At 66.9% G+C, this 54,151-nt stretch carries 60 protein-coding genes, 1 tRNA gene and 1 pseudogene (2 of these 62 running past the window's edge); 24 read left to right on the top strand and 38 right to left on the bottom strand.

Annotated elements, in window-relative coordinates:
- The 9 genes from M1L36_RS04050 to M1L36_RS04010 form a co-directional block, all read right to left on the bottom strand.
- Positions 1–619: the 5' portion of a DNA methyltransferase gene (locus tag M1L36_RS04050; RefSeq protein ID WP_250872428.1), read on the bottom strand. Its footprint begins 608 nt before the window's first position; 619 of the gene's 1,227 nt are visible here — the first part of the coding sequence; its start codon is at positions 617–619; its stop codon lies off the left edge, out of view.
- Between the two features lie 61 nt (positions 620–680).
- The gene (locus tag M1L36_RS04045) at positions 681–1,391 is read right to left on the bottom strand and encodes a hypothetical protein (RefSeq protein WP_250872427.1); all 711 of its coding nucleotides are present in this window, start codon (positions 1,389–1,391) and stop codon (positions 681–683) included.
- A 60-nt stretch (positions 1,392–1,451) separates the two neighbouring features.
- On the bottom strand, positions 1,452–1,706 hold the full coding sequence (locus M1L36_RS04040) for a hypothetical protein (RefSeq protein ID WP_250872426.1): 255 nt from the start codon (positions 1,704–1,706) through the stop codon (positions 1,452–1,454).
- An 87-nt stretch (positions 1,707–1,793) separates the two neighbouring features.
- Complete coding sequence (locus tag M1L36_RS04035) at positions 1,794–2,102, bottom strand: hypothetical protein (protein ID WP_250872425.1); 309 nt, start codon at positions 2,100–2,102, stop codon at positions 1,794–1,796.
- Positions 2,102–2,434, bottom strand: coding sequence for a hypothetical protein (locus tag M1L36_RS04030; protein ID WP_250872424.1), 333 nt, complete (start codon positions 2,432–2,434; stop codon positions 2,102–2,104). Before M1L36_RS04030 ends, M1L36_RS04035 begins: the two co-directional genes overlap by 1 nt.
- A 202-nt stretch (positions 2,435–2,636) precedes the next feature.
- Positions 2,637–2,861 carry a hypothetical protein gene (locus M1L36_RS04025; protein ID WP_250872423.1) on the bottom strand — a complete coding sequence of 75 codons (225 nt, stop codon included), beginning with the start codon at positions 2,859–2,861 and terminating at the stop codon, positions 2,637–2,639.
- Between the two features lie 13 nt (positions 2,862–2,874).
- Complete coding sequence (locus tag M1L36_RS04020; RefSeq protein WP_250872422.1) at positions 2,875–3,414, bottom strand: hypothetical protein; 540 nt, start codon at positions 3,412–3,414, stop codon at positions 2,875–2,877.
- A 125-nt stretch (positions 3,415–3,539) separates the two neighbouring features.
- The gene (locus M1L36_RS04015) at positions 3,540–3,854 is read right to left on the bottom strand and encodes a MarR family transcriptional regulator (protein ID WP_250872421.1); all 315 of its coding nucleotides are present in this window, start codon (positions 3,852–3,854) and stop codon (positions 3,540–3,542) included.
- Positions 3,855–4,413: 559 nt separating this feature from the next.
- Complete coding sequence (locus tag M1L36_RS04010) at positions 4,414–6,813, bottom strand: helix-turn-helix transcriptional regulator (RefSeq protein WP_250872420.1); 2,400 nt, start codon at positions 6,811–6,813, stop codon at positions 4,414–4,416.
- Positions 6,814–7,047: 234 nt separating this feature from the next.
- Here M1L36_RS04010 and M1L36_RS04005 point away from each other — a divergent pair, with 234 nt between their 5' ends.
- The gene (locus M1L36_RS04005) at positions 7,048–7,239 is read left to right on the top strand and encodes a hypothetical protein (protein WP_250872419.1); all 192 of its coding nucleotides are present in this window, start codon (positions 7,048–7,050) and stop codon (positions 7,237–7,239) included.
- Between the two features lie 145 nt (positions 7,240–7,384).
- Here the strand turns inward: M1L36_RS04005 and M1L36_RS04000 are convergent.
- From M1L36_RS04000 to ddfA, 3 genes are all read right to left on the bottom strand, one after another.
- Positions 7,385–7,457, bottom strand: a tRNA-Thr gene (locus M1L36_RS04000).
- 283 nt (positions 7,458–7,740) lie between these two features.
- Positions 7,741–8,082: a UPF0058 family protein gene (locus M1L36_RS03995; RefSeq protein ID WP_250872418.1), complete on the bottom strand. Its 342-nt coding sequence runs from the start codon at positions 8,080–8,082 to the stop codon at positions 7,741–7,743.
- 183 nt (positions 8,083–8,265) lie between these two features.
- A complete protein-coding gene (gene ddfA, locus M1L36_RS03990) occupies positions 8,266–8,562 on the bottom strand; it encodes a DdfA family disk-determining factor (protein WP_250872417.1) in 297 nt (98 codons plus the stop codon).
- Between the two features lie 108 nt (positions 8,563–8,670).
- Here ddfA and M1L36_RS03985 point away from each other — a divergent pair, with 108 nt between their 5' ends.
- Positions 8,671–8,904 carry an amphi-Trp domain-containing protein gene (locus M1L36_RS03985; protein WP_250872416.1) on the top strand — a complete coding sequence of 78 codons (234 nt, stop codon included), beginning with the start codon at positions 8,671–8,673 and terminating at the stop codon, positions 8,902–8,904.
- Between the two features lie 57 nt (positions 8,905–8,961).
- On the opposite strand, the gene M1L36_RS03980 is transcribed toward M1L36_RS03985, so the two are convergent.
- Positions 8,962–9,942 carry a class I SAM-dependent methyltransferase gene (locus tag M1L36_RS03980; RefSeq protein WP_250872415.1) on the bottom strand — a complete coding sequence of 327 codons (981 nt, stop codon included), beginning with the start codon at positions 9,940–9,942 and terminating at the stop codon, positions 8,962–8,964.
- 103 nt (positions 9,943–10,045) lie between these two features.
- On the opposite strand from M1L36_RS03980, the gene dph5 reads away from it, so the two are divergent.
- On the top strand, positions 10,046–10,876 hold the full coding sequence (gene dph5, locus M1L36_RS03975; protein WP_250872414.1) for a diphthine synthase: 831 nt from the start codon (positions 10,046–10,048) through the stop codon (positions 10,874–10,876).
- 42 nt (positions 10,877–10,918) lie between these two features.
- Here dph5 and artA (M1L36_RS03970) read toward each other — a convergent pair whose 3' ends face one another.
- The 7 genes from artA (M1L36_RS03970) to M1L36_RS03940 all read right to left on the bottom strand — a co-directional run bounded on the left by artA (M1L36_RS03970) (position 10,919) and on the right by M1L36_RS03940 (position 19,888).
- Complete coding sequence (gene artA / locus M1L36_RS03970) at positions 10,919–12,046, bottom strand: archaeosortase A (RefSeq protein ID WP_250872413.1); 1,128 nt, start codon at positions 12,044–12,046, stop codon at positions 10,919–10,921.
- A gap of 6 nt (positions 12,047–12,052) precedes the next feature.
- Positions 12,053–12,964 carry an archaeosortase A gene (gene artA / locus M1L36_RS03965; RefSeq protein WP_250872412.1) on the bottom strand — a complete coding sequence of 304 codons (912 nt, stop codon included), beginning with the start codon at positions 12,962–12,964 and terminating at the stop codon, positions 12,053–12,055.
- Positions 12,965–13,021: 57 nt separating this feature from the next.
- The gene (locus M1L36_RS03960; RefSeq protein ID WP_250872411.1) at positions 13,022–14,026 is read right to left on the bottom strand and encodes a hypothetical protein; all 1,005 of its coding nucleotides are present in this window, start codon (positions 14,024–14,026) and stop codon (positions 13,022–13,024) included.
- A 138-nt stretch (positions 14,027–14,164) separates the two neighbouring features.
- Positions 14,165–16,903, bottom strand: a complete 2,739-nt coding sequence (locus M1L36_RS03955; protein ID WP_250872410.1) for a DUF7282 domain-containing protein — start codon at positions 16,901–16,903, stop codon at positions 14,165–14,167.
- A 495-nt stretch (positions 16,904–17,398) separates the two neighbouring features.
- Positions 17,399–18,160 carry a VOC family protein gene (locus tag M1L36_RS03950; RefSeq protein ID WP_250872409.1) on the bottom strand — a complete coding sequence of 254 codons (762 nt, stop codon included), beginning with the start codon at positions 18,158–18,160 and terminating at the stop codon, positions 17,399–17,401.
- A 112-nt stretch (positions 18,161–18,272) separates the two neighbouring features.
- Positions 18,273–18,728, bottom strand: coding sequence for a TIGR04206 family protein (locus tag M1L36_RS03945; protein ID WP_250872408.1), 456 nt, complete (start codon positions 18,726–18,728; stop codon positions 18,273–18,275).
- 47 nt (positions 18,729–18,775) lie between these two features.
- A complete protein-coding gene (locus M1L36_RS03940) occupies positions 18,776–19,888 on the bottom strand; it encodes an OBG GTPase family GTP-binding protein (RefSeq protein ID WP_250872407.1) in 1,113 nt (370 codons plus the stop codon).
- A gap of 142 nt (positions 19,889–20,030) precedes the next feature.
- On the opposite strand from M1L36_RS03940, the gene M1L36_RS03935 reads away from it, so the two are divergent.
- The 4 genes from M1L36_RS03935 (at position 20,031) to M1L36_RS03920 (ending at position 22,244) form a co-directional block, all read left to right on the top strand.
- Positions 20,031–20,891, top strand: coding sequence for a hypothetical protein (locus M1L36_RS03935; RefSeq protein ID WP_250872406.1), 861 nt, complete (start codon positions 20,031–20,033; stop codon positions 20,889–20,891).
- Between the two features lie 96 nt (positions 20,892–20,987).
- Positions 20,988–21,149, top strand: a complete 162-nt coding sequence (locus tag M1L36_RS03930) for a hypothetical protein (protein WP_250872405.1) — start codon at positions 20,988–20,990, stop codon at positions 21,147–21,149.
- A 156-nt stretch (positions 21,150–21,305) separates the two neighbouring features.
- On the top strand, positions 21,306–21,506 hold the full coding sequence (locus M1L36_RS03925; RefSeq protein WP_250872404.1) for a VNG_1110C family protein: 201 nt from the start codon (positions 21,306–21,308) through the stop codon (positions 21,504–21,506).
- Between the two features lie 258 nt (positions 21,507–21,764).
- Positions 21,765–22,244, top strand: coding sequence for a 50S ribosomal protein L11 (locus M1L36_RS03920; protein ID WP_250872403.1), 480 nt, complete (start codon positions 21,765–21,767; stop codon positions 22,242–22,244).
- A gap of 87 nt (positions 22,245–22,331) precedes the next feature.
- Here M1L36_RS03920 and M1L36_RS03915 read toward each other — a convergent pair whose 3' ends face one another.
- Complete coding sequence (locus M1L36_RS03915; RefSeq protein WP_250872402.1) at positions 22,332–22,943, bottom strand: hypothetical protein; 612 nt, start codon at positions 22,941–22,943, stop codon at positions 22,332–22,334.
- 192 nt (positions 22,944–23,135) lie between these two features.
- Here M1L36_RS03915 and M1L36_RS03910 point away from each other — a divergent pair, with 192 nt between their 5' ends.
- From M1L36_RS03910 to M1L36_RS03885, 6 genes are all read left to right on the top strand, one after another.
- The gene (locus M1L36_RS03910) at positions 23,136–23,870 is read left to right on the top strand and encodes a bacteriorhodopsin (protein WP_250872401.1); all 735 of its coding nucleotides are present in this window, start codon (positions 23,136–23,138) and stop codon (positions 23,868–23,870) included.
- Positions 23,871–24,045: 175 nt separating this feature from the next.
- Positions 24,046–24,684, top strand: a complete 639-nt coding sequence (locus tag M1L36_RS03905; RefSeq protein WP_250872400.1) for a 50S ribosomal protein L1 — start codon at positions 24,046–24,048, stop codon at positions 24,682–24,684.
- A complete protein-coding gene (locus tag M1L36_RS03900) occupies positions 24,685–25,728 on the top strand; it encodes a 50S ribosomal protein L10 (protein WP_250872399.1) in 1,044 nt (347 codons plus the stop codon).
- A 17-nt stretch (positions 25,729–25,745) separates the two neighbouring features.
- Complete coding sequence (gene rpl12p / locus M1L36_RS03895) at positions 25,746–26,078, top strand: 50S ribosomal protein P1 (RefSeq protein WP_250872398.1); 333 nt, start codon at positions 25,746–25,748, stop codon at positions 26,076–26,078.
- Positions 26,079–26,229: 151 nt separating this feature from the next.
- Positions 26,230–27,453 carry a tripartite tricarboxylate transporter permease gene (locus tag M1L36_RS03890; RefSeq protein WP_250872397.1) on the top strand — a complete coding sequence of 408 codons (1,224 nt, stop codon included), beginning with the start codon at positions 26,230–26,232 and terminating at the stop codon, positions 27,451–27,453.
- A 120-nt stretch (positions 27,454–27,573) separates the two neighbouring features.
- The gene (locus M1L36_RS03885; protein ID WP_250872396.1) at positions 27,574–29,307 is read left to right on the top strand and encodes a hypothetical protein; all 1,734 of its coding nucleotides are present in this window, start codon (positions 27,574–27,576) and stop codon (positions 29,305–29,307) included.
- A 114-nt stretch (positions 29,308–29,421) separates the two neighbouring features.
- On the opposite strand, the gene cysS is transcribed toward M1L36_RS03885, so the two are convergent.
- Positions 29,422–30,909 carry a cysteine--tRNA ligase gene (gene cysS / locus M1L36_RS03880; RefSeq protein ID WP_250872395.1) on the bottom strand — a complete coding sequence of 496 codons (1,488 nt, stop codon included), beginning with the start codon at positions 30,907–30,909 and terminating at the stop codon, positions 29,422–29,424.
- 201 nt (positions 30,910–31,110) lie between these two features.
- Between cysS and M1L36_RS03875 the strand changes: the two genes are divergently transcribed.
- Entirely contained in the window at positions 31,111–32,067 is a 957-nt protein-coding gene (locus tag M1L36_RS03875; RefSeq protein ID WP_250872394.1) for a phosphatase PAP2 family protein, read from the top strand.
- 53 nt (positions 32,068–32,120) lie between these two features.
- On the opposite strand, the gene M1L36_RS03870 is transcribed toward M1L36_RS03875, so the two are convergent.
- Positions 32,121–32,645, bottom strand: coding sequence for a DUF7523 family protein (locus tag M1L36_RS03870; protein WP_250872393.1), 525 nt, complete (start codon positions 32,643–32,645; stop codon positions 32,121–32,123).
- A 170-nt stretch (positions 32,646–32,815) separates the two neighbouring features.
- On the opposite strand from M1L36_RS03870, the gene M1L36_RS03865 reads away from it, so the two are divergent.
- Both M1L36_RS03865 and M1L36_RS03860 read left to right on the top strand, forming a co-directional pair.
- Positions 32,816–33,175, top strand: coding sequence for a helix-turn-helix domain-containing protein (locus M1L36_RS03865; RefSeq protein ID WP_250872392.1), 360 nt, complete (start codon positions 32,816–32,818; stop codon positions 33,173–33,175).
- Positions 33,176–33,252: 77 nt separating this feature from the next.
- Positions 33,253–33,522, top strand: a complete 270-nt coding sequence (locus tag M1L36_RS03860) for a DUF7521 family protein (protein WP_250872662.1) — start codon at positions 33,253–33,255, stop codon at positions 33,520–33,522.
- Between the two features lie 33 nt (positions 33,523–33,555).
- Here M1L36_RS03860 and M1L36_RS03855 read toward each other — a convergent pair whose 3' ends face one another.
- Both M1L36_RS03855 and M1L36_RS03850 read right to left on the bottom strand, forming a co-directional pair.
- Positions 33,556–34,794, bottom strand: a complete 1,239-nt coding sequence (locus tag M1L36_RS03855; protein WP_250872391.1) for a LolA family protein — start codon at positions 34,792–34,794, stop codon at positions 33,556–33,558.
- A 54-nt stretch (positions 34,795–34,848) separates the two neighbouring features.
- A complete protein-coding gene (locus M1L36_RS03850) occupies positions 34,849–35,853 on the bottom strand; it encodes a LolA family protein (RefSeq protein ID WP_250872390.1) in 1,005 nt (334 codons plus the stop codon).
- Between the two features lie 181 nt (positions 35,854–36,034).
- Here M1L36_RS03850 and M1L36_RS03845 point away from each other — a divergent pair, with 181 nt between their 5' ends.
- Together M1L36_RS03845 and M1L36_RS03840 are read left to right on the top strand one after the other, a co-directional pair.
- Complete coding sequence (locus M1L36_RS03845; RefSeq protein WP_250872389.1) at positions 36,035–36,910, top strand: CbiX/SirB N-terminal domain-containing protein; 876 nt, start codon at positions 36,035–36,037, stop codon at positions 36,908–36,910.
- 93 nt (positions 36,911–37,003) lie between these two features.
- Positions 37,004–38,017, top strand: coding sequence for a DR2241 family protein (locus M1L36_RS03840; RefSeq protein WP_250872388.1), 1,014 nt, complete (start codon positions 37,004–37,006; stop codon positions 38,015–38,017).
- A 16-nt stretch (positions 38,018–38,033) separates the two neighbouring features.
- Here M1L36_RS03840 and M1L36_RS03835 read toward each other — a convergent pair whose 3' ends face one another.
- Positions 38,034–38,600, bottom strand: a complete 567-nt coding sequence (locus M1L36_RS03835) for a DUF7524 family protein (RefSeq protein WP_250872387.1) — start codon at positions 38,598–38,600, stop codon at positions 38,034–38,036.
- 33 nt (positions 38,601–38,633) lie between these two features.
- Entirely contained in the window at positions 38,634–38,828 is a 195-nt protein-coding gene (locus M1L36_RS03830) for a methytransferase partner Trm112 (protein WP_250872386.1), read from the bottom strand.
- Positions 38,829–39,111: 283 nt separating this feature from the next.
- Between M1L36_RS03830 and M1L36_RS03825 the strand changes: the two genes are divergently transcribed.
- Together M1L36_RS03825 and M1L36_RS03820 are read left to right on the top strand one after the other, a co-directional pair.
- Entirely contained in the window at positions 39,112–39,300 is a 189-nt protein-coding gene (locus tag M1L36_RS03825; protein ID WP_250872385.1) for a hypothetical protein, read from the top strand.
- Between the two features lie 156 nt (positions 39,301–39,456).
- The gene (locus tag M1L36_RS03820) at positions 39,457–39,966 is read left to right on the top strand and encodes a GNAT family N-acetyltransferase (protein ID WP_250872384.1); all 510 of its coding nucleotides are present in this window, start codon (positions 39,457–39,459) and stop codon (positions 39,964–39,966) included.
- A 168-nt stretch (positions 39,967–40,134) separates the two neighbouring features.
- On the opposite strand, the gene M1L36_RS03815 is transcribed toward M1L36_RS03820, so the two are convergent.
- The 8 genes from M1L36_RS03815 to M1L36_RS03780 all read right to left on the bottom strand — a co-directional run bounded on the left by M1L36_RS03815 (position 40,135) and on the right by M1L36_RS03780 (position 47,872).
- The gene (locus tag M1L36_RS03815; protein WP_250872383.1) at positions 40,135–40,803 is read right to left on the bottom strand and encodes a helix-turn-helix domain-containing protein; all 669 of its coding nucleotides are present in this window, start codon (positions 40,801–40,803) and stop codon (positions 40,135–40,137) included.
- An 84-nt stretch (positions 40,804–40,887) separates the two neighbouring features.
- On the bottom strand, positions 40,888–41,232 hold the full coding sequence (locus M1L36_RS03810; RefSeq protein WP_250872382.1) for a helix-turn-helix transcriptional regulator: 345 nt from the start codon (positions 41,230–41,232) through the stop codon (positions 40,888–40,890).
- Between the two features lie 98 nt (positions 41,233–41,330).
- Positions 41,331–42,125 (bottom strand): NRDE family protein, encoded by a 795-nt coding sequence (locus M1L36_RS03805; protein ID WP_250872381.1) that lies wholly within the window; start codon positions 42,123–42,125, stop codon positions 41,331–41,333.
- A 25-nt stretch (positions 42,126–42,150) separates the two neighbouring features.
- A complete protein-coding gene (locus M1L36_RS03800; protein ID WP_250872380.1) occupies positions 42,151–43,674 on the bottom strand; it encodes a class I adenylate-forming enzyme family protein in 1,524 nt (507 codons plus the stop codon).
- Positions 43,667–44,731, bottom strand: coding sequence for a mandelate racemase/muconate lactonizing enzyme family protein (locus M1L36_RS03795; protein ID WP_250872379.1), 1,065 nt, complete (start codon positions 44,729–44,731; stop codon positions 43,667–43,669). The genes M1L36_RS03800 and M1L36_RS03795 overlap by 8 nt, the downstream gene beginning before the upstream one ends.
- Positions 44,728–45,705: a 1,4-dihydroxy-2-naphthoate polyprenyltransferase gene (locus tag M1L36_RS03790; protein WP_250872378.1), complete on the bottom strand. Its 978-nt coding sequence runs from the start codon at positions 45,703–45,705 to the stop codon at positions 44,728–44,730. The genes M1L36_RS03795 and M1L36_RS03790 overlap by 4 nt, the downstream gene beginning before the upstream one ends.
- Positions 45,706–45,816: 111 nt before the next feature.
- Positions 45,817–46,308 (bottom strand): hypothetical protein, encoded by a 492-nt coding sequence (locus M1L36_RS03785; RefSeq protein ID WP_250872377.1) that lies wholly within the window; start codon positions 46,306–46,308, stop codon positions 45,817–45,819.
- A gap of 193 nt (positions 46,309–46,501) precedes the next feature.
- Positions 46,502–47,872 carry an adenylosuccinate synthase gene (locus M1L36_RS03780; protein ID WP_250872376.1) on the bottom strand — a complete coding sequence of 457 codons (1,371 nt, stop codon included), beginning with the start codon at positions 47,870–47,872 and terminating at the stop codon, positions 46,502–46,504.
- A 198-nt stretch (positions 47,873–48,070) separates the two neighbouring features.
- Between M1L36_RS03780 and M1L36_RS03775 the strand changes: the two genes are divergently transcribed.
- On the top strand, positions 48,071–48,376 hold the full coding sequence (locus M1L36_RS03775) for a hypothetical protein (protein ID WP_250872375.1): 306 nt from the start codon (positions 48,071–48,073) through the stop codon (positions 48,374–48,376).
- Between the two features lie 28 nt (positions 48,377–48,404).
- On the opposite strand, the gene M1L36_RS03770 is transcribed toward M1L36_RS03775, so the two are convergent.
- A complete protein-coding gene (locus tag M1L36_RS03770; RefSeq protein ID WP_250872374.1) occupies positions 48,405–50,717 on the bottom strand; it encodes a DUF7527 domain-containing protein in 2,313 nt (770 codons plus the stop codon).
- A gap of 449 nt (positions 50,718–51,166) precedes the next feature.
- Between M1L36_RS03770 and M1L36_RS03765 the strand changes: the two genes are divergently transcribed.
- Positions 51,167–51,418, top strand: a complete 252-nt coding sequence (locus tag M1L36_RS03765; RefSeq protein ID WP_250872373.1) for an Ig-like domain-containing protein — start codon at positions 51,167–51,169, stop codon at positions 51,416–51,418.
- 510 nt (positions 51,419–51,928) lie between these two features.
- Here M1L36_RS03765 and M1L36_RS03760 read toward each other — a convergent pair.
- Positions 51,929–52,207, bottom strand: coding sequence for a UPF0058 family protein (locus M1L36_RS03760; RefSeq protein ID WP_250872372.1), 279 nt, complete (start codon positions 52,205–52,207; stop codon positions 51,929–51,931).
- Between the two features lie 160 nt (positions 52,208–52,367).
- Complete coding sequence (locus M1L36_RS03755; RefSeq protein ID WP_250872371.1) at positions 52,368–52,583, bottom strand: DUF7120 family protein; 216 nt, start codon at positions 52,581–52,583, stop codon at positions 52,368–52,370.
- A gap of 222 nt (positions 52,584–52,805) precedes the next feature.
- On the opposite strand from M1L36_RS03755, the gene M1L36_RS03750 reads away from it, so the two are divergent.
- Together M1L36_RS03750 and M1L36_RS03745 are read left to right on the top strand one after the other, a co-directional pair.
- Positions 52,806–53,402, top strand: coding sequence for a sulfite oxidase-like oxidoreductase (locus M1L36_RS03750; protein ID WP_250872370.1), 597 nt, complete (start codon positions 52,806–52,808; stop codon positions 53,400–53,402).
- Positions 53,403–53,501: 99 nt separating this feature from the next.
- Positions 53,502–54,151 (top strand): annotated as a pseudogene (locus M1L36_RS03745) (isochorismate synthase); its annotated part runs 694 nt beyond the window's last position; the annotation flags it as partial.

The raw sequence follows: 54,151 nt of genomic DNA, 5'->3' as shown, positions 1-54,151 counted from the left end.
CATCTCGGGGTCTGTCGTTCCGTCCCTTTCGGTCGGAGTGATAGGCCATTCCGTACGGCGGGTCAGTGATGAGGCAGTCGACGGATTCGTCATCGAGGTGTTCGCGCATCCCCTCAACACAATCCATGAAGTGGACGTCGGGGTCCGAGTTGAACTCCTGTGGTGTATCCACAAACGACGGGCCGAGGTGGATCAGCTCGAGGTAGTCGTCGAGGTCTTCGTCCTGGGCGTCGAGCAGGTCGAACACCTCCTCTCCCAGCCCCTCGTCAGCCAGCTGGTCGAACTCCAGGGCATCGCGCTTCTTGTCGTGCTCGCCGGAGATCTTGTTGAGCTCCTGTCGCCACAGGCGGCGGTCGGCATCGTCCAGGTCGTACTGCTTGACTGGGATCTCCTCGAGGCCGAGTTCCTTCGCTGCCATCCACCGGTGTTGCCCGTCAGCAATGACGCCGGCGGTGTCGGTGATGATGGCGTTGCCGACCCAGCCGCGTGACTCGATGCGGTCACAGAGCAACGAGAACATCTCGTCGCTCATCTCGTTGGGGTTGTCGCCGTCGACCTCCAGTTCGTCCGGGTGGACGGTCGTCTCTCGTACGGGTTCGGGTAGCTCGTCCAGATGCATGGAAAACTCTCAGGTTGTGGGTGTTAATCGCCAGCCGGCGGCGGGGCCGGGTGGGAGTCGGTCAGTGCTCGCGGATCTCTTCGAAGACGTCCCGGAGCTCGGAGACGGTGTCCTCGTCGAGGCTCTCCTCGACCGACGCGTCGAGGTTGATGTGTTCCTCGTAGATGCCGAGGACCTCGCCCTTCGCTGCCAGGTGCTTCGACTGCTCGTACCGGGCCGTCGACCGGCCCTGCAGCTCGGGAACGTCGCGCTCCAGACCGACGAACTCGGTGGTGTACTTGGGTGAACCGTCGAAGCTCCGCAGCGGGCGTTGATCGCCGGCGAGCAGTTCGACCTCCTCGTCGATGAAGCGGATGATGACGTCGTCCTCAGTGGCCCACTCAGGACGCTCTACCTCGTCCTTGACGAACTCCCAGCCGGTCATGTAGACCGGCGAGTCGCTCTCACGGACGGGCTTCGTCTGGGGAACGACCCGTTTGACGGCGACGTCCTCCGTTGCCCGGTGCTCGTCGTCGCGAGCGCGTCGGAACAACTCTTCTTCACGGTCGGCAATCTGCAGCCGGGCGTCGACGTGCTCTTCACGGATTTGTTCGAGGACCTCGTCTTTCGGCGCTTCGTCGAGGTACTTCCGGACCGTTGACTCGGCGGGCGAGCCGATTCCCTCCTCCTCGAAGCGCTCGACGATCTCCGGGACCGAGAGGTGGTCGAGGTAGGCCCACTTGAGTGCCAGCGTAACCCGGTACTCACGGGAGCCAGAGAGGTTGCTACTCATGGGGGGGCAGAACTACTCGGAGTTCACACAACGGTTCATATATTTTATACCCGGTTCCGGTCATGCGAGGAGCCAGACGAGCGCCCCAAAGAGCAGCGCGTCGACGGCGAGGATGAGTGGGACCGCGATGGCCCGCGCCGCCCATGTCGCGGGCGGACTCTGCCATCCTTCCTTGTTCCACCGGACGAACAGTGTCAGAAGGTTTCGCCCGAGGATGTACCATGTCGCGATGAGCGCAGCGACGAGGACGAGTGCGTACGCCAGGACGGCGCTCGCTCCGACCGGATCGCGGAAGAACTCGACGAATGGGTTCATGCCTCGGTGGCCTCCTCGTCATCTTCGTCGGGCTCTTCGTCGACCGGGTCGCCGTTCTCGAAGGTGAGTTTCTTCGCCATAGTAGGATTAGACCGCGAGGTCGCGCCACGAGGAGGTCCGGTCGAACGTCGCCTCGGGGTCGGCCTCCAGGACGTCGACCGAGGTGTCCTCGACGAGCGTCCCTGGCGGGACGATCACCGTCGCCGGAAGGTCGGCCGCTGCGGCGGCCGTCGCGAGTGCCTCGACGTCGACGTCGGCTCCGATGGTGACCGCTCGCTGGCCGACCGGGCCGTCGACGACGTAGTCGATGGCCGGATGCTCGTGCTCGGCGTCGACGAGATCGCCCGGCGTAGTGAGCTCCAGGTAGACACCGACCATGAGCTCGAAGTCCTCCATCAGTCGTCCTCCTTCTTGGAGGTCGCCTCGGTCTCCGCTGCTGCTCGCGCTCCGAGTGCGCCGACCTCGATGTCCCACATCCGGCCGATAATCGCGAAGACGGCGGCGGTGAGCATCCCGTAGGTCGGGGTAGCGACCGCGAGCTTCGCGGAGATCCCGACCGTCATCGTCATCCAGCCGACCGCGAGGACGATGGTGACGATCTTGCGGGTGTGGTTGTTGTAGCGGTGCGGCACGAAGGTGAGGAGCGCAGCGAGGACCTCGCACTTGAGGCGCTCGATAGGGCGCTCTCGAAACGGGGACCTGGCGGCTGTGTAGTCGATACTGGGCATTGGAGTAGAAGTTCGAGTGCGGATGCACCAGCCGGGAGTCGAACCCGCGCTCGCGAAGAGCGAACCAGATTGCTGGCGCGGTGACGGCGTGGGGATGACGTGTCTCACAGAGGTCTCAGGACTGAGCGAAAGACAGACGCCGTCTCGGTGTTCGGTGGTGTGTACCAGTTCGTGTTGACAGGGATCCCTCGCGCGTCGGAGGTCAGTCCGCCGTGGTCATCGGGGCCTGTCGAGGCGCGCGGCGGGTCGGGTCGACGACGTCCTCGGCGTTCGTGAGGCTCGCAACGTCGTCCTCGTGGACCCGGAGTCGAACTCCGTCAACGACGACGTGGTAAATCTGCTCGACGCTCGCGATGGTTGCCTCGGTGTGCGAATCGACGAGCTCGGCCAGTCGTATCTCTCCGGAAGGGGTCTCGATTGGAATCATGAATGGCGAGTGATCAGCGATGGACCGCGCCGATGGAAGCCGCGACCGCCGCCCGGAACGTCTCGAAGTCGTTCCCGGCGTACCGTGGTGTCCTCTTCAGCTCCTCAACTTCGTCGACGAGGCGGACCCAGTCGTGATCGACGCCGTACTCGTCGAGCGTGACGGTCAACCCAGTCGCCGCCCGCCGGGCCTCAACTGCTGACCGGGTCGGTGGAGATCGTCGCGGTGACGTCGTTCCGCAGTTCCAACAGGCAGCCGTCGTCCCGTGCTCGCTCGTTGCGCGTTCGAGCCGGTCGGCGATACGCTCACGAAGGTAGTACTCCCGGTCGAGGATATCGAACCGCGTCGACTCCTCGGGGATCTCCTCGTCGACGAACGCGAGGATGTCGCGGTTGGAGTAGCCGGTCTCGTGGTCGAACGCCTCGCGCTGGACGAGCCGGCGGTAGCACTCCTGGCAGACGAGGTCGTTCGACGCGACCACGCACTTGAAGACGCGAGTCGGGTCCGACGGGACACGCAGGCCCTCGTCGGCGGCGAGTGAGTGATTGGGCACGATGACGCTGGAGACAGCGATTGCTGAAAAGGACACCACCGTTCGGTGGCTTCCTGGCGGTCTTGCCAGTCACCAAGGAGTATCACCATATACAGTCATGGGTTCAGCCGATAATTGGCCGAAGATTACGCAACGGTAGGGGACTCGACGTCCTCAGCAACACCGGCGACGATGTTGTAGACGGTGACCCGACCGTCCTCCATCGACGGTCGATCCTCGACGAGGTCCTCATCTTTCAGTTCCGTCAATGCGTGTTTCGTCGTCGACGTCGGAAGGCACAGGTCGTCTTCTGTCTCCGCCCGACTGCACGGGCCGTTGTCCCGAAGGTATGACAGCACCAGTTTGGCGCTTGGGGGGAGCTGTGCAACGACGTCGGCGGTCGTTTCGAGACCGATGGTGAGCCACGAATCGGACTCATTGCGGGCTGTTAGGTCACTCATGCCAGCAATAGCATCTGAGGATTTGTCACGTATAAGTTTCCTGTACACAATATTTACGTATTGTGGATATAGACAAGAGAGCGTCCTCTGTAGCGTTTGTTGGACCTTTCTTTCACCCCGAAGTGGTGTGACTCAGCTGTTAGACACGTGCCGCGAGTGTATCAGGTCGATTCCTAGGATGTTTATAATTCTACACTTGTCAGACATTCGTAAACCTAGAAGAATAACTAGAATATTTATACATTCCAAGGCTGCACTGTGAAGTGGACACACACCCTTCGAAAATCGGAGGACACCGTGAAGGTGGAAGAGTACCGGCACGTCCTGCAGGTGTGTCCGGCCATCGGGCAGCCGACGTAGTGCCTCTGACAGCCCATTGACGCTGTCCGATGGCTTCTTCTATGCAGACGTGACAGCGCCAGTTAGTTCTGCTGTGGATTGGTTCACCGCTAGACAACCAAGTGGTAGACCCACGCTCTCTGTCTAACAATCCCGGCAATTTGTGAGAAAGGTATAGCAGCGACTGTTCGACGAGCGAATCGCAACCGTTCGAGAGCAGCTACTCGGGCGGTTCACCCCCACCTGAAATCGCAGCCTCGTCTGACGAGTCGGAATCACGGACCTCTGGGGACGTATCACCCACAACCTCCCCCACCCCAGACAGGGACGGTTCGCGAATCACGAGGGACCACGTACTGGTAACTCCCGTACGTGGCTCTTCGCGACTGTCGAGGTCAACGACCCCAGAGTGTGGAACGCCGTTCTCGGCATACAGCGTCGCCCCGTTCGGCCCTTCGTTGGGAACGCCGACGACAGTACCGTGGTCGGCGAGGCGGTCGAGTACGTCGAGGACGTGACGTTTCGAGACGCCGGTCTGGTCAGCGACCTCGCGAGCGGTCACCTGTCCCGACGCACTGCGAACGGCCTCAACGATGCGACGCTGCTTCTCGGTCCAGATCCACTCGACGCCCGGGACCTGGACGTCGGCGAATCCGACCGGCATCGCATCGGTGCGGACGAACACCGTGGCCGTCGACGAGGGATCGTCGGGGTTGCGAGCCCACCGACCCGCTGCCTGGGCGGTGTGGTTCTCCCGGACGGACGCGAGGATCTCGGCGGCGGTGTCCGCATCACTGCCTTCGAATCCCCGACCGTGGGCGCGCTTGCGACCCGTGCCGTCACACTCCGGGCAGCCGTCGCCCCCGCAGTAGTCGCACTCCGTCTCCGAGCGCTCCGGTGTGGCGTCCAGGTCGAGTTCGGCGAGGAGGTCGACGACGAAGTCGTCACCGGGGTCAATGCAGCCGTTGACGAACCCGACCGGTTCGTCGCCGAAGTCGTTCCTCGATTTCTCCTCGCCGTAGTGCATCGTCTGGGGCTCCTCGATCCCGACGTCAACCATGATGTCCTCCAGGTCGGACTCGACGCTGGACGCCGTGATGGCCGTCGAGAATTCCTCGCCGAACTCTTGGCACAACTGGTCGACCAGCGCGTGGGTGGCGTCCCAGCTGAAGTACTCACCACTGGCGAGCGGGTGGGTGTGCTCACCGACCTGGACGACGCGGAGGCCACGTTCGTAGCGCCGCCACAGCTGACGCTCCTCGCGTTCGAGGACTGTCTTCTTGTGCATGTGCGGGAGGGTGTTCGCTTGCCACACCGGGAGTGCAGGGTGAGCGTCGAGGCCGACGACGCTGCGGGCCACTTCGAGGTCGGGCGTTGTCCGGACCCGGCGGATCTCGTTGGAGTCGTCGAGGACCACCGTCACCCATGACGCGTTCCATCCCTCTTCCTCGCGAGCGTTCTGGTCTAACCGCGGTGGCTGGTAGCGCGTCTTGCCGACGCGCCGACCGTTGGCCCGGTCCTCGGCATAGTAGATGGCCCTCGCGAGCGCCGGGGCGAGCGTATGGGCGTCACCAACCTCGAAGAACCACTCCAGATCAGGCTCAAACGCAAGCTGCTCCTCGATGACCTCACGAGTGTCGTCCTGGTCACCGGCGGTCCCTGCGCCGATTCCGTGACGGGCGACGTGGACGAGGTCCTCGTAGGTGAGTAACGCCGCGTCCATCCGGTCGCCAGCGGACCGCTGGAGGAACGCGGTCACTGCCCGTCGAACACGGTCGGTCGAGAGGTCGGCGGCGAAGTCCGGCTCCTCGTCGAACACCACGTTGGTCTCGGTTCGCACCCCCGGGACGTGCGCGAAGTTGTGGGTCGCGAAGACAAGATCGTGGTCACCCTCACGGAAGCGGTCCCACTGCTTGAGTGCGTCACAACCCTTCGAGCCGGGCTTCATCGTCGGGAAGTCCTCGTCTGGTTCCCCCCGACAGCACGGCAGCTTGTGGACGTCCTGGTCGAGGACGGCGGTGACTCGGTCGTGGACTGCGCTGAACGGGAGGCCCCGTCCGTCGCACATCATGCCAATCCAGTCGGAGACGGGTTTCCCGTCAACGGTGAGTGGCGTGTAGTCGACGTCTTTCTCGGGGTTCTCTGGTGGGTCGTACTGGCCGCCCGCAACGGGGCAAGCCTCGTGGCGGGCGCGAAGGACGAAGTGGTCGTTGTCGACCGACCGGGCTGCCCGAATCGCTTCGTCGCGAGCATCACGAGTCTTCGAGAGGTGGATGACCGAGCGGTCGCCGGTGACGTCTTCGAACTCCAGTGAGCCCCAGTTGGTCGTCGCGACGGTGTAGGACTTCCCGGCACTCGTCGGGGCGTCGATGACGCGGTCGTCCTCGTGGCGCATCACCTCGTGGAGCGTCTCGGAGAGCCGTTCGCGCACTTCGTCAGTCGATGGCCAGTAGAGTCCCCGTTTGTGGGCCAGACGTCGCCGCTCCTCCGGTGGGAGCGCGTCGAGTTGGGCGATGGGGAGAACGCCGACCGGGCGAGAACTCCCGCCCGCAGTCGGCATCGGGTCTGACTCGTCGTCGACGTCGCTCGCGTACGCTGCGCTCGCGTCTGGGTCACCCATCGCTGCAGCGAGGAAGTCTACATCCTCGTCGTCTGTTGGTGCGGTCAGCTGATCGACCGCCGCAGCTTCGAGATCACCCTCATTCTCGTCGACATCGCCGGTGGGTTCGTGGCCGGCAACGGCTGCGGCCTCGGCGAGCCGAGCAGCCGACGGTTCCGTTGACCCGTCGTCGCCGTCGTGACTAGCGAAGTCGTCGAGTGAGCCATCACCACCACGGGTCGTGTCACCTGGGTGGTGGTCCTCGCACAGACTATTCGCATGGGGGTTGACGCGCGGTTGGTGGCAGCGTGGGAGACAGCACTGCTCGTCGACCGGAATCTGGCCGGTAGTTATAGCGGTCTCCCCTTCATCGTCCCCGACGAGGTCCTCGACAACCCCAGCTTCGCTGGGAGGGAGTTCGAGTGCCCCGAGGACCTCAGCAACTGAGGCATCTGGGTGACCAACGAGGTACCGCTCGATGCGGTCTCGGTCGATCACGCCGCTCGACCTCCTTGAACTGTGGTTTCGAAACCAGAACGCGCCCCGGACGTTACGGATAAATGTCTTTCGGGGCTTTGAACTTCAGGAGTTAAGCCGGTGGGGGGATTTGAACCCTCGACCTATTCCTTACGAAGGAATCGCTCTGCCAGCTGAGCTACACCGGCGCGGTGTATCAGATACTGGTGGCAACTGAAGCATAAGGGTTGCGGAGTGACCCCGCAGTGCCCCTGCGTGACGGGGCGCACGCTCGGCGACGGAATCGCCCGCTCGCGGTCCGCTCGGGGCACCGACTTCAGAGCAGGCTGAGTGCGACGCCGGCGACGATGAGTGCGAAGATGAGCAGCGCGACGAACAGGAAAAACCGGTCGGCTCCGTCCATGGCAATCGCCACGGTGACGGGATACTTAAGAATGGCTACGTGTATCTCCGCCGACACCGGCCATCGACTCAGTCGCTGTGGGCGCTCGCGGGCCGGTCGTCGTGGGCGTGACGGTCCTCCCTCGGGTCGTCGTCGCCGTGACCGTCCGTCTCGTCGGTGGGGGTCGTGACCGCTTCGGCGTCGGTTATGCCGGTCTCGACGGTGTCGGTGTCGACGGCGTCGGCGAGTGACTCCGTGAGCGTGACGACGGCGTCTTCGTGGGCCTGTTTCGACCGGTAGACCGCCGTGGGTGCGACGTCGAGTTCGTCGTACCGCTCGTGGGCGTCGTCGGAGAGGCCTTCGCGCTCACCGACGAACCATCGAATCCGGTCGAGCAACGCGTGAAAGTGGACCAACTCCCGTTTCCTCATGACAGTTCCGTCTAGGAGTTTGGCGCGCCTAAACCCTTCGTGAGTTGTTATGTCATACCACGCTTCGAGAGGCTGGCAGCGTCGCTCACGAGGCCGAACGAGGGTGTTTGAGGAGCCGCTCGCGACGGCGCTGTGGCTCCGAGACCGAGGCCTGGAGAATCTACTCCCGTGGGGTCGGTCGACTCAGTCCGAAGCCGCGCTCGGGTCGGCGTCGGTCACCGTCGTCGCGGCCGTCTCTTCGAGTTCGAGGCGGCCGTCGCCGTGGACGGTGACGGTGTGGCCCTCGTAGCTGAAGCGGATTCGGACCGGACCGGCGTCGGAGACGAGCGCGTCGAGCGCGTCCGGGTCGATGGTGTCGTAGAGCGGGTCGAGCGTCCGTGGGGGAACCCCTTCAGCGGACGCGACCGCCTCGACGACGGCCGTACTGGCCGCACCATCGATTCGGCGGAAACACGACATTTCATCGAAATCGCCGCTCATTGTTTATAAGTGTACTGAAACCAGCTACGTTCGTCAGCCGTTGACTCGCCGCTTCGCTTGCGAGTTCAGGGTCACACTCTTATCCCTCGTCCACTCGTCGGGAGGGGTATGGCGGAGAAACTGCAGGACAAGACGACGCTGTCGCGCGAAGAGGCGGCCGACCGACTGGAAGCACTCGCCGCCGAGATTCGCGAGGGGACCGGCAACATCCGGGTCGGGAACAAACGGGTCGCCCTCTCGCCCGCCGACAGCCTCACCTACGACATCAGCGTCTCCGAACGCACCTCGCTGTTGCGGGGCGACCGCGAGACCGTCGCGGTCGAACTCCGCTGGAAACCGTAGCCACGACCACCCGACCTCCTCGTCACTCCCGGGGCGTCACGCCTCGACCGTCGTTCCTCAGCGCGTGAGTCGCACGTCCAGACAGACGTTCTCCTCGTGTGGCGCGTACGACCGCACGAGGCGTCGGGTCTCGACGCGGACGGTGTACTCGGGTTCGGCGGCGTCCCGGATGGCACGCTCGCCGGGGCCGAACGGGTCCTCGTCGTGCTGGATGTCGTAGTAGTGGAGCGTGCAGTCGTCGCCCGCGAGCGTCACAGCGGTGTCGAGGAAGGCGTCGGCGCTGTGCGGGAGGTTCATCACCAGTCGGTCCGCCCACCCCTCGTACTCCGTGGCGACCTCGCGGACGTCGCCCGCGACGGCCGTGACGCGGTCGGCGACGCCGTTGCGCTCGGCGTTCTCCCGGAGGAACTCGACGGCCGCCTCGTTGAGGTCCGCCCCCACACAGGTCGCACCGCGAGCGGCGAACGGGATTACGAACGGTCCGACGCCGGCGAACATGTCGAACGCCCGTTCGCCGGACTCGACCTGTTCGGCGACGCGGTGGCGCTCGGTGGCGAGTCGGGGCGAGAAGTACACCGACGCGAGGTCCAGCGCGTACTCGAAGCCGTACTCGCGGTGGACCGTCCGCGTGTCGCCGACGAGGACGTCCCAGTCCCGAACTCGGAGTTCGCCTTTCACCTTCGAGGCGCGGTTGACGACGCTGTCGATGGGGAGGTCGCTCTCGACGATGGCGTCGGCGACGGCGCGCGCCGCCTCGGCGTCCTCGATGTCAAGGATGGCGATATCGCCCAGTCGCTCGTAGCTCGGTTCCTCGCCAAGGATGTCCGCGGGCATCACCTGCCCGCGGCGCGGTGGAACGTCGTGGGCGACGACCGTGTAGCCCTCTCGCTCGGCCGCCTCGCCGTCGTCGACGGGGACGTACAGCCAGCCGTCTGCGACGGTTATCTCGTGGTCGTCGTCGACGAGGTCGCGGGCGGCGAGGGCGCTCCGCGTCGTCTCCCCCTCCTGGGGACGGACGCGGACACACGGAACTTCCATACCTCACTTCGCGAGGGCGGCGGGCTAAGCGTGACGCTTCGTCGGCCCGAGCACCTCGACGACGAGTCCACGCCGTTAAGCCCGCGGCCCGACCACTGCGGGTATGCTCAGTTTCGTCGGACTCGGTCTCTGGGACGAACGCTCGGTCACCGTCGAGGGCCGTGAGACGCTTCGTGGGGCCGACCGTGTGTTCGCCGAGTTCTACACCTCCCGACTGATGGGAAGCTCGCTGGACGAACTGGAGGCGTTCCACGACTGCGCCATCGAGGTCCGGGACCGCGCGGGCGTCGAACAGGACCCCGACCCCATCCTCGACGCCGCCGCGGACGCGGACGTCGTCTTCCTCACCGCCGGCGACACGATGATCTCGACGACCCACGTCGACCTGCGGATGCGCGCCGAAGAGCGCGGCATCGACACGCGCGTCGTCCACGGGACGACCGCCGAGGCCGCCGCCTCCTCGCTGACGGGCCTCCAGAACTACCGCTTCGGGAAGGCGACGACGCTGCCGTTCCCGTTCGTCCACGCCAGCGACGGCGTCCCCGGGAGCGTGCTGGACACCATCGCGGACAACCGCGAGCGAGGCCTGCACACGCTCGTCTTCCTCGACATCAAGGTGAAGGGGAGTTCGACCGACCGGCGCAACGCCGACCTCGCGACCGACGAGCGGGAACTGGAGGAGTTCATGCCCGCCGACTACGCCGCCGAACTGTTGAGCGAGGCCCTCCCCGAGACCCTCGGTGTAGCGGTCTGTCGCGCCGGCAGCCCCGACCCGCTGGTCGTTGCCGACAGCCTGAGCGCGCTCGCCGAGCGTTCGTTCGGCGATCCGCTGCACCTGCTGGTCGTCCCCGGCGACCTGCACCTGCTCGAAGCCGACGCGCTCAGAGAACTCGCCGGCGCGCCCGCGGCGCTCGTCGATGAACACACGGTCTGAGACGGCCCGAAGCGCGGCCGAGCCTCGGTCTACGGCAGGGACTCAGTCCATCGGCCGGTCGCCCGTCCCGGTGGGCACAGATTGGCCGTCGATCCCCTCGGCACCGAGCGACGCCGCCAGGTCGTACTCCGTGCCGGTCAGCATGAACAGCGCGTCGTCGAGGATGACGGCGATCTCCGGGAGTTCGCGGACGACGAACCACGTGATGGCGACGAGTGCGAGCACCGACCCGAACTGTGCGAGGATGCGGTCGGCGACGTAGTACGACACCATGTAGGGGTCGTTCGTCCCGAATAGGTCCATCACGAGCCCCGGGAACACTTGGAGGCGGCTCTGGCCGAACGAGAGGCCGATGAACACGTTCCGGACGACGTTGAGCAGGTAGATGACGGGGATGCTCACCGCCAGCGCGCGGAGTTTGCGGTCGATGGGCGCACGGACCGCGAGGATGGCTCCCGCGAAGATGGCCATGCTCCCGAGCCCCGTACACGCGATGAGGATAGTGTAGGTGATGCGGTGGTCGCCCTGGTAGAACTCGAAGGTGTTGCGGTAGTCCGGTTGTGGCGGCTCGGCGGTCGTCCCGCTGACGACCGAGAAGTCCGCGGGTGCGGTCTGGCCGACCAGCCCCATCGCGAACTCCGTCTGGTGGGTGACGGTCTCGATGAGGAACTCCCGGAGCGGGTCGATACTCTGGACGGGGAAGAACACCAGCCCCATCACGCCGACCGCCCTGGAGAGCACCATCAGCGACTCTCGCCCACGGGCGAGGAGGTAGCCCGCGTACAGACACGCCGGGACGGCGACGACGACTCCCAGCCCCTCGACGATGCTCTTCTGGACGACGACGAAGTGGTGGACGAGCGTCAGCCAGAACAGCGCGAACAGTACCCAGCCGACAACCGCGAGCGGGCGCGCTTGGGCGCGGTCGGCGACGTCGAGGACCGCCGCAGTGAGGAACGTCCCGACGACCAGCCACGCGAGCGGGTCGGCGAACGTTCCGAGCGCCGCGAACGCGTCGACGACGGCCGACACGGGGCTACCGCTGGCCTGGCCGAGTGCCGCGAGTGAGAGAACGTCGAGAGCGCCGAGTGAAGCGGGACGTGCGACCTGTGCGGGGAGGGTGAGCGAAGTGGCGAGGGTGAACAGCGCGGAGAGGGCGAGCGGAACCATGAGCGGTCAGTCCGCGACGACCGGGTCGGTCTCCGGGAGGTCGACGTCGAAGGCGCTGGCCAGGTCGTACTCGCGGCGCGTGAGGATGTACAGCACGTCCTCGACGACGACGAGCAACTCGGGCAGGTACTTGACGACCAGCCAGAGGATAGCGACGAGCACGACCACGGAGGCCGACTGCGCGAGGACGCGGTCGGCGACGTAGAACGACGCCATCTCCGGCCCCTTCAGCGCGAACAGGGCGTCGGCGGGGCCGTGGAGCCACTGGAACCACTGGTCGCCGAACGCGACGGCGATGAACACGTTCCGGACGATGTTGAGCACCCAGATGACCGGGATGGAGACCGCCGCGGCCTGGAGTTTGCGAGTCAGCGGCGCGTCGACGGCGGCGATGAGGCCCGCGAAGATGGTCATGCTCCCGATGCCGGTGCACATCAGGACGATGCGCGTCGTGTTGACCAGTCCGTGGCGGCGGAAGACGAACAGCGACTCGAACTCGCCGTGGCCGGTGATGCGCTCGGGATGGTACCCCAGCAGGTTGATACCCCACTCGGTCTGCTGGGCGACGGTCAGGATGAGCCACTCTCTGAGCCCGGTCACCGTCAGGAACGGCAGGTAGACGAGACCCATGACCGCGACGGCGCGCGTGAGGACGAACAGCGAGTCCCGACCGCGCGCGAGGAGGTAGCCCGCGTACAGACAGCCCGGAACGGCGACGGCGGCGGCGACCCCCTCGATGGCGCTCTGGGCGACGAACGCGAAGTGGGGGACGAGCACCGCCCAGAAGCCGGCGAAGACGACCCACGCGGCGACACTGACGGCCCGACCCGCGCGGCGATCGACGGTCGCGAGGAGCGACCCGCTCGCGAACAGTCCGACGACGAGCCACGCCAGCAGGTCGGTTGTCGGTGATGCCATATCGAACGAGATGGTCTGCGTGCCGTACGGGTAAGTCTCCTGTGGTCGTGCGCGCGGTCAGTACCACCGGATTCGCGTCGCCCTGTGGCGCGTGTTGTACGCTTCGAGTCCCTCACCCATCACGCCACGGAGTAAGAAGTCGTCGTACATCGTCGTGTGGGTGTAGTCGACGAACGTCGTCGGGACGACCAGTTCGCCGTCCTCCCGGAGCACGCTGGCGAGTGCGGTGTAGACGTGCTTGTGCCGGGCGTCGAAGACGTGCGCCGAGACGACCGGCACCGTCTGCTCGCGGGCGGGCACGGCGTGGAACGCCTCCATCGACCGCCAGACGAACTCGTAACAGAACATCCCGGTCTCGCCGGCCGCCAGCAGGGACTCGAAGTCGACGGGGTCTTCGAACCCCGCCCGCAGGTCGGCGGCCCCGAACAGCACGTTGTCCTCGACCGACCCCGCGAGGTATCGCGGGACGTCGTAGTCCGCGTAGCGCCGGAACCCGTCGGTCAACCCGTGGACCGTCGCCTCGGGGTCGGCGGGGTCGGCCTCGGTGAACCGCTCGACGGTCGCCGGTTCGACGTCCCGGAAGAACGGCCCGCGACAGCGCTCGACGGTCTCGGGGCGGGTGTCCCCGTTCCGCGTCCGCTCGAAGAACGCCTCCAGCGTCGAGAACTCGAAGCCGACCGCGTCCTCAGCGAACGCCCGCTGGTCCTCGACGGTCCGAACGAGCGCCCCGTCGAGGGCGTGGTCCTCGTCGAGACGACGTGCTCGTTCGCGGTCGGTCGCGTCGAGCGTGTCGGTCCCCCGGGAGGACTCGACAGTGATGGTGTCGTCGTCGAACCGGAGGGTCGCGTCGTCGAGGGTGACGGCGTCGGCTTGCGGGCCGAAGCTCGCACCGGCGACGGCGTCGAGGTCCTGTTCGGTGAGGTTCGTCCCGACGAGCACGCCGTAGCCGAGGACGACGTTGTCGATTGCTTTGAAGCCCGCGAGCGCACCGACGCTCCCGCCGAGCAGGCGCAACACGCGCCGCCGGTCGAGGTCGACGTCGAGGCCACTCGGGACGTCCATACCACCCGGTCGGCGACGACGGGTAAGTATCTTCCACCATCCGACGACGAACACGCGGACGTGGCTGTCGCTGGGTGGTGTAGCGTCCGAAAGAAAGGTATCGCGGATGACCGGAGCGAGGTCCGGTTGTGTTACGGCTTAGTTGTCGCGGCGCACTGCGAGCAGTGCGGCGGCGACGAGCGCGATGAGCGCGACGACGATACCGAAGCCGGGCTGGCCACCGTCGTCACCGGGCGTGGTGCCGGTCTGCTCGTCGGTGACGGGAGCGTCGGTCGTGCCCGTGGTCGGGTCGTCCGACGTCGTCGTCTCGTTGCCGGGCGTCGGCTCCGTGCCGGTGTCGGTGGACTCGTTGCCCGAGCCAACGGTCAGCTGCGCGTCGTCGGTGACTGCCGCACCGCCGTCACCGGACGTGTACGGGCCGTCGTCCTCGCCGTCACTGCTGACGAAGTCGTAGGCCTCGTTGCCGTTCGTGTCCTGGTGGGGCATCGCGATCACGGTGCCGTCCTCGGTGTACGGCGTGTCGAGCGTGATGTTGACGTCCGTCGCGTTACCGTCGAGGTACTCGGACGTACCGCGGACGGACTCGAACGTTGCACCGTCGAGGAGCGTGCCGTCGTGGATCGTGACGAAGCCACCCTCAGGGAGGGCAGCCTCGGCGACGACGACGTACTGACCGTTCGTGGTCTGGTCCTCGATGGTGACCGACGCGCTGCCGGTCGTGTTGTTCGAGACGGTCAGCTCTGCGCTGTCAGTGACAGCCGAGCCGTTCGAGGTGTACGGCAGGTCGTCCGACCCGTTGGACGTGACGAAGTCGTACTCCTCGTTACCGTTCGTGTCGAGGTGGGGCATGGCGATGGCCGTGCCGTCCTCCTCGTACGGTTCGTCGAGGGAGATCTCGACGTCCGACTGCGAACCCGATTCGAGGTAGTCGGAGGTGCCGCGGACGGAGCCGAGGGCGTCGCCCTCGTCGACCAGCGTCGCGTCGTGGATGGTGATGAAGCCACCGTCCGACAGCTCAGCGCTGGCGACGACGACGGACGAACCGTCGGTCTCCTGGTCCTCGATGCTCACGGAGGCCGTGCGCGGTGCCTCGATGACACCGGGGACGTCCGTGACGTCGTTAACGTTCATCAGGTCTGCACCCGTCAGCGACGCTTCGAACGTCGTGTTGGGGGCAACGCCCGAGAAGTCGAACTCGACTGCGAACGTGCCGTCTTCCTGGACCGTTGCCTGACCTGGCTCGAGGAAGGGCTCGTCGCGGGTCGTCGAGCGAACGTTGAAGTTGAATTCGGTACCGGGTGCGACCGAGCTCTCGCCCGAGATGGTCGCGTTCTGCTCTGCGCGGACAACGATGGTGTCCGTGTCGTCGATCTCTTCAGTGTTGAACTCGGCCGTGCGCGGGACGTAGTCGAACGTGTCGTTGAGGGTCGTCTCCTCAGCGACGAGGTTCGTGTCCGCCCCGAGCGTCAGCGAGGTCTCGAGTTCCTGACCGGTTGCGATGTCCTCACCGAGGACATCGGAGCTCACGACGACGTAGGAGACACCCTCGCCGTCGGTGACGAACTGGACGTCGCTCGAGCTGAGCTCGACCGAGTCCGTGTTGTCGTTGACGTTAGCCGTCGTCTCGGAGATTTCGAGCGTAACGTCGTCGCTGTCGATGAAGTCACCGAAACCACCCGCGGACTCGACGGCACCGAAGATGCCGTCGGCCTCGAGGCGGTGGACGATGTAGTCTTCCGAGGCGACCATACCGGTGTCCGTCGAGACGTTCTCGACTGCGCTAACGGTGGTCGACGAGCCGAAGGACTCCGCGGACGGAGCCGTCGAGATGTCGAACGAGTCGATGGAGCCCTCGTTCAGCGCGAGGACTGCGACGTCCGACAGGTCGTCGTCGATGCGCGTCTCAAGGTCGTACGCGGCGTCCGCGGAGAGGATGTTGTCGAGCGAAGGCTCGTCACCAACGACGTTCACACTGTCCTCACCCGATGCGGCAGCGCTGAACGCGCTCTCGCCGTTGTCGAGGGTGTTGTAGGTGTTGAAGAGGATGACGACCTGGTCGTCACCGTTGCCGTCGGAGACTTCCAGTTCTGCCTCGTAGTTCACGTCCTCGGACCCGACGGTGACCGTGACGGTGCTGGAGCTGCCAACGTTCGTGATGTTGACGGGGATCTCCACGACGTCACCGCGCACGCCCGTGTAGGCCGACTGGGTGAACGTCGCACCGGAGTCAGGCGTGACACCGACACCGAGCGAGGCGGATGCCGTCGCTTCAGTGTCGACGACTTCGATGTTGAAGTCGTACGTCTCGCCCTCCTCGAGGCCATCGGGGAGCGTGTCGACGAGGTCGAGGCTACCGTCGGTCGGGACGTCGACCTGGAAACCGTTCGTCGAGTCGCCGTCAACGTCCGAGTCGGAGAAGATTTCCGAAACGGAGACGTCGCTCGGGAGGTCGCCCGACGAGATGGTCACGCGGTAGGAACCACGGTTGGACGTCGTTTCGAGGGCGTCCTCACCGTCGAACGTCGCCGAGATGGTCTGCGTCGAGACCGTGAAGTCGATCTCCGTGTCGGTGCCCTGCACGCGGAGCGTGTAGGAACCTTCGGTGATCAGCTCACCGTCGATGTTGAGCGTGATCTCACCCGAGCCGTACTCCTTGACCAGCTGGCCGTCGGAGTCGACGAGGGTGTAACCAGGCTCGTCGCCTTCGTTGTCATACGTTACCGTCTGCCCAATGAAGACGACGTCGCCGTCGACCAATTCCTCATTGGCAGCACTCTGGGCCGCGACACCGCCCGTCAGCGCGATAGCCCCGCCGAAGACGGAGAAGACCATCAGCGCAGCGAGGAAGATGCTGCGAACCTTGTTGTTTCCTGTCATGGTTATCGTACCTGTCGGGTCTAGCACGGTCCCCGACCGATGACCAGATGGCCACCAGATTGGTCGGTACTTCGTACTGTCACCATGGGTAGGGGTACATCGCAAACGAACGCTCGGTGTTATAAATGCTTTCTGGTGATGTCAGACGCGTGTGAACGGCTCTCACTGCCGAATGTGGGGGATATACGCTTTGTGGCTATGTCGTCCGAGCGGCGGACGGTCGTCAGACGAACACCGCTCAGACGGCCGAAATCGGTCGGGTTCGTTAACTGTCTGCAAAATTACAGAGTGGGGGTAGACCCCCGAAAGCCGGCGCGGTGGGTTACTCTCGTGGCGAGTAACTCTCGCCGTCCGACCCGCCGAAACGATGTGTGTTTATATACGATGACGTGTTCGCGAGGCGACGAACGCTCGCGCGCGCTCGGTCCCGACGCCCTCCGGGGACGAGGCGAGTTGCGAGTCGAGGAGAAGGCGAGTGCTGGCAGTCGCCGACGACTATCGGGTGACCAGTTCGACCTCGTGGCCGTCGTTGGTCTTCGTGAACGCGTAGTTGTTGTCGCAGGACTCTGGGTCGCGGTAGTCCTCGGCCTCGCGTTCCATCACGGTCTCCCAGGCGTCGTCGAGGTCGTCGACCCGGACGGCGACGTGCCCCCACGCGTCGCCCATCTCGTACGAACGCCCGTCGTAGTTGTACGTCAACTCGACGCTCATCGCCTCCTCGGCCGCGTCCTTCGGCTTCGCGAAGTAGTTCGCGAACGTGTCGGACTCCCAGCGGCCGGTCGGTTCGTACTCGAGTTTGCGCGCGTACCAGCCGAGGGCGGCGTCGGCGTCCTCGACGCGCACCATCGTGTGGTCGAGGCTCCACTTCGCGCCGTGGTCGCGTTTGACGAGTTCGATCTCGTGGCCGTCGGGGTCCTTGACGAACGCGTACCGGTCGTCACAGGACTCGGGGTCGCGGTAGTCCTCGACGCCGGCGTCCATGAGTTCCTCGTAGGCGTCCTGCAGACCGTCTTCGGGGACGCGAACGGCGATGTGCCCCCAGGCGTCGCCCATCTCGTACGAACGCCCGTCGTGGTTGTAGGTGAGTTCGAGCAGTGCGCCCTCCTCGTGCATCTCTTCGGGGCCGAGGAAGACGTTCGTGAAGGTGTCGGCCTCCCAGCGACCCTTCTCCTCGTAGCCGATGGCCTCGGTGTAGAACTCCAGTGCGGCGTCCAAATCTTCGACGCGCATCATCGTGTGGTCGAGAATCGCGTTCACGGTGGTGTACACTCGCGGGCGAGCGATAAACGTTGGTGGAACCGGCGACGCCCCCCGATAGCACCCACCTTTCCCGCCAATCTTCTCGGGGGTCCCCCGGTCTGCTCCCGACTCACTCGACGCGTTCGGCGACCCACTCGCGGTACGCCGGCCAGTAGTGCCACCACGCGGCGACGAGCAACAGGACGCTCCCGACGGGCACCGCCACGATTCCGGGGCGCAGCGAGAACCACTGGGCGAGCGGGAACTGACTCACGCCGGCGACGACGAGCAACCCACCGGTCAGGCGACGGTCGTCCCACCCGCTCAGACCCGCGAGCGCACTCACGAGTGCGCCGGTGTAGACGCCCGCCCCCACGAGCCACGAGTCGATGGCCGCCGCTCGCCCGTATCGAGAGTACTGGAGGTACTCCGGTACGGTGACGAGAAACCAGGGGTCGTCGTTGAGCAACCCGAACGGGAACACGAACGTCAGGTCGCGGCCGGCGACGACCGTCCACGGAACCAGTCCCAGCGCGAGGACGACGGCGAACCGTCGAACTGCTTCGCGTCGTCGGGCTACGCGCACGCGAGAATTACTCGGTTTCGCGACCGTCGAGGAGTCCTCGGCCACGACTACCGCCGCATGATGAGTCGCAACACGTCCTCGTCCTGCAGTTCGTGGTCCATCCCGACCTGCTGTTCGTCGTGTTTCGCGCTCGGCCCGGAGACGCGTGCGAACCGGAACCGCTGGCGGAAGTCGCTCCCGAGTTTGTCGAGCACGTCGTCGATGGTGCTGTCGCCTCGCCGCACCACCATCGGTTCCTCGTAGTCGACGCCGCGGCCGGGCTTGTCCATGTAGATACGGATGAGACCCAGCGACTCCCAGATGGACTCCTTGAGCGAGTCGAGTCCCTTCTCCTTCTCGGCGCTGATGAACACCGCCGTCTCGGGGTCGATGTCCCGGTCTCTGAGCTGGTCGTTGACCGTCTCCAGGTAGTCCGGTTCGATGAGGTCGGCCTTGTTCACCGAGACGAGCGAGGGGAGGTAGACGCGGTTGTCCATCAGCGCGTCCACCAGGCGGTCGATGGTCAGCTCCTCGCGGACGGTGACGTCGGCGTTGATGTAGTCGTACTCCCGGAGCACCTCCTTGATAGTGCTCTCGTCGAGTCCGACGTCGCCGCTGGTCGTCACCTTCAGCCCGCCTTTGATGTTCTTCGAGACGCTGACACTCGCGGGGCGACTGTCCAGACGGATCTTGTTGTTGTACAGCTCCTCGCGCAGGCGGTCGTACTGGTCGATCTCGAACACCGAGAGGACGAACAACACGAGGTCCGCGGTCCGGACGACCGACAGCACCTCCCGGCCACCACCGCGCCCGTCGGCCGCGCCCTCGATGAGTCCCGGCACGTCGAGCAGTTGGATGTTCGCGCCGCGGTACTGGAGCATCCCGGGGTTGACGTCGAGCGTCGTGAACTCGTAGGAGCCGACCTCGCTCTCGGCGTTGGTCAACGCGTTGAGCAGCGTCGACTTGCCCACGGAGGGAAAGCCCACCAGCGCGACGGTGGCGTCGCCGGTCTTCTCGACGGCGTACCCCTGTCCGCCGCCCGCCGACGACTGGTTCTGGAGCTTCTCCTTTTTCTGTGCGAGCTTCGACTTCAGCCGACCGATGTGCGCCTCGGTGGACTTGTTGTACGGAGTGTTGGCTATCTCCTCCTCGATGGCGTCGATATCCTCCTCAAGTCCCATTGCCCTGACTTCGGCCACCGGGTACGAAAAGGGTGTCCTTCCGTGGCAGGACCGACACAGATGCGCTGCTGGAAAGAAAACTCCGAGTAGTCCCCGAACCTGTCGAAATTGCATAGTGTCCATGTTGGATGAATGAGCCCGATTGTCGTCGTGGAGCAATCGTGTTTCTATACCAAGGGGTTTAATGTCGGCCGGTCGTGTCGAAATTGGCACATGCAGCGACGAACGTACCTGTCCCTGGTTGGTCTCGCCGCATCGAGTGTCCTCGCGGGTTGTTCCGAGGGGGAGTCGACGACCACGCCCGGAGACGACGGAGCTAGCACCGATACGACGAGTAATCCCCCCCACAACGGTCGGAAGCGAGGCCGACGACGACACCCCAGCGACCGAGGAGACCGAGACGACGACCGAATCTGAAACCGAGACCCAGACTACGGACGGGGCTACGGCGTCGTTCGGCCCTCAGACCTTCGAAGGCAGTGGCACCCAGACGAGCGACACCGTGCAACTCCAGCCGGGGCCGATAACAGCGGAGTTCACTCACGATGGCGAGAGCAACTTCATCACCTCGCTCGTGACGCTCGAGGGAGAGTCCTACGAAGACGTCTCGCTGACGAACCTCATCGGTAGTGTGGAGGGTTCGACCGTCGCAGCCGTCAACGCGAGTGGTGGCCACAACCTGAACGTCGACGCGGACGGCGAGTGGTCTGTCACGCTCGAACAGCCGAGTGAGGTGAGCCCCGAGTCGCTGCCAGTCGACGCCAGCGGCGAGGGACTGACCTTCGTCGGACCGTTCGAGTTCGACGGCGCGACGGAGTTCCAGGGGACACACGAGGGCGACAGCAACTTCATCGTCGAGCCGATTCCTGTCGACCCCTCAAACGTCGCTGTATCGATATTCAACGAAATCGGCCAGTTCGAAGGGTCGACGACCGCGCGTCTTGATGGAATGTTCTACCTGAACGTCGACGCGAACGGCCCGTGGACCCTCACGACGAACTGAGAGGCGTCCGCGTTAGCAGTGCTGACTAACGACTTCCCTATCACAGACACCCCCCGCCACGCACACGCCTATACGGCGGCCGGTCGTACGGACCGTATGGAAAAGCGGACCCTCGCGAAGAACCTCGCGCTCCTCGGGCTCGCGTTCGTCGCCCTGCTCCACACCGGTCTCAGCCTCTACTTCGACACCGACCTCATGGTCGTCGGTGTCGCCATTCTCATCGTCGTCGTCGTCGGTCTGTTGCTCGTCAACCTCTGATTCGTCTCCCACCCCGGAGGGCGGATGTCGCCCGTTGGGGCGCACGAACAGCACCGTAGCGCCACCGATTCCTACCACCGACAGATACCGCGTCGGCGAGCGCCCGGTGAGCGTGTTTCAGTACGTTAATAGGCCATGCCCGAGCACCGTCTGACGATGAGTGACGCCGTCCGGTACCGTGACAGTACGCAGATCGTCCTCCCCCGTGAGACCCTGGGAGGACTGCGCGCTGACCTCGGGCGGGAGTTCGTACTGACGTTCGTCGACCAGGACGACACCGTCCGCATCATCGGGAGCCCCGTCGAGATCAAGGAGGCGAGCGACTGGCTCGCTCGCCACGGCGTCTTCCTCCCCTGAGTCGGTGGCGTCGCGACGCGCAGCTATCTCCCGACCGGTCTCGTCTTCCTCCGTCCGGACACGTCTTCTTCCACCGGTCTCGTCCCCCTCTGAGCAGCCACGTCTTCTCCGGCCAGTCGCCGGTCGTGACGGCGTTCGCCACGCACGAGCAGTGGGACTCTGCCGTCGCGAGCGTGACCCTGTTCGGGCGTGTGACTCCCCACCGTGGGGAAGGCAACAAGACAACTCTTAAAACCGCGAGAGGGGAATGTGGCCGATATGGGAGGTACCATCGAAGTGCTCGTCCCCGGCGGACAGGCCAACCCCGGGCCACCGCTCGGGCCGGAGCTCGGCCCGACGCCGGTGGACGTGCAGGCAGTCGTCAGTGAGATCAACGAGCAGACCGCCGCGTTCGACGGCACCGAGGTCCCCGTCACCGTCACGTACGACGACGACGGGAGCTTCGACATCGACGTCGGTGTGCCGCCGACGGCGGCGCTCGTCAAGGACGAACTCGGCTTCGAGACGGGCAGCGGTCGCCCGCAGGCGGAGTTCGTCGCCGACATGTCCATCGACCAGCTCGTGACCGTCGCAGAACAGAAACTACCCGACCTGCTCGCGTACGATACGCGCGGCGCAGCGAAGGAAGTCGCGGGCACCTGCGTCTCGCTCGGTGTGACCATCGAAGGCGAGGACGCCCGGACGTTCAAACAGCGCGTCGCGGACGGCGAGTTCGACGAACAGCTCGGCTCGGCGTAATCGCGCTCTCTCTTTCCGATTTCATCGGCCCGAGAGCGACTGCCGTCTCTCCGGGGCGACTCCCGTACGCTCGACGTCTCGACCCCGTCAGTCGAGCGCCCGTCGCTCGCGGGCGGCGACCCAGCGACTCGCCGCCCAGCACGCCAGCGACCCGGCGAGGGCGGCGAGGGCGACGGTGTCGACGGCGATACCCACACTGGTCGCCGTCGCGACGGCGGCGAACGGGTCCGTCGTCCCGCGGGTGACGACCGTCAACGCGTCTTCGAGGTGGCCGAGGAAGAGGTAGCCCACCGAGAACGCGATGGCGAACCCACCCGTGCCGAGGCTGATGGTCGTCGCGAGGTCCTCGAGCGTCACCAGACGGTCTGCCTGGCGTCGTGTGTCGACGTCCGAGCGGACGACGACCAGGCAGACGAGTACTGCGGCGGCGAGCAACTGGACGGCCCCGCCCAGCGCCCCGACGAGCAACACCTTCGGGAACGTCTCGACCGCCGGGGCCGACAAGAGGGTACGCGTCGAGGTGGGGTAGGTCGCGACGATGGGGAGCACCGACGCGAGCACGACGAGCAAAGCCGCCTGTCGGAGGAGGGTTCGAGACACCGGCCCGCGAATCGGCCGGTACCGGTCGACGGTCGCGCGTTGGTACGGGCAGTCGCTCATCACGGCGTCCGCGATGGGGTCGTCGAGGTCGGTGCTCATTCGGTTAGCGAGTCGGTCCCACTCCCCGATGATAGACGTGTCGGTACGCGAACCGTCTCCACATCGAACACTCCGGCCGATGATAGCGAACACCGGTCGTGTCAGTCGGTTTCGTAATGCGGTGCGACTGTCAGACTTATTTTAAGATTGTTGATATGTATAAGCTCGGTCGGTGCCTCTCTCCGAGTACATATGGCTGAAGTAGGAGCGGAGTCTCTCTGGCTGTGGATCGGCACCGCCGGGATGACACTCGGAACCCTGTACTTCGTCGGCCGTGGCCGGGGGGTCACCGACCGGAAGATGCAGGAGTTCTACATCATCACGATATTCATCACGACCATCGCCGCGTCGATGTACCTCCTGATGGCGACTGGCTTCGGCCTCACCGAGGTCCAGGTCGGCGGCGAACCGCTGGCTATCTACTGGGCGCGCTACGCCGACTGGATATTCACGACGCCGTTGCTCCTGTTGGACCTCGCGTTGCTCGCCGGCGCGCATCGCAACACCATCGCGACGCTCGTCGGCCTCGACGTGTTCATGATAGCGACGGGCGTCATCGCGGCGCTCGAACCGAACGCGACGTTCCGTATCCTCTGGTGGGGCATCTCGACGGGCGCACTCTTCGTGCTCCTGTACGTGCTCTACAGCGTCCTCTCGGCGGACGTGAGCACGAAGCCCCCCCAGGTCCAGCGCCTGTTCGGCCAACTGCGGACGCTCACCGTGGTGCTGTGGCTCGCGTACCCTATCGTCTGGCTGGTCGGCACGGAGGGCACCCTCGAACTGATTCCCCTCTACTGGGAGACGGCGGCGTTCATGGTGCTCGACCTGAGCGCGAAAGTCGGCTTCGGCCTCCTGCTCCTGCGCTCGCGCAGCACGCTAGCCGAAGCGGCCCGACCCGAACCCGACGCGGCCGCCTCGACGGCCTGAACCACGCGGACACCGCGTCCGTCGGCCCTCTTTCGCGACGTCGACCCCGCTCACGAGCGCCCGCTCGCGTCGCCAGTTCGACGTATTTAAGTCCGCGAGGTTAGTGACGTGAAACGAGACAGGCGTAGCCTGTTTCACGCCGTAGTAGCCTCACGGCGCACTACGGAGGTGAACAATGGCAGATCAGGAAATAGAGGATGCAGTCTCTCGCGCACTCGAGGACGCCCCGGCCCGGAACTTCCGGGAGACCGTGGACCTCGCTATCAACCTGCGCGATCTGGATCTCAACGACCCGTCTAACCGTGTCGACGAAGGCATCGTCCTTCCGAACGGAACGGGACAAGACACACGTATCGTCGTGTTCGCAGAGGGTGAGACAGCCCTTCGAGCACAGGACGTGGCCGACGACGTACTCGACGGCGACGCCCTCGAAGAACTCGGTGACGACTCCGACGCCGCGAAAGACCTCGCCGGCGAGACGGACTTCTTCGTCGCCGAGGCGAACATGATGCAAGACATCGGTCGTTACCTCGGGACCGTCCTCGGTCCCCGCGGGAAGATGCCGACGCCGCTTCAGCCGGACGACGACGTCGTCGAAGTCGTCGAACGGATGAAGAACACGGTGCAGGTACGCTCGCGGGACCGCCGGACGTTCCACACGCGTGTCGGTGCCGACGACATGTCCGCAGAAGCGATCTCGGACAACATCGACGTCATCGTCCGCCGACTCGAAGCCGACCTCGAGAAAGGCCCGCTCAACATCGACTCCATCTACGTGAAGACGACGATGGGTCCCTCCGTGGAGGTGGCCTAAATGTCCGCGGAGTCCGAGCGCAAGACCGAGGTCATCCCACAGTGGAAACAGGAGGAGGTCGACACCATCGTCGACATCCTCGACAGCTACGAGAGCGTCGGCGTCGTCAAACTCGCCGGCATCCCCTCGAAGCAGCTTCAGGCGATGCGCCGTGACCTCCACGGCACCGCCCAGCTTCGGGTCTCGCGGAACACGCTGATGATTCGCGCACTGGACGAGACCGACGCCGACCTCTCGGAGCTCAACGAGCTCGTCGAGGGGCAGGTCGGCCTCATCGGGACGAACGACAACCCGTTCGGCCTCTACCGCGAACTGGAAGCGTCGAAGACGCCCGCGCCTATCAACGCCGGGGAAATCGCCCCGAACGACATCGTCATCCCCGAGGGTGACACCGGAATCGACCCCGGTCCGTTCGTCGGCGAACTCCAGCAGGTCGGTGCGGACGCGCGCATCCAGGACGGGTCCATCCAGGTCCTGTCCGACTCGACCGTCCTCGAAGAGGGCGAAGAGGTCAGCGCGCAACTCGCGAACGTCCTGAGCGAGCTCGAGATCGAACCGAAGGAGGTCGGCCTCGACCTCCGTGGCGTCTACTCCGACGGCGTCCTGTTCGACCCCGAGGACCTCGCCATCGACCTCGACGAGTACCGCGCCGACGTGCAGGCGGCCGCCAGCGCCGCTCGCAACGTCTCGGTCAACGCCGTCTACCCGACGGCTCAGACCGCGGGCCTCATCCTCGGCAAGGCGTCCAACGACGCCCGTGCCGTGGGTCTCTCCGCCGCCGTCGAGAGCCCGGCCATCGCCGACGACCTCGTCGGGAAGGCCGACTCCCAGATGCGCGCGCTCGCCGCCATCATCGACGACGAGGAGGCGCTCCCCGAGGAACTGCGCGGTGCTGACCTCGCCGCCCCCGCAGGGGACGACGAGGACACCGCCGAGGACGAATCGACCGACGACCAATCCGCCGACGACGCCGACGGCGACGACACCGACGACGATGACGACGACGAGGACGGTGCCGACGCCATGGGCGCGATGTTCGGCTAACAACCCAACTTAGAACAATGGAGTACATCTACGCAGCACTCATCCTGAACGAGACGGACGAAGAGATCAACGAAGACAACATCACCGCGGTCCTCGAAGCCGCCGGTACGGACGTCGAGGAGTCCCGCGTGAAGGCCCTCGTCGCCGCCCTCGAGGACGTCGACATCGAGGAGGCCATCGAGACGGCCGCCGCCGTCCCCGCCGCAGGTGGGGCCGCAGGCGGTGCCGCCGCGGACGAGGCCGACGACGCTGAGGACGAGGCCGACGAGGCCGAGGCCGAAGCCGACGACGACGACGACGACGAGGAGGACGAGGCCAGCGGTGAGGGTCTCGGCGAGCTGTTCGGCTAACTGCCCGGCACGCCACCCGTCTTCGAGTCGAACTCAGACCTTCTTCGTTTTTCGCTCGCCCAGTGACGACGCCGGACGATGCCGGACGACGCGATTCTCTCTCGAGACCGCTCCGAACGTTCAAGACCCATCGCGGCACCACCTCGCCTCGATGCTCCCTCGGGTCGTCGTCGCGCCGGAGTTCGCCCTCGCGGTCTGTGGGTTCACGCTCGCCGGTATCGCGCTGGGGACGCTGAGCGGCCTCGTCCCGGGCCTCCACGCGAACAACGTCGCGCTCCTACTGGCGGCGGGTGCGGCCGCCGCACCGGGGCCGCCGACGCTCGTCGCCTGTGCGATGCTGGCGGCGGGCGTCGTCCACACGTTCCTCGACGTGGTGCCCGCACTCGCGCTTGGCGTCCCCGACCCCGCGATGGCCGCGAGCGCGCTGCCCGGCCATCGCCTCGTCGTCGAAGGCCGCGGTGAGGAGGCGCTCCGCTTGTCGGCACTCGGGAGCGTCCTCGCCGTGGCGCTCGCGGTGCCCCTGGCGGTCCCCATCACGATGGCGATGACGCGACTGTACCCCGTCGTCACCGCCAACCTCTCGCTCGTCCTCGGGGGTATCGCGCTCGCGATGGTCCTCACCGAACCGACCTGGCCGCGACGCGCCGGGGCGACCCTGGCTGTGGGCGCGAGCGCCGCGCTCGGCCTCCTCACGCTCGACCTCGCCGTGTCGGGGCCGCTCGGCGGGAGTACGCTCATGCCGCTGTTCGCGGGGCTGTTCGGCGTCCCCGTCCTCCTCGACGCGATGGGCGGCGCGGGCGTTCCGGAACAGGACGACGCACGACTCGCGCTGTCGCGACGCTCGGTCGCCGGCTTGGGCGGCGTCGGGACGCTCTCGGGGGCCGCGGTCGGCTACCTGCCGGGCGTCTCCAGTGCGGTAGCGGCGACGCTGGCGCTGACGGCCGTCCCCGGGAGGTACGGCGCGCGGGGGTTCGTCGTCGCCACCAGCGGCGTCAACACGGCCAACACCGTCTTCGCGCTGTTCGCGCTGTTCGCCCTCGGGACGCCCCGAACGGGTGTGCTGGTCGCCGTCGACGACACCGTCAGTGCTCCCTCGCTGACGCTGTCGGTACTGGCCGTCGCGGGGGCCGCCCTCGCGGGGTTCGTCCTCGTCGGCGCACTCGGCCCGGCATACCTGCGATTCGTGGGCGACCTCGACCCGACCAGACTCTCCGTGGCGGTGCTCGCGCTCCTCTGCGTGTTCGCGTTCCTGTTCGCGGGCGGGGTCGGTGTGGGACTGCTGGTGGCCGCTGGTGTCGTCGGTCTCCTGCCACCGCGCCTCGGCGTCAAGCGGGCACACCTGATGGGGGTGCTGGTCGGACCGCTGGCGCTGTGAGGGGCAACGGGACGAGCACTCGGAATCCGCGCAGACTCCCTGTCGTCGTCGGTAGGAGCTCCATACCGAGAGTAAACTCCGGGTAACAATACACTCACCACATACAGACAGAACCGCTGAATGACATCCAAGTTCATCGCGGCCACGTTCGCCGTCCTGACGGTCCTCTCCGGTGCGTTCGCCGGCGTCGCCGTCGCAGGGACAGCTTCGGCGGCCCCGCAAGACGTCTCCTCCTGTACAGTCATCGACCAGTCCGGCGAGTACCAGCTCTCGAAGGATATCGTCGTCACCGGTCCGGTCAGCAACTTCGGCTGTATCGAGATTGCGGCCGACAACGTCACGCTCGACGGGAACGGCCACACAATCACCCGCACGACGACGGTCGGACCGAACGCTGCAATCTACACGACCGCCGAAAACGTCGAGATTCGGGACCTGACGGTACGTGGGTTCCGCTCGGGCGTGTACGTCGGGTCGCTCGACGGCGGTGACGAGATGCTCGACGTCGAAATCAGCGACGCGACGTTCGAGGAGAACGACTGGGGCGTGCGAACCATCGAGACGCTCGGCGTACAGGTCAGTGACTCGACGTTCGAGAACAACTCCTACGGTATCTCGGTGTTCACCGAACCCGATGCTGACAACGAGTACGCGGACTTCGTTTTCGACTCGAACACGTTCGTCGACAACAGTCGCGACATCGAGGCCGACTCGACGCTCGTCACCGTGCTCGACAGCGAGTTCACCGGTAGCGTGTTCGGCGTCATCAGCGACAAGGGTGTCGTGTCGGTGAACAACACGTACACCGGCACGTCCGTGGCGGGCATCAACACTGGTGTCTCCGGTCCCACTGCCATCGACGGGTACGAATCGGACGCACTCACGCTCTCGCTGAACGACACCGTCGTCGACAACGAAGGCACTGGCATCGTCGCTGCCGGTACGGTCGCCGTCGTCGGCGCGACGGTCGAAAACAACGGCGGCAACGGTATCGACGTCGGCAGCAAGTACGAAGCCGAGAACAGCAGTGAGGCTGTCGTCGTCCAGAGCGCTATCCGCTCGAACGACGGTGACGGCGTCTTCGTCCGCCCGGAGACCGACGCTGACCTCGCTACCTCGATGACTATCCAGAGCAGCGTCATCGCCGACAACGGCGGTCTCGGCGTCAACGTCTCCGACGGCAACGACATCGCGAACGCGACGGGCAACTACTGGGGGTCGGCCGACGGCCCGTCCAGCGAGACGACCGTCGCACTCGAAGACCCCTACACGGGCGCACTCGCGAACGGGAGCGGCGACGCGGTCAGTGAAGGCGCAGTCGAGAACGTCTCGAACGTCCACTTCGACGGCTCCCTCGAGGAGAACCCGCTCCTGCCCGACGCCTACCAGATCGACGTCGCGGCCGGTGAGGTCATCGAGAACCTCGGTGTCGACGGCGACGACGCCGACGACGAGAAGGACTTCTACGGCACGCAGGACCGTCTCCTCCAGTCGAAGACCGTGGTGGACGACGGCACGGTGACGGGCAGCTACAACGTCCCGACCGGCGAGAACGTCACGAAGACCCTCGACGGCTGTGCGGTCACGTACACGCCGGTGAGCTACGACGCAGCCACGGGCGAGGCGACCCTCTCGGTCAGTGTCGCTAACGACACCGGCTGTGAGAACGTCACGCTGACGCTCGCGGGCTACGAACTGCCCGGCGACGACACGACGTTCGTCCGCGCGAACGCGGACGGCCAGGAACTCGTCGACTACCAGACCGTCACGCTGAGCGCCGGCGAGTCCGCCACGGTCACCATCGACCTCTCCGACGAGGACACGATGGAGACTCTGCTGGCCAGTCTGAACTGAGCAGGTCAGCGACTCAGCGGACAGAACGACTCTGAACCACACTTCTTTCGCGCGCTCGACCGCCGAGCGGTGCGACCGGTCGGCCCGTCGACCAGGAGCAGACTATCGGTCCGACTACAGCCGGTAGGTCGCGCCCTCGGCCCCGTCCTCGACGACGACGCCGAGCGCTTCGAGGTCGTCGCGGATGGCGTCGGCGCGGTCGTAGTTGCCCGCTTCGCGTTCCTCCTCGCGAATCGAGAGCAGGAGTTCGGCGAGGTCGCCGGCGAGCGTCACGTCGCCCTCCGTCGAGTCAGCGCCGAACGCGAGGCCCAGCACCGTCCCGCCGAGCGCGTCGAACGTGTTGACCGCGTCGTCGAGCGCGACGTGGTCGTAGCGGTCGGTCTCGTCGACGTGGCGGTTGACGGCGGTCGCCAGTTCGAGCAGGGCGGCCAGCGCGCCGCGCGTGTTGACGTCCTCGTCCATCGCCTGCGCGAAGTCGGCCTGGGCGCGCTCGACGACGCCACGGAGGTCCTCGTCGGTCGCCTTCGCCGAGGCGTCCGGAGAGTCGAGTGCGCCGACGGCCCGCTCGTAGGCGCGCTGGAGGCGGTCGAAACGCTCCTGTGCCTCCTCGACGGTCGCCTCGGAGTACGTCTGCTCGGAGTCGTAGGCCGTCGAGAGCAGGAACGTGCGGACGACGTTCGCCCCGAGGTCCTCGACGGCGGTCTCGACCGTCCAGAAGTTCCCCAGCGAGGAGGACATCTTCTCGCCCTCGGTCTGGAGCAGGCGGACGTGGAGCCAGAACCGCGCGAACTGCTCGCCGGTCGCGGCCTCGCTCTGGGCGATCTCGTTCTCGTGGTGCGGGAAGACGAGGTCCTGCCCGCCCATGTGGATGTCGAGGGTCTCCCCGAGGTGGGTCATGCTCATCGCCGAGCACTCGATGTGCCAGCCCGGTCGGCCCTCGCCCCACGGCGAGTCCCACGTCATCGCGGTCTCGCTGGCGTCTTCGGCGGGGGCGGCCCCCTCGTGACGGTGACCCGCGACGGTCTCGGCGTCGACGCCGTCGGCCTTCCACAGCGCGAAGTCCGTCGGAGTGCGCTTCTCGGCCTGTTCGTCGTCGGGCGCGTTCGCCTCGAGGGCCTCGATGGACTGGTTCGACAGTTTGCCGTACTCCTCGAACGCGGTCGTGTCGAAGTACACCGAACCGTTGGACTCGTAGGCGTACCCCTTCTCGACGAGCGTCTCCACGAGGTCGATGATCTCGGGGACGTGCTCGGTCACCTTCGGGTACACCTCCGCACGCAGGAGGTTGAGCGAACGCATGTCGTCGATGGCCCGCTGGAGGTAGCTCCGGGCGACCTCGCGTTCGGAGTCGCCCAGGTCGTCCTCGCCGACGCGGGCGACGATCTTCTCGTTGACGTCGGTGACGTTCTCGACGTGTCGCACCTCGTAGCCCCGGAACGAGAGCCAGCGATGCAACACGTCGGCGTGGACCCACAGGCGGGCGTGGCCCAGGTGGGGCGGGTCCGAGACGGTCAGCCCACAGACGTACAGCAGGACCTCCTCGCCGGCGGGTTCGAAGTCCTCGCGGTCGCCCGTGAGCGTGTTCGTCAGGCGGATGCTCATGGCCGCGATACCGCCGGCGACGGTTTGAACGCATCGGAACCGTGAGACACACTCCGTCGGCGTCGACCCGGTGAACGAGACGGGCGGGAGGTGACGCCCACACCGGAACGCCCATGTCACCGTATCGCATCCCCAACCCCACGAGTAATGCGTCCGGCACGTGTACTCCGGAGGCACCGAAGCGATGAACCGACCGACGAGATGCGGCAGTCGCTCGCCGACCAGTCACCGGGTGGTGGCAGCGTGACCCAGATAGACCGCAGTCTCGGCGTGACCGAGACGCTCGCGCGACTGTTCGACGGGGCTGGAGAGGTGGTGCTGGCGATGGTGACACAACTCGGCGACGTCTGGTTGCTGTTCGTGCTCGCCGGCAGCGTCTACGTCGCGTACACCGGCGTCCTCGCCGAGTCGCGACGCCAACAGGGGGCGTTCGTCCTCGCACTCCCGCTCGTCTACCTCGCGCTGGTGACGGCGATGAAGGGCGCGTTCGAACTCCCACGCCCGCCCAGAGCGGGCGTCGCCCCACAGCTCCCCTGGCTCCCGTCCGTGCTCGTCCCTCTCTTCGAGAACACGGCGACGGCGACGGGCTACGGCTTCCCCAGCGGACACGCCATCGGGACGACGCTCGTCTGGGGCGGCGTCGCCCTCGTGGCCGACCGCTGGTCACGTTGGGTGCGGGCCGCTGGCGTCGTCCTCGTCGTCTCGCTCGTCGCGTTCTCGCGACTCGCGCTGGGCGTCCACTACCTCGTCGACGTCGTCGCGGGCGCGGCCATCGGGGCGCTCGTGTTGGGAGCGGTGTACCTGCTCTCCGAACGGGCGACCGAACCCGGCCGCGTGTTCGTCGTCGCCGTCGTGCTCGCAGTCCTCGGCGTCGCGACCCAGCAGTCGGTCGACAGCGTGCTCGTCCTCGGCGGCACGCTCGGCGCGCTCGGGGGGTGGGCCTTCCTCGTCGACGGCGAGGTGTCCCTCTCGGTGACGCCGCGGGCACTCGCCACGAGCGCGGTGCTGTTCGTCGGGACCGTCTTCACCTTCGGCGTGGTGTACCTCCGAGAGCCACCGCTGCCGGTGCTGTTCGGCGCGAGCGTCGTCGCCGCCGCCGTCGTCGTCGGCGTCCCGGACCTCGGCGACCGGGTCGCACGGCGGTTCGACCCCTCCTGACGGCAGGCCCGTCCTGCGGGCGTGGTGTCCACGCCACCGACTCACGACCCGACTCAGACGCAGTCTTCGACGATGCGGAGCGCGTCGGGCCCGTCGCGTCGACCAACGACGACCACCATCGCGTCGCCGGCGACGGCCGCCGCCTCGACCCCAACGTCGCCGGTCCGGAGTCGCCCCAGGGTCTCGGCGAGCACTGCGGGCGAGACCCGACCCGACGCGAGGATTGCGGTCTCCGACCCGCCCGAGCCGTACCTGGTCTCCCCGACGGCGAACAGCGCGTCGTCGCCGGCCGAGGTGTCACCGGACGAGACGTCCTCGGACCGGCCCTCGGCGACCGCGCCGACACCGCTGTGCATCGAGACACGGGCGTCTCCTCGGGGACGTTCGTACGCCTCCAGTTCGTCGCGGAACCGTCGGAGCGCGGCCGTCACCGTATCTTCGTCGGCCCCGTCCAGGTCGTCTACCTCCTCGCCCAGGAGGCGGGCGGCGGCGGCGTAGTTGAGCACGCCCGCACGGAGCGCGTCGGCGAGGAACGGCCGGGCACGGACGGCGTCGCGGGTCGCGGCGGCGAGTGACATATCCGACTCTGTGGCGACTCGCGGGATAAGCGGCCCGGATGCTGACCGCGGCGGCCCGTGTCGACCACGACCGGTCTCGCACCGACCGGGCCGCGGCGACTGGGGGAGTGTTCTCGCGGCGCGAGAGCGATGTCGGTCGCTTATTACTCGGGCATCCACACGGTCACGGTGTGCGTGAGGAGTCGTCGCTGGCGGAGGTCCTCGACCTGCTCAGCGACGAGTACGCCCGGGCCATCCTCACCGAGACGAGCGTAGAACCAATGTCCGCGAAGACACTCAGCGAGCGGTGTGACGCCTCTCTCCCGACCGTCTACCGCCGTATCGAACACCTCACCGACTGCGGTCTGCTCGACGAACGAACACAGCCGCGACGCGACGGCAACCACCACCGCGTCTACACCGCGACGCTCCATCGCTTCTCGCTGGAACTCGACGACGGCGAGTTCACCGCCGATGTCGACCGCCACGAGAGCGACGACGGGCGCGACGACGTCGCCGACCGCTTCACACGGATGTGGGAGGGTCTGTGATGGCGGTCGCACGCCTGCTGACGACCGTACAACCCGCGCTGTCCGACGTCGACCCCGTCTGGGCCGGGACGGTCGCGATGGCCGCCGCCTCGACGGTGCTCGGCCTGTTCATCGGCTGGCAGGCGTATCGCGGGTTCCGGCGGAACGCCAGTCGCTCGATGCGCTACCTCTCGGTCGGCCTCATCCTGCTGACGGCGGTGACGTTCACCGCGGCGTTCGTCGGCAGCGCCCTGTTGCGCTACGGCTACCTCGCCGGCGACCTGCGTGGGCCGTTCACGCTCGTCGTCCGGACCCTCCAGTTCGTCGGGCTGGCGTTCATCGCGTACTCGCTGTACGCTCGGCCGTAGGTCCCCGACCGACATCGACGGGGAGTCGATGGCTCAGCGGGCGGTGGCGTTCCGAGAGGGGGCGTCACACGAGACAGAGCGCGCCACCTCCAGGAGCGTCGCCCGTGACACGACGTCGCTGCTCACGGCGTAGTACGACCCCGCACACGCCCAGCCGACGGTCCGGACGGTTCCGAACTCCCGGTAGGTCGCGGTCGCGGACCCGACGGTCACGTTCTCGCCCTCGGCGGTCCCCGTGTAGAGGTCCGTGGTGTCGTGGGTCGTCACCGACAGCATCCCCGAGTCGTTCTCGTAGGTCAGCGAGACGCTCGTGTAGTTCCGCTCGGTCGAGACGGTCCGACGGGCCTGGGCGAACGAGAACTCTTCGGGCACCGACGGGTCGGGGACGGTCGTCGACGCGTTCGCCCGGAGGTCGTCGAGCGAGTCGTAGGTCGTCGACGTCGGCAGTGCGGTCTCGGTCACGTTCGTCCCGGCCGGCGGGTCGAACCGGAACCGGTTCCGGTCGACGTCGGGGTCGAACGTCACGTTCCGGTAGGTGACGCTGTAGGTCGTCACGTTGCCGTCGAGACGGTAGGCCATCCGCTGCCGCAACGGGTAGAAGTGCTCGGCGTCGAGGTACACCGTCTGGTTCAGGACGGCGAACGACCCGCTGTTCTCGCGTGGCGTCAGGTGCAGGACGTGCGTGCGCCGCCCGTCGACGGTCGCCGTCCCCTCGTACTCGACGGTCTGGCGGCCCATCGACCCGTTGGCCCGCGCTGGCGGTGTGGGCGTCCCCGGAACCATCGGGAGCGGCGAGACACCGACCGACTCGGGGGCGGATTCGCCGCCGACCGCGTCGAACAGTCGCCTGACGTACTCGGGGTAGCCGTCCTCGGCACTGTCGAACTGGGAGGCGTCGATGCGGTTCGCGCTGTCCTCGCTGGCGTCGTACGACCACGTCACGCTCTCGTTGGAGACGACGAGGTCGCCGCTGCGGTTCTCGGGAGCGAGCGTCTCGCTCCAGGAGTCGCCCGTCGAGGGACGCTGGACGACCCGTGCGCGACGGACCGTCGTGTTCTCGGTCGTCTCGGTCGTGTTGCCCTTCGCGACCGTCGTGAGCGTCGTCGCCCGAACCGTGTCGAACGAGCGGTAGCCCTCGACGGCCTCCTGACCGGACGGGAGAGCGGGCGACTCCTCACCGGCGAGGTCGGTGACGGCGCTACAGCCACTCAGGACGAGCAGGGCGACCAAGACGAGCGCGGGAAGCGGAGACTGGCGGAGGTGAGGCGTCATGGGACCGTTACCGGTCCGAGTGGTTCCGGGAGAAAAACGGTTTCGTGTCGAGACCTACTCGCAGGCTATCGATTCGGCGAGGTCGAGCAGCGCCGCCTTCGACAGCGACCCGCCGACGCTGTAGCGGTGCTCCTCGCAGGTCCACTGGACCGACCCGACCTCGGCGTACGTCCGGTAGGTGCCCGTCGTCTCGCCGACCGCGACACTCTCGCCACCGTCGAGCGTGACGTTGCCGTAGACGCCGGCGTCGAGTTTGCCGACGGTCACCGTCGCCGTCTCGTTGGTGAACGTCATCGACAGCGAGTCACCGTCGTCGAGGTGGGTGAGGACGGCCCGGTCGAGTTCGAACCCGTCGGGGAGGTCCGGGGTGGGGACGGTCGTCGAGACGTTCGCTCGGAGCGCGTCGAGGGAGTCGTAGCGCTCCATCGGCGGGAGGTCGGTCTCCTCGACCGTCGCGTTCGCCGGCGGGTCGAACGTGAACCGGTCGTCGTCGATGCCGGGGTTCAACTCGACGTCCTCGTAGCGAATCGTCGTCGAGAGGGTCAGCTCCTCGGTGTCGACGGTCTGGTGGAGCTTCACCGGGAAGCGCGTCTCGGCGTCGACCCACACGGTGAGGTTCCCGCCGGCGAGCGCCGTGTCGGTCGGCGTGAACTCGATACGGTGAACCGTCTTCCCGTCGAGGTCCTCGGTGCCGGCGTACGAGACGTTCGAGCGCTCGACGAGGTCGTCGAGCAGGTAGCCGAAACCGTTCGTCGTCGGGAGGTCGCTGTTCGAGACGTCGAGTCGGTGCGCCCGGTTCTCGCTGACGTCGTAGTTCCACGAGGCGTTCGTCGTCCGGACCAGGAGGTCACCGGCCCGCTCGCTCGGTGCGAGTGTCTCCGCACGCTGCTCGCCGGTTCCGGGACGGACCCAGACCTTCGCGGTGCTGTTGTGCGTCTCGCCGTCTATCGTCACCGTCGTCGTCCGGGTCGCGCTGAACCCGTCGAGGTCGTTCATCTCCTGTTCGAACTGCTGGACGTAGCTCTCGACCGTCTCCTCGTCGACCGGGCCGGTCGACATGCACCCGCTCGTGACGAGCAGGAGTGCGAGACCGACCGCGAAGAGGGAGGACCGAAGTGTTCGGGGGACCATCGCGACTGAACCTCTCGACCCACGGGACCTATAGTCCGAGTAGCGTTTTCACGCGGTGAGAATGCCTGACAACGAAGCCCCTAAGCGCCTCTCGCCTCTAGACTCGGGCATGTCACAGGCGCTCGTCATCGTCGCGCACGGGTCGCACCTGAACCCCGATTCGAGCACGCCGACGTTCGACCACGCGGACACCGTCCGGGCGTCGGGCGCGTTCGACGAGGTCCGCGAAGCGTTCTGGAAGGAAGAGCCGTCGTTCCGCGAAGTGCTCCGAACCGTCGAGGCCGACGAGGTGTACGTCGTCCCGCTGTTCGTCTCGGAGGGCTACTTCACCGAGCAGGTCATCCCACGTGAACTCCGGCTCGACGGCTGGGACGTCGAGCAGTGGGACTCCGACGGGACCAGCGCGGACCACACGACGCTCACCGCTCGTGACGTCGAGGGCAAGACCGTCCACTACTGCGGGCCGGTCGGCACCCACGACGCGATGAGCGACGTCATCGTCCAGCGGGCGGAGTCGGTGACGGGTGACGCCGACGTCGGCGACGGGTTCGGCCTCGCCGTCGTCGGTCACGGCACCGAGCGCAACGAGAACTCCGCGAAGGCCATCCACTACCACGCCGACCGCATCCGCGAGACCGGCCGGTTCGACGAGGTCGAGGCGTTGTTCATGGACGAAGAGCCCGAGGTCGACGACGTCGCCGAGTTCTTCGAGAGCGACGACGTCGTCGTCGTCCCGCTGTTCATCGCCGACGGCTTCCACACCCAGGAGGACATCCCCGAAGACATGGGCATCACCGACGACTACCGCATGGGCTACGACGTGCCCACGGCGGTCGACGGGACGAACATCTGGTACGCCGGGGCGGTCGGCACCGAACCGCTCATGGCAGACGTCGTCCTCGAACGCGCCGCCGAAGCGGGCGCGGACGTCGGTGACGCGATCGTCCGCGTCCGCTCGGAGACCGGCGGCGTGGCCGGCGACTGAGCGGGCCGTCCGCGACGGACGGTCGACGAGGGGTCCCCTCCCGGCACCGCCGAACGACCCGCTTTTATCGCCCTGCCGCCCGTCGATTCGCCCATGCAGTCATCCCTGTCGGAGTCGCTTGCGGGCGCGGCACGCCTCGCGCAGACCGTCGGCGAGAGCGTCCGCGCCGTCGCCGGGTTCTACCACGAGCGGACGGCGTGGCGCGAGCTTCCCGACCAGCGGCGGGCGTTCCTGCGGTGGGTCGAGGGGGCCGACGAACGGAACGTCGCCGACCGCTACGCCGCCCTCGCCCGCGAGGGCGTCACCCGACGGTGGGGCCAACTCCTGCTCACCGCCACGCTCGCGACCGACGGCAGTCGCCGCTACGACCTGCGCCACGAGGCCGACGCCGAACGCGGGGTCGGCGACCTGACGACCCACGACGACCCGCTCGACGCGCGCCACATCGCGACGAACGACGACGACGGCCGCTACCGACCGCTGAAGACCGCCCCGACGCTCCGAACCGGGTGGGTGTTCCCGTCGCTCACCGCCCAGCAGGTCGTCCAGGCCGTCGACTTCTTCTACCCCGCGACGGTCGCCAACTGGTATCGCGAACGCGAGGGCGACCTCGACGTGACACACTGGCGTGAGACCGCCGAACGGCAGACCGGCATCTACGACATCGTCGACGAACTCTCGGGCGAGCAGGTCGAGTGGCTCGCCGAGTCGTGCTGTGTCGACTCCCAGTGTCTCAAACGACGGATGTGGGACGAGGACGAGGACACCGAACTCGACGTGCCTCGCGGCGACGGGGCGTTCCCGTGTCGCGAGCCCTGTTCGCTGGTCATCGCCGCCGCGCGCAAGTGGGCCGTCTTCGAGGGCGAGTCCGAGCGCGAGTACACGTTCACGCTCACACCCAGCGAGAAGGGCCAACTGGAGGAGATACTCGACGCGGTCGCCGACGGCCGCGTCGACGAGATCCGCGAGGCGGACGTGTTCGACGGCGCGAACCGCTACCGGGCGCGGTGGCTCCGCGCGAAACGAGCAGCGGAGGACGGGACCCTACCGGCGGTCGAAGCCGACGGGACCGGGGACGAAGCGGACGGAGCCGACGCCGACGACTGAGACGGCGTTCCACGCCTCACCCGAGCGACGAGCGGTTCGAGTAGACGTACACCGCCGCGGCGAGCGCACTGACCGCTGCGAGCACGCCGAGGACGATGGCGGCCGTCCCACCGGTCGTGAGCGTCGAGACGCCCAGCAACAGCGCGACGCCCGCGAGTGCGACGGCGGGGACGAGTTCGGGGACCGAACGGTCGCCGTCCAACGCACGCTCGTCGCGGGCGGCGGGTTCGGCCAGTGATTCGTCGATTTCGACGGGTGGTTTCTCCGGGGATGCACCGAGTTCGACCCCGACCGACTGCGTCGTTCCGCCGTGGCCGGTCGTCAGTTCGAGGGCACCCGACCCCTGCGCCCCGTCGGCGACGGTGACGTGGACGACCTGCGTGTCGCCGCCGGTGACGTAGTGGTGGCCCTCTTCGAGCGTCGCGTTCGCCGAGAGCGCGTCGTCGAGTTTGAGGTGGACGTGGGTCGCTTCGCCGTGGTTCGTCAGTCGAACGTCGAAACTCCCGGCCGTCGAGAACTCAGCGGGCGCTGCTAGCGTGTGCATCCCGTCGCGGTTGACGTCGACGACGAGGCTCTCGTTCACGGGGAGTTGAGTCGGAGTGCGAGTAGAAAACCGTTACGCCGGTGTCTCCTCGCGCATGTCCGGCGGGAGGAGGTTCGGGATGCCCTCTTCGATGGGGTACTCCTCGCCACACTCGGTGCAGACGAGGCGACCGTCGAGAATCTCGTCGTCGTCGCGACGGACGACCTCCAGTTCGAGGTCCTGCTTGTCGAGCGGACAGCAGAGGATGTCCATCAGGGATTCCTTCATACACCCTGTCTCGCGGGAGCGGGGCAAAAGCGTGCCGACCCACGTTTCTCTTCGCCGGATGCGCTTCGCGCATCACTCCTCGAACGACCTGCACTGTGAGACACAGAGCGTCTCACAGGCCCCCAGAACTACTTCGCGGTTCCGAGAAGACTGAGAAGGCCGCTCGCTCACTGCGCTCACTCGCGGTACAGCACGTGAGCGTCCCGAGCCGCACAGCTTGCCGGTGCTGTTGGACTCGTGCCACGGGTGTAACAGTTTACTTCGCCGACAGGGAAACACCGTCGTGGAGTACCGAACACGGTCACGGCTGCGCATCCTCGCGGCGCTCGCCGCGTTCACCCCCCTGGTCCTCCATCGATGGACCGGTGCGCCGGCGTTCGCTGCCGACCCAGTCTGGATGGTCGTCTCGATAGGACTCGTCGTCGCCATTCTCTGCTGGGCGTGCTACGATATCGTCCAAGGTCGAGGCTGATACATCCACACTCTCACTCTAGCAGTATCGGCAAGTGACGCGAGTGGGTTGTTCCGACTCGCTCGGGGTGATTCGACTGGTGGACCCGTGCCGCGAGTCGAACAGGCTACTCTGTCGGACCCGAACCCTTAGTCTCGGCCCCGAATATCACGGCGTATGAACGTGAGGGAGGCGACGGCGGCGGATAGCGAGGCAGTACGTCGGGTCCACTCGGAGTCGATCAGAGGGCTCGGCGTGGACGCCTACACACAGCAGCAAGTCGATGCCTGGGCAGCAGGGTGCGAATCTGCGGACTACTCCGGTGCAATCGCGTCCGACGGGCTGTACTACGTCGTCGCTGAGGATGGTGACGAAATCACCGGGTTCGGCTCGCTGAGTATCGACGTGGAGGGCAACGAAGGGACGATGGAGACGGCCGAGGTGACCGCGGTCTACGTCCGTCCGACGGCAGCGAGACGTGGTGTGGGGTCGTCCCTGTACGCCGCCTTAGAACGGCGAGCGCGGACGCTGGGGGTCGACCGACTCGAGTTGTCGGCGTCGCTCACTGCCGTTGCCTTCTACGAGTCACACGGATTCGAACGGGAAGGCACGTCCACGCACGAGTTCTCGGGACACGAGGGGACAGAGGTCGAAGGCACAGTCGTCGAGATGAGCAAGCGACTGTGACAGACACCCTCTCCGTCTAAGGCCGGTTCAGCGAAGATGGCCCGTTAGATACCACCGGGACCTCTCGGACTGGTGTCCGAACCCGCCCCTCGCCTGTCGTCTCGCGAGGGGACCGTCGAACCGTCTCGCGGGCGAACGCCCGGTCGTCCGTCGCGGTCGGACCGTCCCTCACTGCTCGCTCGCCGAAGGGGCCGACGCGAGGTAGCTGGTCGCGAGGCGCTCTATCGCACGTCTGAGACGCTCGGAGTACGCCTGGTGGCTCACGCCCAACGCGTCGGCGAGGTCGTCGAGCGAGACGGCACGCGGCACCGCGAAGTACCCCCGTTCGACCGCGAGTTCGAGCGCCTCGCGCTGGGCCGCCGTCAACACGTCCTCGTGGATCGGCGACCCGCCGAACCCGGTGACACGCGCCAGGTCGAACCGGATGTCGTTGTCCCGGCAGAACGCACTGAACCCCGAGAGGGCGTCGTGGTCGGCGAATCGGAGCGTCAGCGACCAGCGGTCGCCCTCGGCGTACCCCGAGAGGAGCGCCCCCTCGTTCCGCCGAATTCCCTCCAGGAGGCCGGCGCTCGGGGCGGCCCACTGGAGTCGGAAGAGGTGCTGGTCGGCGGTGCTGTGGACGATTTCGACGTCTGAGACGCCGTCGATGTCGCCGAGCATCCCCGCGACGGCCTCGGGGTCGTCGGTCGTCTCGATCCAGACGAACGGGACGATGTCGTGGTCTTCTCCCACCGGGACGACGCGGTCCAGTTCCAGGTGCGCGCTCGGAACCGTCTCGAACAACCGGGCGAAGAGAAACGACTCCGTCGCCAGATTGAGCTGGACCTCGATTGCCATACCGTCCCCTCACGACGGCGTCAGATAAGCTACTGCCATGGTGACGAGACTGTCTCGCCGGTGTTCGAGGAGGGAGTCGTCGACTTACTGGTAGGCCAACCGCATGACGAACTGGGAGAAGGCGTCGCTCTGCTCGTCGAGTTCGTCGTCGGCGACGAACGGCGAGAGCATGTCGCCGGCCATCAGCAACTGGAAGTCGAGGTCCATCGCCGTCGGGGAGAGGAGGTAGGTGTTGTGACCCTCGTAGACGGTCTCCTCGCGGTCGATGAGTTCCTTCTCGGCCAGCGACTCGACGATGCGACTCCCCTTCCGCGAGGAGACGTCGAGTTCCTTCCAGAACTCGCTCTGGTGGATGCCGCCCGTCTGGCGAACGAGTTCCAGTCCGGCCCGTTCGTCCTCCGTGAGGTCGGCCTCCGGGGATGCGCTCATACGGACAGTGGGATGCTCTGGGGATTAAATCTGACTGTCTCCCTCCGTGAGCGTGGACCGTGGAACGAACCCGCGCGGCGGGAGACGGCGACGGCGGGTCAGGCCGTCGTCTCGACGCGCTCGAAGGCCGTCTCACACGGCGGGCCGTCGGCGAACCAGAACGCGCCGTCGCCGTCGTCGTCGATGGCGACCATCGAGGCGGACTTCGTGCCGAACCCCTCGGGGGCGCGGTCGGGGTTCGTGTCGCCGTTGGTCACGACCGGTTGGCCGCCGTGGATACAGACGCCGAAGTCGTGGTCACCGAGCGCGTCGCCCGCCCGCTCGCGCCACTCGGCGGGACCCTCGCCGGTGCGCGGACGGAGGTGGTCGAGCAACCGCTCGCCGTTGGCGCTCTGGCGCTCGGCGGGGGCGGGGGCGGGGCGGTGGTCGGGGACGAAGTACGACTCGTCGTAGCCGACGTTCATCACGACGTGGACGCCCGGGTCGAACCGGGTCACGTCGCCGCCGTCGGTGACGAGCAGGCACGACTCGGCGTCGGCGACCAGGAGGTAGAACCCGGCGTAGTGTCGCCGGTCGAGTTCCCGTTCGACGGTTCGGGCCGCGATTTCGGCGCTCTGCGAGTCGAGTGCGTCGAGCACCAACCGACCACGTGAGCGCTCGCCGGCGGGCACGTCGACCCAGCGGTTGGTGAGGGCGACGAACACCCCGTCCTCGTTGTAGCCCATCCAGGTCCCGCCGGCCTCCTCGTCGCGGGGGGCGACCGCCCGGCGACCGGAGGGGAGGGTCGTCGCTCGCGGCGGGGTCGAGTCACGGGCGTACGCCTCGTCGCGGTTGGCGGCGACGACCAGCGGGCGCTCCTCGAACACCTGCCACGCGAAGGTGAGAGTACACACGACCGGTAGTAGACGGGGACGCGGATTAAGCGCGTGCCTCCGCGAGCAGCGCGCGGACGGCGGCCCGGTCGGCCGTCCCCGACTCGGTGCGAGGAATCTCGCCGAACGCGACGACCCGCGGGAGTTTGAACCCCGCGAGTCGCTCGCGGCAGTGCGCCTCGACCGTCGCGGCGTCGAGGGGCGTACCGGGGCCGGCGGCGACGCCCGGTTCCGGTTCGACGAGTGCGGCGACCCGCTGGCCCCACTCCTCGTCGGGGAGGCCGAGGACGGCCGCGTCTCGAACCCCAGAGAGGCCGCGAATCACGGCGGCGACCTCACCGGGGTCGACGTTCTGTCCGCCGGTGAGGATGCGCTCGTCTTTCCTGTTGTGGACGTACACGCGACCGGCCGCGTCGCGGTGGCCGACGTCGCCGGTCAGCAGGCCACAGCCCTCGAACGTCTCGGCGGTCGCCGCGGGGTCGTCGTAGTACCCCGGCGTCACCGTCGGTCCACAGACCGCGAGTTCGCCGGACGTTCCGGTCGGGACCGGCCGGCCGTGGTCGTCGACGACCGCGACGTCGGTGAACATCAGCGGCCGGCCGACCGAGTCGGGGTGGGCCGGAGCCTCGCCGGGCGCGGCCGTCGCGATCTGGGAGGCCGTCTCGGTCATCCCGTAGGTCGGACAGACCGGGACGTCGCGCTCGGCACACCGCGCGACGAGTTCCGGGGGCGTCGGCGCGCCACCGACGAGGACGAACCGCAGCGAGTCGGGGAGGTCGCCCGCGTCCAGCAGTCGCCGGAGGAGCGTCGGGACGACGGAGATGCCCGTCGCCGCGTGGTCGGTCATCGCGGCGAGCAGGTCGTCGGTGTCGGTCGGGCAGAGCACGAGCGTCGCGCCGTACAGCGTAGTCCGGTAGACGGGCGCGAGACCGCCCATCGAACTCGGGGCGAGCGGCGACGCCCAGCGGTCCCCCGGGAGCGTCCCGAGGCGGAACGCGCTGGCGGTCGCACTCGCGAGGACGTTCTGGACGGTGAGGACGACCAGTTTCGGTCGTCCCGTCGTCCCCGACGTGTACAGCATGACGAGCGGGTCGTCGGGGTCCCACTCGGGGAGGTCGAACGGTCGAGGGTCGGTCGCCGCGAGCGGCGCGGGTCGGTCGGTCTCCTCTTCCCAGTCGTCCTCGTCCGCACCGTTATCGAGTGACCGGACGGGGACCGCTCCCGCGGCCGCGAGCGCCCGGTCGGCGGTCGAGTCGTCGCAGAGGAGGACGTCGAGGTCGGCGCGGTCGACGCGCGGTTCGAGTTCCGTCGCCGTCAGGCGCGTCGAGAACGGGACGAGACACGCGCCGACGCGCATCGCGGCGTGGACCGCCGCGACCGCACCGACGCCGTTCCCCGCGAGCAAACCGACGTGGTCGTCGACGCAGACACCCGCCGCGGCGAGTCGCCCGGCGAGCGTCTCGACGCGTGAGTCGAGGTCGGCGTAGGTGACGGTGCGACCGCTCGTGGCGTCGACGAGCGCCGTCGACGCCGGCGAGGTCCGCGCTCGGTGGCCGAACCAGTCACGCACTGTTCGACCTGAACTGCCGCGGTACATTGCCCTTTCCTTCGGGGACGGCGATAGCCCCGTGCTCGACCGGTGCAGGGTCGGATGCGAGGTCGGCGTCGAGCAGGCCGGCGGTCGCCAGCCCACACGCTCGCACCTCGGGGAGCGACGCGGCGAGGTGGACGGCGGCCGTCCGGGCGTACACCGCGTCGATGGTGGTCGTGACGACGACGTCGACCCCGCGCTCGCGGGCGGCGAGTGCGACCGACCGCGCCCGGTCGACCCCACCCAACGCCATCGGTTTCAGGACGAGCACGTCGGCCGCCTCCGCGGCGAGGAGCGTCTCCGGTCGGGTCGCGGTGAGCGACTCGTCGAGGCCGACGTCGACGCCCGCGTCCGTCTCGGCGACGTACTCCCGGAGCGCGGCGTGACCGGCGACGTCTTCGCTCGGGAGTGGCTGTTCGAGCAGCGAGAGGTCGCAGTCGGCGAGCGCGTCGACCAGTTCCTCGGCGGTGTCGCGGTCCCACGCACCGTTGGCGTCGGCTCTGAGTTCGACGTCGGGACAGGCCGCCCGAACGGCCCGGAGGCGCTCGACGTCCTCCGTCGGCGTGCGCGCGCCGACCTTCACCTTCAGGCAGTCGAACCCGTCGGCGACGGCGTCCTCGGCCGCGCCGACGCTCGTCTCGACGTCCCCGTCGCCGACGGTGGCGTTGACGGGGACGGACTCGACGGGAGCCTCACCCCCGAGCCAGCGGTACAGGGAGAGGCGGTCGCGGTGGGACGCGGCGTCGGCGAGCGCCAGCGCGACGCCGTGGCGGGCGGCGGGCGCGTCGGCGAGCACGTCGTCGCCCTGCCCCGTCAGCGCCCGTCGCGGGTCGGGGAAGCGGGCCACTCGGCGGAGCGCACGTTCGCACGACTCGACGGACTCGGTCCACCCCGGGAGCGGCGTCGCCTCGCCGACGTCGCGCTGACCGCCTACGTCGACGGTGACGACGAACCCCTCGCGGTCGGTGACCGGACCGGTCGCCGTCCCGAGCGGGGAGGCGAGCGACACCGAGAACCGCTCGAACCGGAGTCTCATAGCGACAGCCCCAGCAGGTCGGGCATGACGAACCCCGCGGCGAACAGCACGGAGTGGGCGGCGAGCAGTTTGCCGGTCGTCTCCAGCGCCGGGTTGAGCGCGTCGCCGCCCGTCTCGGTCAGGACGGTGCGGGCGAGCGACGCGGCCAGCGGGAGCGTGAGCATCGGAAGGAGCACGAGCGGCGAGTAGCCCGTCAGCGCGAACACGACCGGGACGACGTACGCCATGCCGACGAGCGCGAGGAACTCGACGCGGCTGAACCCGTAGCCGAGCATGACGGCGAGTGTCCGTTTGCCGGTCGCGGCGTCGGTCTCCCTGTCCCGGATGTTGTTGACGACGAGGAGGCACGTCGAGAGACCAGCGGCGGGGAGGCTGGCGACGACGGCCGCGAGCGTGACGGTACCCGCCGGCGGGAGCACCGACAGCGGCGTCTCCAGCAACACCGACCCGAACGCCGTCGCGGCGGCCTGGACGTAGTAGGTGCCGACGACGGCGACCAGGCCGAAGTAGACGAAGACGAACAGGTCGCCCAGTCCGCGGTAGCCGTAGGGGTAGGGGCCACCGGTGTAGAGGATGCCCGCCGCGACGGAGGTGAGGCCCACGACGACGATGGGGAGGCCCCCGACGTAGACGAGGTAGGTGCCGAGCAGGATGGCGACGGCGTAGGTGAGGTACATCGCGCGCCTGACCGACGCGGCGGCGATGAGACCGCCGGCGGTGACGCGGGTGAACCCCTCGCGGTCCTCGGTGTCGGTGCCGTTGACGGCGTCGTAGTAGTCGTTCGCGAAGTTCGTCCCGACCTGCAACAACAGCGCGCCGACGAGCGCGGCGAGCGCCGGCAGGGCGTGGAACACCCCGGCGTGGTAGGCGACGCCCGTCCCGACGACGACGGGGGCCGCTCCGGCGGGGAGCGTCTGTGGACGCGCGGCCATCAGCCACGCTCTCGTTCGGGTCACGGACTCCGTCTCGGCCATTGGCTGGTTTTCGGGCGCGAGGAGTATCAATATCCGCCATTCGCGGTCGGTCCGGCGGCGCCGGGACCCGTCGAGGGCGAGTCGTCCGTCCCGGTCAGACGCGGCGTGGGGTCACTCCGACCCGAACCGCCCGCGTCGAACCGATAGGCCGTTCCACGGCGGGTCGAGGTGCCAGTCGAACGCCGCCGCGACGAACCCGATGGTGACGAGCAGGTACCCGGCGACCACGACGCCGGGAACGGTCGCCGCCGAACACTCGTAGTTCGCCCCACCGAGGTGCGCGCCGTAGTTGAGCACCCCACCGTCGTAGGCGACGCCGTACGCCGAGGCACCGGCGACCTGCCCGATACAGGACGTCCCCGTCCCGTAGATACCGAAGGTGTACACGACGGTTCCGAGCAACAACACGCCGAACACCGGCCCTGTCCGCGTGTCGAGCGGCCACAGGACGGCCACCGCGGGGACGACGACCGCCGGCGCGACGACACCCAACAGCGTCACGTCGGGCAACAGGCGCGTCCCGAGGTAGACGTACGTCACGACGAGGAGCAGCGCCGCTGTCGTGAGCGCGAGCGTGGCGACCCGGCCGAACGAGCGAAGCACGTCCGGCAATCCACGTCGGCCGACAAGTGTGTTTCGCCGATAGGTTCGTCGGCAGGGGTACCGTCGGGGGGTTTCGAGCGCGAACGGTGGGTGCCGGTGGAAGAGGAGAGGTCAGGGAGGAGAGGTGAGGGAGGAGACGGGAGAAAGGAGACGTGAGGGACCGCAGGGAGTGGGGTACTCCTGAACCGACGACCTACCAGGGGTCCTCGACGACGACCGTCTCGTCGCGACCGGGGCCGACGCCGACGGCGTACACCGACGCGTCGAGTTCCTCGGCGATGTACTCGAGGTACGTCCGGGCGTTCTCGGGGATTGCATCGTACCCCTCCTCGGCGACCGCCGCCCAGTCGACCTCGGGCCAGCCCTCGAACTCGCGGAGGACGGCCGAACAGCGGCCCCACTTCTCGGTCGTCGCGGGCATCGTCGAGATCTCCTCGCCGTCGAACTCGTAGGCGTGGCCCACCTGCACGGTGTCCATGCCCGCGAGCACGTCGAGGTGGTTGACCGCGAGACCGGTGAACCCGTTGGCGCGCGCGGCGTGGCGGAGCATCGGCATGTCCAGCCAGCCGACCCGGCGCGGGCGGCCGGTGACCGTGCCGTACTCGCCGCCCTCGTCGCGGATGTACGTCGCCAACTGCTCGGCCTCGTCGGAGGTGTCGCCGCCGTCGACAGGCGTCTGGCCCTCGACGTGGCCCAACTCGGTCGGGAGCGGCCCGGTGCCGACCCGCGAGAGGTACGCCTTCACGACGCCGATAACCTCGCCGTCGCCGACGACGGTGGGGCCGAGACCCGTGCCGACGGCCGCGCCGCCCGCCGTCGGGTTCGATGAGGTGACGTACGGGTAGACGCCGTGGTCGATGTCGAGCGAGGTGCCCTGTGCGCCTTCGAGCATGACGTCCTCACCGTCGGCCATGCGGTCGGCGAGGAACGACCCGGCGTCGACGGCCATCCCCTCCTCGGCGATGCGCTCGCCGAACGCTCGGGCGTGTTCGAACATCGCGTCGACGTCGAACGCGCCGTCGAGGTCGGGGTCGTCGGGGTCGCCGCCGAACACCTGCTCGTAGAGGGCGCGCTTCTGGGGGACGACGTACTCCAGGCGGTCCCGGAGCACCTCCTCGTCGAGCAGGTCACCGATGCGGACGCCGCGGCGACCGGCTTTGTCCTCGTAGGTCGGGCCGATGCCGCGGCCCGTGGTGCCCGCCGCGAGGTCCTCCTTCTCGCGCTCCTCGATGCCGTCGAGGACGCGGTGGTACGGCATGATGACGTGGGCGCGCTCGGCGACCCGGACGTCGGCCGCGAGGTCGCGTTCGCGCAGCGCGTCGATCTCGTCGAACAGCGTCTCGGGGTTGACGACACAGCCGTTGCCCAGCACACCGACCTTTCCGCGGATGACACCGCTCGGGACCAGCGACAGTTTGTACTCCTCCCCGTCGTGGACGACCGTGTGACCGGCGTTGTCGCCGCCCTGGTAGCGCGCGACGACGTCCGCGGTCTCGCCGAACAGGTCCACGACGCGACCCTTCCCTTCGTCGCCGAGCTGTGACCCGACGATAGTGACAGTCATTGCCCGACGGTTCCGGGGGCCGTACCAAACCGATTACGGTCGTCACCCGCAGTCCCCGACGCGCCCGCGCATCCGGCAAGACGTGTTGACGTCTGCCACAACGGTTATACGTCGGCCGTCGTTACCACGGCATAGCAAGCGGGTATCGGCCGCCGGACAGCAACACTTAAAGGTTGCAAACACAAGTTAACAATTGCCATGATAGATAGGCTTGAGAAGGAAGTCGACATGCTCGAACGCCATCTGCAGGTCCTCAAGATGGTCATCGAGAACGAGCCCATCGGTATCGTCAAGATGTCCAACGAGACGGGATACCCCCACCACAAAGTGCGCTACTCGCTGCGCGTGCTCGAGGAAGAGGACCTCATCGAACCGTCCAGTCAGGGTGCCATCACGACCGAGACCACCGCGGAGTTCGTCTCGGACCTCGACGGGAAGGTCGACGAGATCATCGACAAGTTGGAGGGCATGAAGATCGACGAGATGCCCGAAATCGAGAACTAGCTACGTTTCGCGACGACTTCGACTCTTCTTACAGTTCCGGCATCGTGAGGTGGAACCGTCGGTCTCGCGCCTCCACCAGACAGAGGTGATAGCCGCGTTTCCGCGACAGTTTCACGAAGCTCTCGCGTTTGCCGCCACCGAACAGACCGCCGCTCGCGGTCTTCTCCGTCGCCAGTTCGAGCGCGCTCGGTTCGAAGAACGAGGAGGCGACGAGCAACGCTCCGGCGAACTCGTCGTGGTCCTCGGCGACCCGCGCGCTCTTCTCCAGCACCGACTCCATCTCCGCGTCCGTCGCCGGGTCGCGCGACTCGTGGACGTCGAGACAGAGCAGGGGGTTGCCGAGTCGGTCCCGACAGACCACGTCGAACGGGACGCTGTCCTCGCCGGCGTCGACCTCGACCGCACCGTAGAGGTCCGCACGGTCGATCTCCGGCAGCGCGTCGTACAGCGGACGAAGCCCCTCGACGTGACCGGTGTCGCGAATCTCGTACAGTAGCTCTCCGACCAGCCACGTCACGAGTTGGTGTTCGAGCGTCGAGGGCAGGAACGTCTCGTACTCCTCGTCACCGACGGCGGTCCGCTCGGCGTCGAAGCGCGTGTGGTGTTCGAGGTCGAGGTTCCCCTGGACCGCCTGGCGGTTGTCCGCACCCTGGTGGGCACCCTCCAGCGTCTCGCCGCTGCGCGAGCGGTACCGGACGAACAGGTCGGTCGCCTCCAGCGCGGTGTCGGGGCCGACCTGTTCGAAGTCCGCGGGCGGCTTGCTCGCCGCGAGTTCGGTCTCCAGTTCGCCGACGCGCGCCTGCAACCGGTCGCGTTCGTCGACCAACTCCGCTCGTTCGGCAGCCAACTGCTCGTTCTCGGTCTCCAGCGTCTCGACGGTCTCTCGGAGTTCGTCGACACGGCCGTCGTCGGCCCCCGCCTCGGTCGTCTCGGCCACTCCGGTGCCGTCGGCCGACGGGGTCGTCTCCTCGCCGAACGCCTCGTCGAAACTCGTCCGTTCGGCGTCTGCGAACAGGTCGTCCAGTTCGGACTCCGATTCGTCGTCACCGTCGGGGGTCCCACCAGCGGCCGCGCCAGCACTCTCGGCGGCGGCGTCGACCGACGAGTCTGCCGGGGTGTCCGCGTCGTCGACGGGCGGGGCACTCGGACTCGTCTCGTCGGCCTCGCTGACCGCGGCGGTCGCCCCCTCGGTCGTCGGTTGGGGTGGCTCGGGGTCTCGCAGGTCGATCTCTTCGAGCGACGCCGCGACGGCCTCGTCGGTAGAGTCGCCCTCCGGAGCCGTTCCGGACCCGGCGGGGTCGGCCGGTGATTCGTCGGGCTCGGACTCCGACGCCGCTGGCGCTGGCGCGTCCGCCGGCCGGTCGGTCGGCGCGTCGGCGGTCGGGTCGCGCGCTTCGGGAGCGTGTTCACCCGGCGTCGAGTCGGCCTCCGGTGCCGTGTCCGTCGGAGACGCGCGTTCCGGTTCGGGGTCGTCCGCGACCGAACCTGCCGGGGGTGACTCGTCCGACCCCGAGTCGTCGGCGCTCGTCCCGGCGAGCGTCGATTCGAGGTCGAGGTCGTTCGCGGCGGCCGTCGACTCCGTGGGCGTCGGTTCCGAGGTCGTCGGCTCCGAGACAGCCGACTCCGGTGGCTCCTCGTCCTGATCGGCCGTCGGGTCGACCGGTGGTCCGTCGGACTGCGGTTCCGCCGTCGACGCGGACTGTTCGTCTGGTCGGGTGTCGACGCTCGGTTCTGACTCCCCGGTTCCGTTCGATACGGCGGCTACCCCACCGGCCGCTGTGTCCCCGTCGGCGGTCTCGGGCGCTTCCGGGAGTTCGACGATGGAGAGGTCGACGGCGACGACGTCGTACAGTCCGACCTCGTCGGTCGCGCGCTCCGCGGCGTCCTCGCCGGTGTGGAGGCGGTCGGACTGGCCGACGAAGGCGGCGTACTTCGCGTTCCCGCCGTAGTAGACGACGTAGTAATCGCCGCTCAGGACGTTCTCCGAGAGTTCGACGTACCCCGTGAACCCGCCCGAGGAGAGCGTCTTGTCGACCTCCGCGAGCGAGGTGCGTTCGGTGTAGTACTGGCCGCGCTTCTCGCCGCCGCGTTCGCGCATGGCGAACAACAGTGGGAGGGAGTCGTCGGGGGCCTGGTGGGCCGTTCCGCTCGCGCCGTCGAAGGCGTCGAGCGACCCGTCGACCACGCCGATGGCGTGGCCGTTGAGCATGAACAGCCACGCTCCGTTGGCCGACACCGCACCCGAGAAGTCTGCGGCGGCCAGGTCACGGAGACCGGCGTAGCCTCCCGAGAACGACTGCGACGGCCACTCGTCTATCTGTTCGGCTGTCCGCGGTTGCATACCGGGCGAATGGACTGGGGGGTGAAATAACTCTCGACACCCACGTTTTTCTTCGTCGGGTGACGCTTCGCGTCACCGCTCCTCGGAAAAACCTGGACTAAAAAGACCGCTCGCTCACTGCGTTCGCTCGCGGTACAACTCACGGGTCGAACCCGCACCGCACAGCTTGCCGGTTTTGTTAGACACGTGCCGCGTATGTATCGGTACCCTCGGCGTTCTACGCAGAACAACTCTCTGTCCAGCTCAGATGCATTACTACGAACGTGATTCGCTGTGAGCGAGTTCACGAATGGATACAAAAATGATATGGGACGTTAGCAAGAAGTCGCCTGTGTATGAGCCCTCCAACTCGAAAGCTCGCAGTTAGCGTACTCGTTGGCTTACTCGCCATTACAGCGGGGTGCAGTACATTGCAAGGCAGTAACACCCCCTCGAATGAACTGATTCTCGTGAATCAGGACAACACAAATCACGCAGTTGTCGTGGAGATTAACCAAGGAGGGGAAGTCGTCTACTCAGATGGCCGAACGCTCGAACCCGAATCGGACTCAGAACTGGAATCCTTCGCCGAAAATGGAGAGTATCAAGTTGCGGTGACCGTGGACGGACAAACTACTGTTCAAACCTATACCTTCCCGAGTGACGATTCTGCAACGACCATTGGTATAAACAATGACGGTAGCGTCACGATTAGTACATAGGCTGTACTCTGGAAGTGTGGAAGCGAGTCGACTATTTCTCGACTCTATTCAAGCGGAGGAGCGGTCGTGGTAGAACCGTCAGTATTGGCTCCTGTCGCTTGCAACCCCGAGATTCCCTCGTTAGAGCGATAGGGATGGTTGATCAGTCAGCGAATCAACTGAACTGAAAGACACACGCTCTCTGTCTAACAGTTGAATCAGCCGAGATGGGTTGGAAGAAACGCTCACACCATCCGTGCGAACGAAGTGAGTACGGTTCACCGCGAACGAGTGCAACGAGTGAGCGGGGTGACGAGCGAGCGGAGCGAGTGCTCGCCTTTTTCGTGCCATTACGAGACGCGGAGCGTCTCACAGGCTCCCAGATGCTTCGCATACTGGGAGAGAGTTTTCGAGGAGTAGGGTTGCGGGCCGCAGGCCCGCAACCGCATGCCGTGGCGGCGTAGCCGCCACGCGGTGCTCACAGCGAGCGCGACGCGCGAGCGAGGACACCCGACGAAGAAGACGGTGCGTTTAGAGCTTCGACTCCGCGTCGTCGGCGAGCTCCTCCATCCGCTTGGAGATGCGCCCGGCGTCGGAGAACTCGTCTTCGCTCATGGCGCTGGCGAGGGCGTTGCCGAGGACGAAGACGGCGTGTTTGTGCTCGCTCTTGGACTTGTGGACGTCGTCGGGGGAGACGTCGAGTTCGTCGTAGGGGTCGAACAGCGTGCTGTCGACGTCCTCCTGCGCTCGGAAGTACTCCATGATGGCGACCATCTGGTCGTGGAGTTCGAGAAGCTCGTCTTTGTGCATACTCAAGCTATCTCTGTGAAGTTGTTAAACGTAACGCGCTGGACGCTACCCAGTCTCGTACGAACCCGTCGTCGGTCGCAGCGAGACGGGCCGCTCGGGAGACCGTAGCCGACGAGTCCGGCGGCTCGGCGTGCGAAAGAACACAGGGAGACCGGGTGGGTTAGAAGACGTACTCGTCGTCGTGGCCCATCATTCCGTCGTCCTCGAACGCGCCGGGTTCGTCGTCGTCCATCGCACTGCCGGTGCGGTACGCGCGCAACCCGGCGGCGAGGAGGTCCTCGACGGCTTCTTCGCGGTTGACGAACTCTCCCTGTTCGATCATCTGAGTCATCTGCATCTCGAGATGTTCGGGGATATTTATCTCGACTTTTGGCATCGTTACGTCCCGGTTTGACAGTGGGCTATTTAATTCTGACGGGGAATCTTAGCGCACCGCCAAATCCTGTTGTGGAGCACAACAAATATCTTTCCCGAAGCGCTTCGTGCGTTTTCAATTATGCAATCGTGCGACAGTTCGCCCGGAACCGTCCACGGGCCGGGTCACGAACGACCGTCCCGAGAGCGGTAGGCATACCTCTCGGGCGGCCCGAGTCGGGGTATGAGCGTTCGCGACGTGACCGACCTCTACGAGGAGTTCGACGGTGAGCGACTGCCGCCGGGACAGCGCGAGACCGAGCGGTTCCCGGTGCTCTCGAAGGGCGGGACGCCCTCGTGGTCGGCCGACACGTGGGAGTTCGAGGTGTGGGGAGCCGTCGACGACCCGACCTCGTTCTCGCTCTCGGAGTTCCGCGACCTGCCGAGTGAGACCCAGCGACAGGACTTCCACTGCGTGACAGGGTGGAGCCGTTTCGACAACGAGTTCACGGGGGTCACGTTCCCGACCCTCGCCGACCTCGTGGGCGTCCGCGACGACGCGAGCCACGTCATGTTCTACGGGTTCGACGACTACACGACCGACCTCACGCTGGCGGAGTGCATGCGCGAGGAGGTCATGTTCGTCTGGGAGCTGGACGGCGAACCGCTGCCCGACGACCACGGTGGCCCGGTTCGGGTCGTCACGCCACACAAGTACGCCTACAAGGGGTCGAAGTGGGTCAGCGGCGTCGAGTTCCTCACCGAGAAGGAGTTGGGCTACTGGGAGAAACGGGGCTACTCCGACACGGCGAACCCGTGGAACGAGGAGCGCTACAGCTGATTTCGCGGAGGGTCACGACGAGGTCCGGCCGTCGTCGCTCGGACCGCCCGGGCGACCGGGATGGATAGTCTCAAGGGTTTTCCACCCCGAGTTTCGGCAATGGAATCCGCCCACAGTCGCGTGACGGCGTCGCTCGACGGGACGCTCGTCAGCCGCACCTGTGAGGTACCGGACGTCTCCTATCGCGCCTTCCTCGCCGACCGGGAGCCACCGCACGTCCACTGGAGCACGCCCGACGGTCTCGAACTCGTCGGAGCGGGCGTCGCCGTCGCCGTCACCGCGGCCGGACCGGGTCGCTTCGCCGACCTTCGCGAACGGGCCGAGCGGGTGTTCGCCGCCACCGACACCGACGGTCCCGAGGGCGCTCGCCCCCGGATGCTCGGGGGCCTCGCGTTCTCGCCCGACCACGACGCCTCCCCGCCGTGGGAGGGGTTCCCCGGCGCGCGGTTCGTCCTCCCGGAGGTGCAGTTGACCCGCGCCGACGAGACGACGTATCTCACCGTCTCGCGCTACGGGCGGACGGTCGACCCCGCGACCGTCGAGTCGGCGCTGGAGACCGCCCGCGAGCGGGTCGAGGCCCTCCCCGCGATGGTCCCGAGTGGCACGTCGCCGGGCGTCGTCGAGACCGCCCACCGCACCTCGCGCGAGGAGTGGCACGAGATGGTCGAGACGGCCGTCTCGCGCATCGAGTCCGGCGAACTCCGGAAGGTCGTGCTCGCGCTCGCGCTCGGGGTCGACCTCGCCGGCGA

The sequence above is a fragment of the Halomarina rubra genome, from assembly GCF_023699475.1.
Taxonomy (GTDB): domain Archaea; phylum Halobacteriota; class Halobacteria; order Halobacteriales; family Haloarculaceae; genus Halomarina; species Halomarina rubra.
The sequence above is the reverse complement of the archived record's forward strand: the minus strand, read 5'-3'. Positions and strand labels throughout refer to the sequence as shown.

What these genes read in the sequence shown, in the direction of transcription:
- M1L36_RS03885 (WP_250872396.1), top strand. Translation starts at nt 27,574, where the DNA reads ATGACATCCAAGTTCATCGCGGCCACGTTCGCCGTCCTGACGGTCCTC.
- M1L36_RS03980 (WP_250872415.1), bottom strand. Translation starts at nt 9,942, where the DNA reads ATGGAAGTTCCGTGTGTCCGCGTCCGTCCCCAGGAGGGGGAGACGACG.
- M1L36_RS03750 (WP_250872370.1), top strand. Translation starts at nt 52,806, where the DNA reads ATGAGCGTTCGCGACGTGACCGACCTCTACGAGGAGTTCGACGGTGAG.
- M1L36_RS03860 (WP_250872662.1), top strand. Translation starts at nt 33,253, where the DNA reads ATGGCCGCCGCCTCGACGGTGCTCGGCCTGTTCATCGGCTGGCAGGCG.
- M1L36_RS03855 (WP_250872391.1), bottom strand. Translation starts at nt 34,794, where the DNA reads ATGACGCCTCACCTCCGCCAGTCTCCGCTTCCCGCGCTCGTCTTGGTC.
- M1L36_RS04035 (WP_250872425.1), bottom strand. Translation starts at nt 2,102, where the DNA reads ATGGAGGACTTCGAGCTCATGGTCGGTGTCTACCTGGAGCTCACTACG.
- M1L36_RS03960 (WP_250872411.1), bottom strand. Translation starts at nt 14,026, where the DNA reads ATGGACGTCCCGAGTGGCCTCGACGTCGACCTCGACCGGCGGCGCGTG.
- artA (WP_250872412.1), bottom strand. Translation starts at nt 12,964, where the DNA reads ATGGCATCACCGACAACCGACCTGCTGGCGTGGCTCGTCGTCGGACTG.
- M1L36_RS03890 (WP_250872397.1), top strand. Translation starts at nt 26,230, where the DNA reads ATGCTCCCTCGGGTCGTCGTCGCGCCGGAGTTCGCCCTCGCGGTCTGT.
- M1L36_RS03925 (WP_250872404.1), top strand. Translation starts at nt 21,306, where the DNA reads ATGAGTGACGCCGTCCGGTACCGTGACAGTACGCAGATCGTCCTCCCC.
- M1L36_RS03830 (WP_250872386.1), bottom strand. Translation starts at nt 38,828, where the DNA reads ATGAAGGAATCCCTGATGGACATCCTCTGCTGTCCGCTCGACAAGCAG.
- M1L36_RS03845 (WP_250872389.1), top strand. Translation starts at nt 36,035, where the DNA reads ATGTCACAGGCGCTCGTCATCGTCGCGCACGGGTCGCACCTGAACCCC.
- M1L36_RS03985 (WP_250872416.1), top strand. Translation starts at nt 8,671, where the DNA reads ATGGCGGAGAAACTGCAGGACAAGACGACGCTGTCGCGCGAAGAGGCG.
- M1L36_RS03915 (WP_250872402.1), bottom strand. Translation starts at nt 22,943, where the DNA reads ATGAGCACCGACCTCGACGACCCCATCGCGGACGCCGTGATGAGCGAC.
- M1L36_RS03875 (WP_250872394.1), top strand. Translation starts at nt 31,111, where the DNA reads ATGCGGCAGTCGCTCGCCGACCAGTCACCGGGTGGTGGCAGCGTGACC.
- M1L36_RS04040 (WP_250872426.1), bottom strand. Translation starts at nt 1,706, where the DNA reads ATGAACCCATTCGTCGAGTTCTTCCGCGATCCGGTCGGAGCGAGCGCC.
- M1L36_RS03840 (WP_250872388.1), top strand. Translation starts at nt 37,004, where the DNA reads ATGCAGTCATCCCTGTCGGAGTCGCTTGCGGGCGCGGCACGCCTCGCG.
- M1L36_RS03900 (WP_250872399.1), top strand. Translation starts at nt 24,685, where the DNA reads ATGTCCGCGGAGTCCGAGCGCAAGACCGAGGTCATCCCACAGTGGAAA.
- M1L36_RS03850 (WP_250872390.1), bottom strand. Translation starts at nt 35,853, where the DNA reads ATGTCGACCGGCCCGGTCGACGAGGAGACGGTCGAGAGCTACGTCCAG.
- M1L36_RS03810 (WP_250872382.1), bottom strand. Translation starts at nt 41,232, where the DNA reads ATGAGCGCATCCCCGGAGGCCGACCTCACGGAGGACGAACGGGCCGGA.
- cysS (WP_250872395.1), bottom strand. Translation starts at nt 30,909, where the DNA reads ATGAGCATCCGCCTGACGAACACGCTCACGGGCGACCGCGAGGACTTC.
- M1L36_RS03775 (WP_250872375.1), top strand. Translation starts at nt 48,071, where the DNA reads ATGATAGATAGGCTTGAGAAGGAAGTCGACATGCTCGAACGCCATCTG.
- M1L36_RS03770 (WP_250872374.1), bottom strand. Translation starts at nt 50,717, where the DNA reads ATGCAACCGCGGACAGCCGAACAGATAGACGAGTGGCCGTCGCAGTCG.
- M1L36_RS03920 (WP_250872403.1), top strand. Translation starts at nt 21,765, where the DNA reads ATGGGAGGTACCATCGAAGTGCTCGTCCCCGGCGGACAGGCCAACCCC.
- ddfA (WP_250872417.1), bottom strand. Translation starts at nt 8,562, where the DNA reads ATGAGCGGCGATTTCGATGAAATGTCGTGTTTCCGCCGAATCGATGGT.
- M1L36_RS03820 (WP_250872384.1), top strand. Translation starts at nt 39,457, where the DNA reads ATGAACGTGAGGGAGGCGACGGCGGCGGATAGCGAGGCAGTACGTCGG.
- M1L36_RS03760 (WP_250872372.1), bottom strand. Translation starts at nt 52,207, where the DNA reads ATGCACAAAGACGAGCTTCTCGAACTCCACGACCAGATGGTCGCCATC.
- M1L36_RS03910 (WP_250872401.1), top strand. Translation starts at nt 23,136, where the DNA reads ATGGCTGAAGTAGGAGCGGAGTCTCTCTGGCTGTGGATCGGCACCGCC.
- dph5 (WP_250872414.1), top strand. Translation starts at nt 10,046, where the DNA reads ATGCTCAGTTTCGTCGGACTCGGTCTCTGGGACGAACGCTCGGTCACC.
- M1L36_RS03795 (WP_250872379.1), bottom strand. Translation starts at nt 44,731, where the DNA reads ATGAGACTCCGGTTCGAGCGGTTCTCGGTGTCGCTCGCCTCCCCGCTC.
- M1L36_RS04010 (WP_250872420.1), bottom strand. Translation starts at nt 6,813, where the DNA reads ATGGGTGACCCAGACGCGAGCGCAGCGTACGCGAGCGACGTCGACGAC.
- M1L36_RS03870 (WP_250872393.1), bottom strand. Translation starts at nt 32,645, where the DNA reads ATGTCACTCGCCGCCGCGACCCGCGACGCCGTCCGTGCCCGGCCGTTC.
- M1L36_RS04030 (WP_250872424.1), bottom strand. Translation starts at nt 2,434, where the DNA reads ATGCCCAGTATCGACTACACAGCCGCCAGGTCCCCGTTTCGAGAGCGC.
- artA (WP_250872413.1), bottom strand. Translation starts at nt 12,046, where the DNA reads ATGGTTCCGCTCGCCCTCTCCGCGCTGTTCACCCTCGCCACTTCGCTC.
- M1L36_RS03955 (WP_250872410.1), bottom strand. Translation starts at nt 16,903, where the DNA reads ATGACAGGAAACAACAAGGTTCGCAGCATCTTCCTCGCTGCGCTGATG.
- rpl12p (WP_250872398.1), top strand. Translation starts at nt 25,746, where the DNA reads ATGGAGTACATCTACGCAGCACTCATCCTGAACGAGACGGACGAAGAG.
- M1L36_RS03755 (WP_250872371.1), bottom strand. Translation starts at nt 52,583, where the DNA reads ATGCCAAAAGTCGAGATAAATATCCCCGAACATCTCGAGATGCAGATG.
- M1L36_RS03940 (WP_250872407.1), bottom strand. Translation starts at nt 19,888, where the DNA reads ATGGGACTTGAGGAGGATATCGACGCCATCGAGGAGGAGATAGCCAAC.
- M1L36_RS03815 (WP_250872383.1), bottom strand. Translation starts at nt 40,803, where the DNA reads ATGGCAATCGAGGTCCAGCTCAATCTGGCGACGGAGTCGTTTCTCTTC.
- M1L36_RS03790 (WP_250872378.1), bottom strand. Translation starts at nt 45,705, where the DNA reads ATGGCCGAGACGGAGTCCGTGACCCGAACGAGAGCGTGGCTGATGGCC.
- M1L36_RS04025 (WP_250872423.1), bottom strand. Translation starts at nt 2,861, where the DNA reads ATGATTCCAATCGAGACCCCTTCCGGAGAGATACGACTGGCCGAGCTC.
- M1L36_RS03780 (WP_250872376.1), bottom strand. Translation starts at nt 47,872, where the DNA reads ATGACTGTCACTATCGTCGGGTCACAGCTCGGCGACGAAGGGAAGGGT.
- M1L36_RS03930 (WP_250872405.1), top strand. Translation starts at nt 20,988, where the DNA reads ATGGAAAAGCGGACCCTCGCGAAGAACCTCGCGCTCCTCGGGCTCGCG.
- M1L36_RS04045 (WP_250872427.1), bottom strand. Translation starts at nt 1,391, where the DNA reads ATGAGTAGCAACCTCTCTGGCTCCCGTGAGTACCGGGTTACGCTGGCA.
- M1L36_RS03995 (WP_250872418.1), bottom strand. Translation starts at nt 8,082, where the DNA reads ATGAGGAAACGGGAGTTGGTCCACTTTCACGCGTTGCTCGACCGGATT.
- M1L36_RS04015 (WP_250872421.1), bottom strand. Translation starts at nt 3,854, where the DNA reads ATGAGTGACCTAACAGCCCGCAATGAGTCCGATTCGTGGCTCACCATC.
- M1L36_RS03905 (WP_250872400.1), top strand. Translation starts at nt 24,046, where the DNA reads ATGGCAGATCAGGAAATAGAGGATGCAGTCTCTCGCGCACTCGAGGAC.